Below are 57,671 nucleotides of genomic sequence, written 5' to 3' on the forward strand. Positions count from 1 at the left end.
AGTATCTGAACTATATACTCCGGTTGTTGCACCATTTAATGAACCCAAGTTACCACCAATGTAGATATAGAGAGCTCCAGTAGCAGATGTTTCACTAACAGTATTAGCAGTGTTTTTTGTCACATCACTTGAAGATGCAATTGCGTCAGTACTATTAGCTGAAATATCAGGTGTAAAAAGGATAGTATTACTATTTCCATCTCCTAGAGTTACTGTGGTCTGATCCCAATCAATAAGTAATTGGGTTTCGTTTGGACCACTTACAGTGAGCTTACCAAATGCACTTCCACCCCCAACATCAGCGGTATTTGTACCTTGGGGATCCAATACTGGTGAGGAAGTTGCAGAAATAACTCCAAAATCAACATCAGCATTTTTTGTGACAGTAATTGCAGCTTGAACGTCAGCAGCAATACTAACATCGGCTGATTGCGCATAAGCGCCTGCTGAGAATACAGCGGCTACGGCAAAAACGGTTAAAAGTGTTTTGAGCGTTTTCATAATCGTGAGATTTAGTTTTATTGTTGTTTTAAATTCTGTGATAAAATTATCGAAGTCTTTTACTTCATCCAAGTTAGATAGCTTTAATTAAAAGGGTCTAACTGTTTGCTGAAACCTGACTTAAAAAGTCTTAGATGACAATTTTGTCTGACCTAAAATAAACATGTCTCATCAGACTTTTATTTAGAGTTCTTTAATCTTTCTTGTGTTAGAGCCATCAATCATAATCCACCGAAAGAACAATGTCGCCGGTATAAACTCCATTGGGAACGTTGCCAACGTTTATGGCACCATATACATAGATGTACATGATCTTCCAGATATCATTGCGGCTTTCCAGGCGGGTGTCTTCATGAATGGAAACCATTCCGTTGTTATCCGACAGGATATCGGCTCCATTAATACTGTTTTGGCCTGTATTGTTGTATGCCATATTCAGTTCCAGAGGAATTTCAGCTTCGTTAGCTGGATTATCACTTTCAAGAGATTCGGGATACTGTAAAGTGAGATATACATTTTGGGTATGGAAGGCTTTAATGCTAAAAACCCCCATGTTGATGTCCCCAAGCTGGATCTCGGTTCTCCCCGAATTAGTCACCTGAGTTCCAAAGTCAAGATCCTGCTCCACGGTAGCACTTAATTCCGGTTCAACCTTTAGCTGTAAATTGATGAACTGTGCAGATGTAGGAGAAACATAACAAGCTGAAAAAAGGAAAAGTAATATGATATTTCGAATCTTAATCATAAGAAACGGTTATAGTAATCTCGCCGGAGTAACTTCCTGCATCTACGTTGCCCACATTTAAGGAGCCATAAATATAGATGTAAGCGGTCTCGTTAAATAGAGCCGGATTGTATCCTTCATAAACCGGGGTAGGAGGAGGTCCGGGTGGTTGATTTCCTCTCGCTAAAATAGGGAATTGTGCACTGGCAACATTAGAAGCTATCTGCATCAAAACCGCCTGATTGGTGTTGTTTGATCCCCGGTTTGCATAAGCAGCTTGCAGCGTAAATGGAATGCAATTGGTGTTGGTTCCATTACAGGCCACGTCTGAGTCGAGGAAGAGATAATTGTCAGCTGTGATATCGACAATGACATCCAGGTATTTGACGCCCTCAATCATTAATATTTTGGCGTCTACAAGATCAATGGATTTAACTCCTTCATTTTGAATAACGGTTCCAAATTCCAAATCTTCAGCTGGGTTGAGTTCAGAAAGAGTGACAGCATATTTGCTGCTGAAATCACCAAAATCTATTTCCTGGGCTTTCAGCGAAACAGAAGATAGTTGAGTCGTAAAAACCATGATAAGAAGAAACAGAAAACCCGTTCTGCAAATGAATAAAGCAGATCCGAGTAGTGCATTATTTCGTTTCTTTTTATTTATCATATGTAATCAATCTCAATGGTGAAGTCGCCTTCATAATTTCCTGGCGCTGCATTTTGAAGATTTACACGCCCGCCAACCCAGATGAAAAATTGTCCTTCTTCATTAAAACGGATATTGCGATTGTCCAATTCCAAAAGTTCGGAAGTAGATTGGTCTTCAATGGAATTTCCGGAAATTTCGTAGGTAAAAGTCAGTGTTCCGTCTCCGTCAATTTGAGTGAGCTCACGTTCAGGAACATAATTTAATCTGAATTCGGCGTTCGGAGTACCAACTGCAATCATATATCCGGCGTTTAAACTTGTTACAGGGTTTACATAGATCTCCTGCTGACCCGGTTGAGCATTGCCGAATTGCATGGTATTAATGGTAATGAGTTCGATAGATTGGATCACTTCTGCACTTACATTTACACGTGCAGAAATACTTTGATCCTCTCCGTTTTGAGCATGCAAATTCTGGAAACAGAAAATTAATAATAAAAATAGGGCTGAGAGAACTCTGTGCATTATACCTAAAGCTATAATCTTAATATTAGCGGTATAAAGTTCGTAGTAATTGGCCAACAATAATAGTTAATATCCTTTAATTAGCTTGATGTAACACAAGTTAAAAGGCTTTAAGATTTCTCTTGAACATGTAGGATTTCAGGCTAATTCACCAGGCAAAAGCATTGAAATAAAGTGCGGGAAGTTCCATTTCACCGGAACGGAGATTTAATTTACGTGACATGCGTTCTGTTTCGGTCTCGTTTGGTTTCACAATTTCGAAATTATATTCCAATTGTTCGCCAACGTATCTGCTCGTGAATCTAATTTCGGCGGTATAAATGCTGTCGGTGTCTGCATCTGTTAACTGAACCGGACGAGTTGAAAGCGGGTAAATGTTTCCTGTTACCCGGATGATATCACGCCCCGGTACAAATGCGCTGTCTTCAAGATTAGGCTGAAGATTTACATTGAAAATTACAGTTGACTGTGCCTGTACGGAACCTAATCCAACGGCCAGAAAAAAAGCTATAACTGACAACAAATGTTTCATAAATAGATATCAAAAATAGGTTTATGTTCTTATGAAATTAGAAAATAATTCGACTGGTTTTATTGAATTTTTTCTTTCCAATATACAATGGTGAAAATACTTTCACGAGGAAATGACGGAGGAATGGTCTCTTTAAGGCGATCATCATAAATATAATTTTTTGAAAAACCTGAGGCCGTACCATAATTATTAAAAGTACCAACCGGACCACGATTTCTCTGAATGATTCCGCCCAAAATATTCAAGGTTCCCCTGGGACTTCCACTATTGTAATTCTCAACGGTGAATGCGTTATCAAGAGCCATAATTGAAGCATGTATTGTAAGGTTACTGCTTCCGTTATCTTGATGAGCATCTTTATCAACAATTACATTGCCTTCGCTCACAAGACCCAAAAGGTCGGGAGATGGGGTATCGGGATCATCGAGTGGATTTGTATCGTAATAGATATCTCCCATGATCTCAATTTCATCAGTCGCATGCACTGTATATTTTCCCTTGATTTCGCCTTTCACTCTTGCAGTACCCTCAACACTTATGAGTCCATTGTAATTCGATAATGAATAGTTGGTGTGATTAGTTGTGCCTTCGCAAGTGTACCAATTCCGATAACCGCAGGCATAAGTGTAAATGTCTGCTGCCTGAACCTGGGGATTACCATTGCCATCCACAAAAAACTCAAGCACTTTGTCGCTATCAAAGGTTAGTCCGCCCATATTTGCGGTGGTTATCAGTTCATTGATTTGAGCTTGGTCGGGGAGATCTCGCGTTGTAGCCATGTTGAAATTTGTATTGCCATTAAAAATGGGAGTCTCATCTCCATGGCGCTCATCGGGATCATCGCTGTTTGGGTCTCCATCTTGTCCTACCCAGTCATTGGGGCTGCTGACGTCTCCATTGAAGGTAGGAGAACCGGCGATTCTTAAGGTTCCATTTGTATGAACGGGTCCGGTGATGACATCATCATCATAGAAATAAATTTCGATATCATCGTTGGGATGGGGAAGTGTTTCTGCATCGGTGAAGTAAGAGAATTTTGAAAATGAATCCCGCTGTAAAAGCACTTCAATCTCAGCGGTGTAGCCTTCGTATTCTGCACGGCTGATCATCAAAACTTTGTATTGATTCCATTCTGTAACGCTGTGATCCACGGTATCAAGTCCGGATGAATTCATGCCATACATCAATAATTGTCCTTTTCCGGCATAGTCCTGATCGGTGCTTATGGTGCCGGTCCATTCCATATCACGAAACAGATTTTGTACAGCATTATCCACCAGGCTTGTTGCAACATTTTTCGCCTGCTGTTCTTTGAAATAGTTGGCGGATTCTTCGGGCAATACTTCCAACCGGTTGTTATTTGATATCTGAATAATTCCTGAAATAACAACAAGACCGCTAACTAAAAGTAACAATGCGCGTCCCATAGGAGCCTCCTTTTATACGGGTATTAATACCATGGTTTGTTAATATTGTTAGGAGAAAAAGTGCGTTTCCAAACAGTGCGGTGATAGGTATTATTAACATCACCGCCGGATACAAATCTGGAATTCATGGGTTCTCCTGATTCCACCATAACTTCTACTTCAATGCTTACATCTCTTTGCTGGAACAAAGTTGAAATGTCGTTTACTACATTATTATCCTTATCGTAGTACATGAGTTTGAAATGGGTAACAGGGTATTTTGTGATGGTTCCATTTCCATCGTCACGATACAAGTAAAAATCGTTGGGATTGGTTGTGGTGGTGACTTTATCATCTTCAACGGTGTACCAGGTTATATTTCCTTCCGAGGTTTTAAATTCGATTTCATCCGGCTCGGCAGTAATGATGGGATCATCCATAAATGAGGTAGTATTGTTATAACCAACCCTTTTCAGGTCAAAGGAAATGACCTCAACGATATCGTTCAGGCGCTGCTGATTGATGGCAGAAATGGTTGTTTCTTGCGTACTGGAGGATAGCTGCATATTGTAGGCAAGGATGCTGAGCAGCATCAAACCGCCTACCACAAAACTTGTAATGATGCCCATATTCATAAATTCACCCTATTCTTTAAAGTAAGTTTTAATGTATTCCAGTTGAACCTGAACGGGAGGGTCGGTTGCATCAGAAGTAACCTGAACGGTAACACGGTACTGTTTTTGGGTGGAAGTGTTTTCAATCAAAACTGAATTTCGGGTCACTTCATACTCTTCTGAAAATTCATCGCTGGAACCATATTCTACGGTTGTTGTAATGGGATCGGAGTCAAACAGATATTGGTTGGACGTAGGGTTCAAATGGATTTCCGGAGCCCAGCGTATGTTGTCCAGCTCATCCTGTGCCAAAGCTATCGCCCGATATTCAATTGTAGATTGGATAGACGTGCTCGTAGTATTCATGAAGCTTCGGGAGGTGTTGATCGTAAGCATGGAGAAAACGACCATCGCGACCATCAGAAATATGACATCAGAAAAGTCATTCATATGATCTAAATAATTTGGTTATTCATTGCAACTCAACTACAAGAGTATCGAGGGTAGTAGATTGTTACAAATTGCTTAAAAAAACACGAAGCATAAGCAAGGCTGTAAGGCCTAAAAACATCTAACTGTATTTAAAATAACTACTGGATAATACTAATAGCGTTAGATTTTATTATTATTTAAAAGATAGGAATTTTGTTTGAGCAGAAGCGATTATGGGAAGGTTTGTATTGCCAATTTTACGAAGTTAATGCAATGATCGCACCTAAGAATCAGTGATTAAGGTCAGCAATTTATATCTCCCAAGATGGATGAATTAACGTCCGTTTCTATCGAAGAAGTTTTCTAAAGTATATTAACAGAACGAAAGCCAGGAGGTAGGATTGATTTTACTCAAAGGTACTCAGCCGAACGTATCTGTTTTGTTTTAGCATGGAAGCTGAGGCAAGTTGTGCATACTTTTCAGCGGTGCAATCATACTGTATATCAATGGTACCGCCCAGGTCAATATCAAAATTGGAGTAGTTGTTTTCAGTTTTGCCTACAAGTACGGAGCCATTTATTCTTGGAGTTCCCCGTCCGGTCATGGTATATGCATTTTCAAAGATTACCAATCCGTTAAAAGTAAAATTTCCGGCTACAGAAAGTTCCCCTTCGTATTCCAGTTCCCCATTGGTTCTAACTACCATAATGCCATATCCTTCGGAAATACCACCGGTTAGTTTGGCGTAATCTTCTACAAAAAATACACCGGGATTGTCAGCCGTACCCATGCTCCCTTTATAATTACCACTGACTTTCACCACCTCATTCATTTGAGCAAGCCGAGCTACTAATTCATCAACGGGTTCGTACGATATATCTGGGTCAACAGCTATGGCAGCACTGTCACTTTCAAAATGCTCAGAGTTATCTCCGCCTGACAGCCATTCAACAAAGTTATCGGCTCCGGTAATTTTATCTGCTGAACCTTCATCCCTTACGGTCATAGCTGGTTTTGAGGGACAAGTACCGCTGGCATCGTTACCGCTTATTAAGGCGCTACCACTCGCTGCAAAGGAGAAATCATGTTCACCGACTGCTAAAGACATCGCTGATTGAAATTCGGGGACGAAGTGCATGGCTGTTTTTACATAAGTCGTAATAATATCAATGCTCTCTTTTTTATTTGTGAGGGGATTCTGATACCAGGAGGAAGCATATATTTCAAGAGTATCTCCCTGTAAAGAAGAGAATGCCCCGGTCGAAGTCGATTTAATAAGATTGTAGTAGAGAGAGATAGAATCACCGTCAATTTCTTCGATCCAGGGTGAGCTTTTTGTGGGATGCCATGAGCCTCCGCTTTCATTAATTCTTTCCATTGTAATTTGAGCGGCAGTGAATGCTTTGTTTCTGATTTCAGTCTCATATGCGGAGACGGCATTATTTGCTGTGATACCTTCTCTTTGGCCCTGTATGCCTACTTGGATGATGCCAATTACAATTACTGCACCGGCACTAATTATCAACATTGCTCGTCCCATTGTGTATTCAGTTAATTAATTATTTGGTCTTAAATTTACCGGCGAAAATCGCTTCTTCCAGTAGGTTTTGGTGTACCTGCCAGAGTCTGTATTCCGCTGAGAAAGGGTATAATTACTTTGCAATTCCAGTTCTATCTCGACCTGCACAATCTTAGAGAAATCAGAACTACTCACCGGGGTAGTCATAGGAATGTCAGAGCCGTAAGAGTCGTAGTAATTGATCCTGAACTTTGTGACACCAACGGTTATTTCAGTTTTATCACCGTCAACTGTGCGTACCAATATCTCATCATTTGGGTTTTTTGAATTTGTAACAGGAGCGTCGGTGTATTTCCATGTAACAAGTTCGACATTACCAGCATCATCGAGATTACTGTAGAAAGAGATTTCAGTACTATCAGCTTTTACAAAAATATTTGAAAGTATTCCCTTTTCCTGATAACCAATTTTTGGAATATCGTGGATGATCATATCCTCAATTGCTTTGCTGTGACTGGATTTTGTAAGAGTTGTTGAAACTTCCTGATTGCTATAATTCACATTTTGAGTCACAGAAAGGATGGTTAACATCAGGAACCCGGCTATTATGTAACTAATTAATATTCCGTAATTCATAGTATTCTAATCTGCATAATAACTTCGGATGAAACTGAAATTGTAGATGGTGTTTTCATTATCTAAGTTTTTTTGAAGGAACTTGGACTGAATTTCAACCGTGATTCTTTTCAGAGTAGATTTGCCACTTACCACCCAAAAATCTTGATAATTAGTTGTCTCAATATATTCTACTCTTACTGCGACATCGTAATCAACCCCTCCAATTGATACGCTTTCCCTAAAGCCATGAAAATCGTCAAAGTCGTCAAATTGAGTGCGGTTGACTTCAGGGTCGGCAGAGGTGTCATCAGGTCCTAATGCGGAAAATCCAGAGGGGATATAAACCGGAACCGTGCTGTTTCCTTCAGAGTCGTAAGTTGTCTCTTCATCAAATGCCAGTGCCCTGGATTCTTCAATTATATCCTGAGCGTAGGCTACTACTTGTCCTTCCAGCTGCCCTTCAATCATGGTTGAATTGTTCACTTGTATCACGCGATTAGCATTTAATGCCATCGTCGATACAATCACCATGGAGAGCATCACATATAAAACTTCATCATATCCAGCCATGTCCAACCACTTTATTTATTGGATAAAGATAATATTAAAATGTTTTAATAAATAGTGATTTTTTCAAACCACTTTATCTGTAGTACGAAGCTTTTGTAAAGGCAGATTGGAAAAAATTACAAGAAAGGTATATGGAAGAGAGTACTACTATTTGATGAGAAGCATTTTCTTGGTACGCACATTATCGTTGGTAATTATGCGGTACAAATATAAACCACTGGCTAAGCTGCCTGCTCTAAAACTAATGGTATGTCGGCCTGCGGGCATTTTTTCTGAAACCAGGGTATGTACTTTTCTTCCCAGGATATCAAATACCTCAAGGCGGACATCACTTTCTTCTGTTAACCCAAATGGAATAGTGGTTGTTGGATTAAAAGGATTCGGATAATTTTGATAGAGATAAAATTCTTCAGGGATGTTGGCTTCAATTTCTTCGGTGGTTAATCTGAGCACAAACCGGGACCGGTCCAAATTACTTCGTTTCACAGGCGCTCCTTCACTCGGGCTGGAGATGAACAGCTTGGAGTCGGAGTTATAACTAAAGGTATAGCTGGCGTTTTCCCTCAGGTCAATTTGCTTGCCAGAGTCGTTGTCAATCAGGATTAACAGCCACTCTTCAGGGACATTTCGAAGCATATCGCGGGAGATGGTGAATTGTCCCATTTCCGGTCTGCCGTGTCTGAAAGCAGCAAAATGAAGAGGAATATTTTGCCGGTATTCAAACTCCCTTGGAATATTATTGATGGCCAGTTCTGTTCCATTTTCAAGAGTAGAATAGAATTCAATATGGGTATCTGAAAATGGAACCAGTCGAAGCGCATCATGCATATCTTTACCAATGGATGCATTTTTGCCGCCCATAATAAATGTTTGCTTTGTAAGCTCTTCTCCACTTGCCCTCAATGCAATAACCGGAGCATAATTCTCGTAATCCTGATGTTTTTTTTCTGATTCCGGAGCCTCTTTCCGTAAGAAATTACCGCCGGTAGTTTTGGCTTCCGTATCTACTATCAACTCCGGACCTGGACCATTAGCCTTCACCCAAAATCCCTGGAAGGGAGGGATTATTCCACTTCCTAAAGAACCGGTTGAACCGTTCCAGGTTAAAAATTCACCGTTACCATTGTTAGCCGCAGGATCCCAAATATAAATGGTGGATTCCATGTTGGTTTTGGTCCAGTTCGCATTATCATCCCAATTGATGGCAGCTCCAAAAGGATTTCCAACGAAATTCCATCCCGAGTCGGCTGAAGGCGTATATGTGACTCCAAAATCAAATTCTGAACTTCCTGAACCAAATTCTTGTCCGGCTACATCCAGGGTATCGGGAAGCGGATCGTTATAAAGTGGGTCTGCGGGAATGTTTCCAAAGAAATACACCCAGTATCCTCGTCCGCCGGCTACAGAGTTAGTGGCGTTGGCAGGAGCGCGTAACCGGTCATTATCTGTGGCTGGCAGTCCTTCAACATTAGTATCATAATCCTCGAGATACCACATTACATTAGGCTGAAGAGTGTCTCCGGGGTTGGAGCCCGTGGAGTAGGTCGCACCGGTATATCCCTGGGTCAGGGTGCCATCCAGAAAATCTCCGAAGGTTGAGTTAACAGGTGAAGAAAGCATTCTCCAGCCGCGAACGCCGGAAATTCTACGCTGGAATCTCAGATTTCCTGAGCCATAGGCCAAATTACTGGCCAGAAGGTTTATCCCGGAAGGAATCAATAATTCTCCATCGGTAAGTGTCAGCAATCCATTTACGGTGAGATTCTCTGAAATGGTGAGCGTATTTGGATTATCCAGTTCCAAATTGATAAAATCGGTGGGACTTACAATTTCCTGATCGGTATTTCCATTAAATATGACGGTCCCCAGGGTAATTTCAGAGATATTGAGATTTCCTCCTACCGTGAGGGAGTCATTATTACTACCCAGTATCTGACCATTTCCGGTTACATCCCCGGAGACGATGAAATTGATTCCTCCGGCTACATTTAGCTCAGCACTTGCTTCTATGGACAGTTCTGCAATTTCGGTGTCGGTTTGAGAGACCGCCGGAAACTCATTTCCTACAGCAGGATTAGCGGGAATCAAAACTACTGACGACGCATTCGGCACGCTGTTGACGTTCCAGTTATCCGGATCGAAATAATTGGAGGCATCCGAAAGTGAACCCAGCTGACTTTCCCAAATATGACTGAAAGAAGCGAACTCTACTTCGGCCTCATCGGTGATATCATCACCATTAAGCGTGCCGGAAATAGTTGCGATGCCAGTAGATGTGGACGAAGTTAATGTGGCCGAATATGTTCCGTCTCCATTATCTGTAACTCCGCCAATAGAACCGAGTGTAGTGCTCAAGGCAACCGTTTCTCCCCCAGAATCAATAATATTCCCAAATTCGTCTTTTGCCTGAACAGTGATGGCAGAAGTGGAGGACCCATCGTTCAGAATTACTGTGGGAGAGGCGGTGATGCTTGTCTGCGTCTCATCAACCGGGCCGGGGATAACAAGGAAAGAATTACTGGTACCACTTTCGGAACCGGCAGAATTGGTGGCGGTTATCGTACAGCGTTTTACGTTGGTGATATTTACAGTCAGCGAAGACAACACTCCCGAACTGAAATTAGGAGTAGTTCCTTGTCCGGCTCCAAGATTACAGGACGACGTAACACTCACCGTTCCATTAAAAGAAGTGATGGTATCGCCAATGCCGTCAATAGCTGTAATTTTGATATTGAAATTCTGTCCGGCAAACTTCTGGCTGATGTTTCCACTTGGAACGCGTTCAATTTTGAAACCAGTGAGAACACCGGCATTTACAACCTGGAAGGTGTTGGTAACCGCGTCATCAAGTCCTGTGCTGGTTGCGGTGAGGCGTTTGGTGCCAGTCTCATCAATTTCGAGATTTGCGAATTCGGCTATCCCAAGTGTGTTGGTCTGCGTGGTGGTAGTTCCTGAAAGAGTTCCGCTGCCGGAGCTTAAAGCTATGGAAACATTGGTTCCGGCAGTTTTAACTTCATTTCCAAACTGATCGGTAAGCTGAACCCGCACAGAAGGGGAGATTACCGTATTTAAATTGGTTGAAGAAGGTTGCTGAATAACCACCAAACTATCCACAGCACCAGGAACCATAGTCAGGGTTCCATAATTGGTTCCTCCGCCAAGACCTGTTGTTCCTGAGTTATTGATGTCTCCCGTATTTGGTAAAATTCCGGTAGTAGGGCGTACTTCAAGTCCGGTAATATCTATTTCGCCGGGATTGGAAGCTGAGGCCGTATTTACGGTGAGTGTAACCTGCGTTGCGGAAATACTGGTGAAGGTTACATCAAGTGTGGATGTTCCCCCATAAACCGCAGAAGTAGTAACGGTAGGAGTTGCCCCGGTATTCCATTCAAATCCAGATGGAACTTCAAGTACAATGGTTCCTCCGGCAGATAATTCACCTGCAAATCCTTCTTTTATGATCGGGCCGGTTAATGGGGTGTAGGTTGAATTTGCATCATCGGCAGAAATGTTTTCTCCACCTTCAGCAACCGTAATTTTACGTATCGATAATTTGTATTTGTCAGAAAGATAATCCTCAACGCCTTCCCGCTCAGGTTTCGTCAAAAGACGGTCGTAATAAATGAATTCGGCAATTTGCCCATCCCAGCTTTGGTCTTGCGTATCCGGGGCATCTTTTCCTCCTTTACCAACAATAGCGGTAGTTGATCCTGTGATAGTTCCGGTAGGAGGAGGTCCAGCTGCGGATGGGTTATTCAAGATACCATCAATAAAAATATCGTAGGTTTGTCCGCTTTGCCACTGGTAGCTTATAATTTGTCCGTTTGTGGTTTGAATGTCAGAGAAGCTTTCCAGCTGATTTGCCTGATTGTCGGCGAGAATTCCCGTTTTTACCACATTAGTGAAGGCCCCGTTGTTATTAGCACCCGCTGCATCGTAACGGATGGTTAACGTTTTATCCTGAGTAGCAGGTGTTTCTGCTATAAATAGTCCGCGGTCGGTGTTGGTAAGATCCGATTTAAGTACCAGGAAGATGGTAAATTCCGATGACCCATTGATGTAGTTTTCACCATCGCTATCCTCAAAATGATCTCCATTTCCTGCAAAGTTTATGGCGGGTTGATTATTCAGGAAAGAAGAACTTGCAACGGTTGTTGGACGATTATTGGCATCTGCGACCCCGGTGAAATCATTGTTGTTTCCACTCTGATCTTGCCAGGTTACTACTTCACTTCCGCTGGTTACAACCCCCACATCCGCTCTTAGCCAAACTTCAAGTCCATTTATGGATTCTACGGCATTCACATTAATATTCCGTTTTAAGGTATCGCTGGCTAATTCTCCGTCATGGGCCACAAAACTGATTTCACGATTCGGTCCTGATGAAACCGAAGCAAAGTTGTCATAAATTACTGTACGAAGGGCTGTTTCATAATCCTCCAATGATGCCGTTCCTTCTAGTTTCAGGACTCCGGTCACATCATTAAAGGTGCTTGTGATGCCAAATATATTTTGGAATTTGAGCGAATCCTGAGAAGAATCGAAGTTATTGGAGATGATTACAAACGCACTGTCGAGCTGGGTGTCATCGGGATCAGAAACGGTAATTTCGGCTGTTATTTCTACAGGATTTCCAAGGTAGGTAACATTTGAGGTCTCTAAATCAGATAATTCTGGTTTCGAATTTGCGGCATTTATGTCAAAATCGCGAGACTGGGTGTTGCTGTTACTTGTTCCATCGTTAACGGTGAATGAAATGGTACGTGTAAGCTCTACCGGATCTGAACTGCTGTTTTCGTAGGTGACTGATTCCAGAGCCGTCTCATAATTTGCAATGCTTGAGGAACCGGTCAGCGACAAAACTCCGGTAAAAGAATTCCAGTTTCCGGTGATTCCATTTTGATCGGTGAAGGCCAGTTCATCTTCACCCAAAATATAGTTATTTGATATGGAGATGGTTGCGCTGGCCATGGTGGGGTCGTCATCCGAAATACTAACTGTGAACGGACCTGTAACGGGACCTGAGCCTTCATTATAAGTAACTACGCCGCCAGTGATTCCGGAAAGGGTGGGCGTGGAATTTACTGAGATTACATTTACAGAACGGGTTTGGGTATTGCTTTCATCATCCCAGTCGTACACAATAAAATCAATATCCCGTAAAGCAGTTGATGGAGCATTAGAGGTATTTTCATACGTCACAGACCGAAGTGCAGTTTGATAATTTGCGGGAGAATCCTGTCCGGTTAGTAATAAAACTCCGGTAGAAGAATTGTATGAACCGGTAATATTTCCAACCGGCGTAAAGCTTAGTTCATCTTCAGAAGAATCAAAATTGTTTGAGATGATAACTTTTGCACTGTCTAAAACGGTGTTGTCGGAATCGGAAACAGTGAGAGTTGAAGTCAGCGAGGCAGGCGAATCACCTTCTGTAAAATCGAGGTTTGTCATTTCAATGGAGCTGAGTTCCGGAGGCTCATTACACCATTTTTCGCAGAAATAATTATACACACTGATCATTTCTGATTCGCTAAAAGCGGTGTTCCAGGAAGCAAATTCTCCAATATAACCGCTGAAGTTATTGGTACCTGCAGGATTATTGGCAAAGGTAACAGGATCACGGGTGCTGTTTTCTTCTCCAATAATGGGAGCGCTTGCGTGATCTTCCCGGGGTTCAACATCGGTCAGTGTTTGAACAGAGCCGCCATTGATGGATGCTTTCCATGTTTGATTTGCAGCAGTTGCTGAGGTAGCATCGTGGGTGGCCACCACGATATAACTTTCATTTGGCTCAACCGGACCAAGATTGATGGAGCTGTTGTCGTTGGGGAAGAATCCAAAGAAATAACTGTAGGTGTAGGCATAAGCAATGCCATCTTTAATGCTTATTTGATAACCGTATTCATTATTCCCCTGCTCGTAAATTACTTGTAAACCGTTAGTAGAAGCTCCTGTCCTGAATATCACCCCAAAGGATTTTTCATCATAGCTGGTGCCCGTATTTACCAATGCATTTGATGGAAGATTGAGATTATCGTCGGTGCCATCCCAGAGAATTCCTCCCCGTTCTCCCAAATAGTTGCTGTTGAAAATAGGGCGGTTGCTGGCGGTTCCGTTGGTTGCGGAAAGATCAGTTCCTGATCCCACAGCGTTATCGGAGCGGTCGCCCCAGGTGGCTACCTGTGAGCCGTCACCAGGTTGATTTCCAAGGTTTAAGTCGCCGTTAATATCCTGTGCATCGAAATGAAAAACGGGATTTGAAATTTCTGTAGAAAGATCATTTATAGTGGAAATGATGGCTACATTTCTGACTACGCTATTGGTGGCATCATCACTGAAATAGCCGGTAAAAGAAATTTCCTGAACATTAAGATCGGGTGAGCTGGCGTTGGTGTTTTCATAAGTCACTGCTCGTAATGCACTTTGATAGTTGGCAAGTGTGGTGGTTCCGCTTAAGCTTAAAACTCCGGTAGAGGAATCCCAGCTACCGGTTATTCCATTTTGATTGGTGAATGCAAGCACATCTTCCGAGCTTTGAAAATTGGTATTGATTTCAACCTTTGCACTGTCTAATTCTGTAACAAATGGGTGCGATATAGTAAGGCTGGAAGTAACAAAAACCGAAGCCCCGCCACTGATAAAAATCTGCTGGCTTTGTTCAATATCGGCAAGGACGGGTACATCCGGCGTTTCGGAGATAAAGGTAGCCGGGGTATTTTGATTGTTGTACTCGGTGGCAATCCAGTCGGCAGAACGAGCTACGTTGGAAATCCGGACTTCATCAATACTTCCATTAAACGGATACTGAGTAGTACTAATGAAAAGGGGATTGTTGTTTTGGTTGAAAGCCGTGGTATTAGCATCAGAACCGGCTGCATTTTGGTTGATATAAATCGTTCGCCCTGAAGAAGATTTCGTGAAAGTTATATAGTTCCACTGATTGTTGGTGATATTACTGGTGCTGTTTAAGGCATTATTATTGGTTTGAAATCGGAGTTGCCCATTGTTGTCGTACCAGGTTCCGTAAGAATCCTGATATCCGCCTTTCGTGATTAAATCCGGGCCTCCTGCAAAACCATCGGGACGGTGCCAGGCAGAAATAGTAATATCTCCGGTGATATCGAGGGTAGCATCATCAGCAATTTGGATGTTATCATCATTGGCAGATTGAAATACCCGTGCTCGCCCGATTTTTCCGGCTATGTCGGCAGTACCGTTATCGGTTCCGTTATTTCCGTTGACTGTTGCATCGGTAATAGTCCCCGAATCCAAATGAAGCACCATTCGGTAACTGCTATCCCAGGTAGAAGCTGTGGATTGATCAGTGGTTTGGCTGGAGTTGCCATAAAAGATATAGAAACCGGTATCGGTGTTGGCATTGAGGGTGGGAAAACGAACCCAAAAGCGGATCAATCCTGTTGAAGCATTGTAATCTACGAGCTCGTGGTCAAGAACAGTTGTTGCATCGTCGGCGGTAAAAATGATGTCATACCCATTGGGACTTTCAACATCGCCTCCATTACCGGTAGATCTGAAATCAGTATCTGTGATTTCAATGAGCACAGGGAAATTGGTCAGGTTAGTGGAGCCTGAAACCTGAGATTCATTTACAACATACTTCTTCCTGAAATCATAACCCGATACCTGTCCCCAAACTACATCCGAACAAAAGCACAGTATGATCAATGAAAATAAAGCGGTATGAAACTTTTTGCTTCTTCCCAAAATTGCAATTCCTGTAACTGATTTCGCGGAATATACTTACTGGGAAACTAATCTTGGTCAGCATTAGCCATTTCTAACCCGCATAAGAAAAGTTTATAAATAGCCTATTTGATGAGCGTCATTTTATTAGTAAAAACCCCTTCGTTTGTTTTCAAACGTACGAAATAGGAACCACTGGAAAGTCCGCCAGCATCCCATTTTATGCGGTGGAATCCTGCATCAAATCGTCGGTTGGCCAGCTCAGCAACTTCACGCCCGAGAACATCATATACTTGTAATTCGATTGGACTTTCGACAGGAACAGCAAATCGAATGGTGGTAGATGGGTTGAAGGGATTTGGAAAGTTATGATAGAGTTCAAATTTCTCTGGGAGATCTCCGGCATCTGCTCCGGGATCAATAAGAAGCAGGAAACGTGGGTCTTCGTTTGATGATTTTGCTTTTCCCTTTTGGGTTTCGTTAATCAACCTGAAATTCTCTATTGTATTAGCCTGAAATATTTTTCCGGCGCTTTGATTCAGGTCGAATTCATACGATTCTGTTTCCCTGATATTGACAGATTTGTTGAGTTCGGTGTCTTCCAGTGTTAAGGTCCATTCTGAAGGTATATCTCCGAATTCAGGCCATGAAATGGTGTAATTTCCGTTCAGTGGTCTTCCTTCTTTAAATCCTCCAACATGAATAGGAACAGTTATTTCTGTTCCAAACTTTTGGGACAGATTATTGATAGAAAGCTCAGTGCCATTGTTTAGTGTAGAATAGAATTCAAGGAAAGTTGCCGAATTGAATGGCAACAGGCGATAAGCATCCCGAATATCTTTTCCGTTACTGCCTTCGGGATGAAGCGTGATGTACATCTCTTTGGTCAGCGTATCAGCCGCAAGCTTAAAACCGATGGACGCCGGGTTTTGATTGCTTTTTCCAGCGAAAGTTCCTCCCGTAGTTTTGGTATTTTGATCTACAGAAAGTGTTGGAGAGGGATTCGCTTTCACCCAAAATGCCTGGAATGGCTTAATCTTTCCATCTTCAAGAGAACCTGAAATTCCATTCCAGTCCAGATATTCTCCGGTTTGGGGATCCCAAACATAGATCACATTATCCATATTCGTTTTCGTCCAGTTACCATCATCCCAGTCGATAGTTGCTGCAAATGGATTCCCGATGAGATTCCAGCCGGTGTCGGCATCAGCGGTATAGGTAACCGGAAAGGTGAAGCTTGTTCCGTTTCCGTCATGTTCCCGTCCTTCGATATCGAGCGTCAGAGGAAGTCCGGTGTTATAGCGGGGATCGGCATCAATATCCCCGAAGAAGTACACAAAATATCCACGTCCGGCAGTTACTTTATCGTTAGCATCGTTGGGAGCTCGCCAGCGATCGTTATCGGTGGAACTAAGTGGATTGCCATCATTATCCTGTTCATCGCTTTCTGCATCGGTTTCATCATACCAAAGCACATTAGGTTGAAGGGAGTCGGCTGGAGCATTTCCAAGGGATGAATTCGGATAGCCCTGTGTGACGGTCTTGTCCAGGAAATCAGCAAAAGTGGTATCAAGTGGAGCTGAAAGCATTCGCCAACCCTGTGTGGCATTTATGCCCCGGCGCATCCGTAACGTACCATTATTATAGCTGATATTTGAGGCAATCAGACTTTTTCCGGAACTGATGATAAGCGGCCCATTTTCAAGCGTGAGGTTGCCGCCAATGATGATGTCCTCAAACGTTTGAACTCCATTTGGGTTATTAATGATTGCATTTTGCATTTCACTGAGCGTGGATACCTGCTGCGGAGATAATCCTGAAAAATCCGTTTCGCCGGGACGAATTCCAAAAATCACGGTTCCTTCACTGGCATCAATGTTTCCGAGATCGAGATTTCCACGAAGTACGATGGCGTTATCGTTCAGAATAAAATTTCCATCTCCGGTGATATTTTGTTGAACATCCAGCGTGTCGTTAATTCCGGTTGTCATCTCAAAAGTAAAACCTGAAGCGATGTCAAGCACATTCACATCAATCAGTTGATTTCCGGATACCGCAGCCACATCATTTTGAATAATGAGCTCCTGAGCCAGAAAGTTGGGCGTGGAAATATTTTGTGGGGCTGAACCGTCAAAGGTTACAGAAGTGCCCGTGGTACGGGCAAGAAAGCTGGAAATAGTGGTATTTCCTTCCACATTAATTTCGGTATTATCTCCGGATGAAAAGGAACCTGAGCCAATAAAATTACCGTCGATATCAATCCCGGTATTATCTTCAATATCCAGGATTCCATTGATCTCTACATTTCCGGAAACTGAAATCGCATTTCCACCAAATAAAGTGAGCGAAACGCCGCTTTCAATTAGCAAACTTCCAATATCAATATTCAAATCCAGAATAGGAGGATCGGGACCGCTTGGGATGATCACAAAATCGTCAGACGTTGGGACGCCTGAAGTCCAGTTTCCGGGTTTGGTCCAGTCAGTTCTGTTGGCAGGCGGACCACCAGCTCCACCAGTCCAGGTGTTGGGGACTACGATATCAACGGTGTCGCGATCAGTGATTGTGGTTGGCAAGCTCCCAAAAGTTCCGATCAACTCAATAAGCTCTACCGTGGTAGTTGGCGTTAATGTGGCTGTATAATTTGAAGGATTCGGATTCCAGGTTACTGATGAAAGTGAAGCATCTGCGTTTCCATCGGGAGAGGGATTATCATTCTGTTCGATCTGAGAGACGCTGAGTCCAACCGGTTGTTCCGTTAACACCCGGTTACCAAATTCATCCCGCAAAATAATGGTTATTAAAGAAGTAGTACTCCCTTCATTCTGAAGCACTTTGGGGTTGGCGACAACGGCTGAATTAGCTGCATCCGGGGTACCGGCGACAACCACAAATTCTTCACTCACTCCATTTATTTCAAAAAGATCATCGGCGGTTACGGTGAGCGTTACACTTGTATCGGCTTCTGTTAATGTGATGCTGTGCCCGCTCAAAAACCCACCCGAAAGAGTTGCGGATGCTCCTGAAGAGATCACGGAAGAAGAGGAGATGGTTACATTTCCATTGAAGTCCACCACCCGGTTCCCGGAAGCATCGAGCGCTTCAATATCAATATTGAAAGGAGTGCCGGCGGTTTGGGTATCGGGTTCAGAGGCTGTTTCGGGAAGGGTAATTACGAAGCTTTCGACACCTCCGGGAACGAAATCTACCGTGGCATTATCAGTGATGGAATTGGAATTCACGGTACCGGTGATGGTAGCCAGATCGTTTGCATCGCTGGAGGATGTTAGCGTTGAAGTATAGGTTCCATCATTTTGATCGGTGGCTGTTGTCGTTGTTCCTCCGCCGGACAAGGTTCCTGCATCAGTGGTCAATGCTACTGTTTCGCCTCCGCTTAGTACGTTATTTCCGAATTCATCTTTTAGCTGCACGGTGATGTCTGAAGTGCTGTTTCCATCGGCTACGATTTCTGTGGGATTTGCAGTGATTTGTGAAACGGCTACATCAAAATTAGTCGGCGTTACATTAAACTCATTACTTTGCCCGGTTCGATTTACGGCTTCGTTTTCTGCAAAAATCCGGGAGAGACCTGAAGTTGTTAAAGTAATTGAAGTATCCAATTCACCATTCACAAAGTTATCGGTAGTCAGGGCAGGTACATCACTTCCATTGACTTGAATATCAGAATTTGATGTGAGCCGAAGGGTATCGGTGAAGCTGGTGAATACATCTCCATTTCCATCCAGCGCCCGAATTCGGATGTCAAACGATTGTCCGGCTTCCTGCTCGCCAATGTCGGTTTCGCTCAGGTTTTGAATAACAAAATTGGCAAGGTCATCAGAACTAATGATTTCAAAATTAGCACTGGTTACAGGAGCATTAATTCCGGTAAAAGAAGCATCGAAACTTGCGGTCCCAATGGTAGCGTTATTTGAAAGATTGAGGTTGGCAAAAGTCACAACACCGCTGGCATCCGTATCCGCGGATAGGGTAGAACTGTTCTTCCAGTAACTTTCATTGCTGATGGAAACTGTTACAACGCTATCCACTGCATTGCCGAAATCGTCAAGTAGCTGCAATTCTACGGCAGGTTCAATAGTGCCATTCTGAGCCGTATTGGTGGGTTGCTGGACATAATTCAGGTCAACGGCTTGGTTGTGATCTACCGAGATAGAATTTGTGGTGAGGGTATTTAGTCCGCTGCTGGTAATTTCAAGAGTGATATTGTTGGCAACGTCGGCTGAGAGCCCGCTAAAAGTGATCACGCCGTTGCTGGCTGTTTGCGTCAAAGTGCCCGAGAGAGAACCATCTCCACTGCCAATGTCAATTGTAGCCTGAGTAGAACTGTTAGTAGTAACGAGGTTGCCGAATTGATCTTCCAGGTGAACAACGAGATCATTCGAAAAGGCTTCTCCGGCTGTAGCAGAGGAGGGAGGCTGCGTTTGGATGGTCATTTGATCTGCCTCTCTGGGTAATACCGTAATTTCCTGGGATGGCGTTACGGTTACATCAGCCAAAAAAGCCTGAATTTTTGCAGCACCTGTTTGTTGGGATGAAAATACTGCACTTCTCAGGTCAGTAGCGGCACTTATTCCGGCTTGGGTTACAGAACCTGTGATATCAATAAGACTCCAGTCCGATTCGTTTGATAGTGCAATATTCTCTACAAAATTTCCGCCTACGTCCCTGGCTACCGAATAAACCGTAAGTTGATTGCCTGCCAGAATATCCTGCTGTTGCACTATTTGCCCGGAACCATCGGGCTGTGTTTCTACCAGAACTTCTGCAGGACTCCCGGCCACTTTGCTCAGATCTCCATAATTGAGATCAGGTCCAGTAGTTCCTTCATTTGTAATGGTAGCTACGTCCGGTACATTGGTATCAGCTGGACGAAGTTGCAATCCCTGAATATCCAGTCGACCAGGGCCTTTACCGCGACCTTTTGTTTCACTTTCACTATCTACAGTAAAAACGGCTTCCTGCGTATTATTGAACCCACTGAAACTGACATCTAAATCGGTATTGTTTGCTCCCGAAGCTTCGATAGTAAGTGTGAGGTCACCGGCGGTCAGAGAAGTATTCCATTCATAACCACCCGGTAGAGTAAGAATGATATCCTGGCCTTGTTCCAGTTGTCCAGCTCCGGTTTCACGAATGGTAGGTCCGTCTATGGTAACATATCCACCAGTTATAGTAGAATCTATAGAAATCTCGGTAGCACCGGATGCTTTTATTACATCCTGGGCGTTAATCTGCGATATAAATCCTGCAGAAACCAGAATAAAAAGAAATGAAGATAGTATCCTTCGTAACCCTTTCATGTATTTTTTCGCTACTCCTAAAAGTGGTAATATTTTATCAGCTGAATTCCACTCTAATGTTATCCTTCCAACTACTATAATAATGAATAATTAATCGATAAGGTTCTCAAGAATCAAATTTAATTGGAAGGCAGCTTCTCAGAAAAGAATGGGGGAAAATTAGTTTATTTAACCAAAATCATCTTTTTGGTTGTCACCGCTTCGTTGGTCATCAGGCGATAGAGGTACACTCCGCTGGAGAGATTTCCGGCATACCAGGTGTATATGTGATTTCCGGCAGGGAGTTCTTCGTTAACCAGAGTAGTTACTTCACGCCCCAGCATGTCAAATATGGTGAGAACGGTGTAGCTTTGGATCGGGAGTTCAAAACTGATATTTGTGGTAGGATTGAATGGATTTGGGTAATTCTGGTGCAAGGTGTAATCCTGGGGCAAACCGATGGCATCTTCACCAGGGGAAATCAACAAAGTGAACCGTGGAGATCGGGATGTATTTTCGGAGGCTATTTTTGGTTTGCTGCCGAAACTCAAATTAGGTGCAACAAAATTCTTTGAACCTTTTTGAGTGAACCGGTACTGCTGATTGTTAGAAATACTGACTTTCGCTTTTGTTTGATTATCAATTAGCTGAATAGTCCAGCCAGCGGGGATGTTCTTCTGTTCTTCAAGATTTAAAGTAAGTTCTTTGTCTGCTGAATAGCCATTTTCAAAAGCATCAATGTAGATTGGGATTTCAATGGTTTTGCCAAAACGACGCGGTAAATTATTGATGGCAAACCGCATCCCGTTTTGGGCAATAGAGCTCATTTCCAGATAGGAGAATATTCCCGGAGGGGGAACAAGTCGATAGGCATCAAAGGTGTCTTTACCAAGATTGGCTTCCTCAGAAAACATAAAATGTGTGGAAGCTTCCAATTCACCAGAAGAAAGTTTTAGGGAAATTACCGGATGCTCTGTTTTAGAATTGGTTCGCTTGCCAGTATAGGTACCGCCAAATGTTTTAGCTTCTTTAAAGACTTCAAGCTCGGGGTTTTCTGCGTTTGCTTTCACCCAAAAGCCCTGGAAAGGAGCGATCAAGCCCTGACTAGAAAGATCTCCGGCTGAACCATTCCAGGTTTTGAAATTGCTGGTGGCCGGATCCCAAACATAAATCGTATTGTCGATGTTGGTTTTGGTCCAGTTAGAATTATCATCCCAGTCTATGCTTGCAGCAAAAGGATTACCAATCAGATTCCAACCAGAATCAGCATCGGCCGTGTAGGTAACTCCAAAATCCAGTTTGCTTCCGTCGCCTTCATTTTCCTGTCCCTGAACCGTTAACGTAAGTGGGAGTGGAAATTGATCGTTATACAGTGGGTCGGCATCAATATCTCCAAAAATATAGGTGTAGAGTCCCAATCCGGCGGGTACAGTATTGGTAGCATTTTGCGGAGCTCTCCAGCGTTGATTGTCGGTAGCGGGACCGCCATCAACATTTGTGGCATAGGTTTCATCGTAATATAAAACGTTGGGTTGAAGCGTATCGCCGGGATTTGAGCCCGTACTGTAGAAAGCCCCGGGATAGCCCTGTGTGATAGTGCTGTCAAGAAGATCTTCATAATTGCTGGAAAGAGGAGAGGAAAGCAATCGCCAACCATTGGATCCTGAAATAGTGCGCTCCAGAATTAAATCTCCATTCGAAATAGTTTTTGAATTGGCAATAAGGTTATTTCCTGACGAGATGATGAAAGATCCATTGGTCAAAGTGAGTGTGCCAGAAACTTCCAGGTTATTTGTGGCTATCACGTTATTCACGTTATCGATATCAAGGCTATTTACTTCGCTGGGCAATCCTGAGCCTGTAATTTGGGCTGATAAGGCGTTGTAGGTATAAGAACCCTGATCGCTAAAAATTCGGGTTGTGGTTTGAATATTTCCGGTGGCTCCCGATGAAGAAATACCCTCGGCAGAACCAATAATGATTTTTCCGGTTGAGACTTCAAAAGTTCCAGCGCCTCCGATAACTTTAGTTCCAAGGTTCATCACTCCGCCAGAACCAATAATTAACTTTGAAGATGAAGCTACAGAAACGGCTGTTAAATTTACTATGGTCACACCAGAAACTACGGAAACGGTATGTCCAGCTCCTACAATCACAGTAGAATTTGGGGTATTGGTTGGATTTTTGGTTGCTGCTGCTCCGGCATGGCTGACCGTTGACCACGTTGAATTTACACTCCAGTTTCCATTTTGCCGGCTATAAAAGGTGATGGGACCTTGCTTGGTAAATCTTTTAATGTGATTTACCGATAAATCACCACCGTCCACACTTTCCAGGTTATTCATGATAATGCGGTATTCTGCATTTTCCTGAATAGTGCCGATCGAAAGCGTAACCTGACGACTATCTCCACCGGTGTTAAGCGTTGCACTATTTACGGTGATGGGAGCCGAATTACTAACTCTTTCTATGACATAGTTAGCAGCATTTTCGGCAAGACTTTCCACCATCGCTTTGTTAAAGGTGATAACCACAGAAGTCAAATTGGGGGCTGTCGCAGTGACCGCAAAGGGGGCAGGGCTTTGTACGTTCTCAGCGCCATCACCATTTACCTCTCCCTGAATATCAAGCTTGTCATCATCCTGAACATTTACACTTCCGCCTTCATTAACAGTCAGGTTGCCTTCCACAATAATTACGTTTTCTGTATCACCGTCAGTTTGAAAGGTAGCTCCGGAATCAACAACCACATCGTTAAAAGTTAGATCATTGCCGTTGGTGGTGATGGTTTGGGTACTGTCTCCGCTGAAGGTAACGGTACTGGAATCTGCCTGAAAACTGCTGCCGCCGGTTACTTCAAAATCTCCGGATAGGTTCAGATTTCCGCCGCCAAGTGTCATGGAACCACCGCTGGTAACCGAAGCATTTCCGGCCACATTAATGGTACCATTATCAACAAATAAATTACCGTTGCTTGAGAAATCGGCATCGCCATTGATGTTAACGGTGGCATTCTGCACGTAAAAGAATCCCGAGCTTTGCACCTGTACATTATTGTTTATCTCCACTGTTCCTGACCCCAGATAAGCATAACCGTTGCCCTCAACATCCAAGGTTGAATTAAACACTAAATTGCCCGTATCCAGAAAAAGCTCACCGTTGCTCTTAACTTCCGCAGGTCCGTCAAATGTGGCAGTACCGTCATCGCCATTAAAATCTCCATTAATGATGGTAGTACCATCTACGGTAAGAGAAGCGGTTTCCAGATTAAATATAGAACTTTGACCGACGGTTAAATTTCCTGAAACATTGATGGTTCCGGAGCCGGCATCAAAGCGCTTGTTGGAGCTGTTGATGGTTAAATTAGCATTGAAGGTTGCCGTTCCGCTTCCAGCTGAAAAGCCTGGCTGCGTGGTGGTATTTCCTCCGTTTATGGCAAAGTTGGCATTGGTTGTAAAACTACCGCTGGTCATTTCAATGTAGCGGTTTACATTCGATCCCCAGTTTAGCGAAGTCCCCGTATGATTAACTGAGCCACCATCAATGTGAAGTGAACCGCCATCTCCATCAAATCTCATTTGATTGGTGATGGTAAGCGACCCTCCTGATTCAACAGTCAGAAAAGTAACACCAGGTCCGGGCCAGTAACTTCCGAACTGAATATTTGCAACAGTTGCGGATGTACTCAGAATTGGTTTGTTGGAAAAGTTCGTGATAACAGCTGTATAGCCGGCAGCGGGAACCCCATTGCTCCAGTTGGCTGCATTATTCCAATCACTGCTTACCGATCCGGTCCAGTTTGTAGTTTGGGCCATAGTATGGCTTCCTGAAAGCAGGAAGACCAAAAGCAAAAGTAGATTTATATAGGATTTTAATTTTTTCAATTCTGAGATTCTTTTTTGCTCTCCTAACATTTAGTCTAAAATAACCATTAGCAGCCATCTTACGGAGTTAATAATCGTTAATTAACAGACTCTAATACTACTTCTTGCCACTTCTTAAAAGTAAATTTAAACAACATCAAAAACTCATTCATACCTGAAAAATTGCTCGGGTTACAAGAAGATATCTGACTTCATATTCATAAAAATAAAAGGTAGCTTTCAACAGATTTTATAGGTAAACATTGGATTTTCCATTTACATCTTAAGTGAAATAGACAGTTTCAGACCAAAACAATAAAACTGCACATGAAAGGCATTATTTTAGCAGGCGGAACCGGTTCAAGATTGTTCCCCCTTACGAAAGTTACCAACAAACACTTACTTCCCGTGGGCGACAAACCCATGATTTATCATCCCATTGAAAAGCTGACGGAAGTGGGCATCGAGGAAATTCTGATTGTTACAGGTACCGAACATATGGGAGCAGTGGTAAACCTGCTTGGTTCGGGAAAAGATTTTGGCTGCCGGTTCACATACAAAGTTCAGGATGAAGCTGGTGGAATTGCTCAGGCGCTTGGACTTGCCGAAAACTTCGCCGGAGATGAACCAATGGTGGTAATTCTTGGGGATAACATATTCCAGATGTCACTGAAAAAAGCCATGGATAATTACGATGGAACAGGCGCTCAGATTTTGATCAAAGAAGTTCCGGATCCCAAACGATATGGTGTTGCAGAATTGGATGGCGAAAAAGTGTTATCCATTGAAGAGAAGCCTGAGAAACCCAAATCTAATTATGCGGTAACCGGTATTTATTTTTATGATTCGGATGTGTTTGAATGCATCAAAACGCTGAAACCATCAGGCCGGGGCGAGTTGGAAATCACAGACGTCAATAACTTCTACATCCAACAGGGAAAAATGGTGAGCTCTGAGATGGAAGGCTGGTGGACCGATGCCGGAACGCCTGAATCGTACCGGGTGGCAAACGAATTAGTGCGGGGATGATGTATGCGGATTTTGGTTACAGGTGGAAACGGTCAGCTTGGCAGTGAATGGGTTTATTTTTTAAATAAGCAAGCCGTTGAATTTATTGCTCTTCCTTCATCCGATTTTGATCTGACTGACCATCCGGATGCTCGCCGCGTATTGGGAAATTTGAAGCCCGATCTCATCATAAACTGTGCAGCCTATACCAAAGTGGATCAGGCTGAAGAGGAACGTGAAAAAGCTTTTGCGGTAAATGCAGATGGAGTGAAAAACCTTGCAGATTATTGTGCCGAAAAGAACATCAAACTCATTCATTATTCTACGGATTATGTGTTTCCGGGAGATTTGAAAGATCGAGAACAATTTCCCGGTGGATACCCTGAAAATCACCCCACAAATCCCATTAATGTGTATGGCGAAAGCAAACGGCAAGGAGAGTTGTACCTGGAAAATTCGGGGTGTGATTTTTTGTTAATCCGCGTCTCCTGGCTTTGCGGTCGGTTTGGAAATAACTTCGTCAAAACGATGCTTAAACTTGGGGAAGAAAGAGACGTACTTAAAGTGGTAAGCGATCAGTTTGGAAGCCCAACTTTTGCCCATAACGTGGTTGAAAATACCTGGAAGCTCATTCAGGAAAAGGAATCCGGAATATTTCATCTTAGTTCAACGGGAGAGACCTCCTGGTACGAATTTGCAAAGGAAATCTTTAGTCAGCAGGGAATTGAGGTAGGGGTAAAAGCCGTGGATAGTTCGGAATTTCCTACGAAAGCAAAGCGTCCGGCTTTTTCCCTGTTAAGTACTCAGAAAATTGCTAACATTCCCGGCGTTTTGCTAATAAACTGGAAAGAAGGACTCAAAACTATGTTGGCTGACATACAAAAATGAATATTTCAGACACACGAATACCGGCGGTTAAGCTTATAGAACCCAGAGTTTTTGAAGACGACCGCGGCTATTTTTATGAAGCTTTTCGAGAATCGGTTTTTGAGGAAGCCGGAATGGATGTGCATTTTTTGCAGGATAATGTCTCAAAATCCTACCAAAACACCATTCGTGGCTTGCATTACCAAATCCAAAATCCGCAAGCAAAATTGGTACAGTGCTTAAAAGGCACCATCCTTGATGTAGCCGTAGATCTTCGCAAAAATTCTCCCTCATTTGGAAATTATGTGGCTTTTAAACTTTCCGATGACACCAAGCGGATGTTATTTATTCCCGAAGGATTTGCCCACGGATTTTCGGTGCTTTCGGATGAAGCCATCATTTCCTACAAATGCTCCGATTATTACAATCCCGATGGAGAACGAGGGGTGAGATGGGACGATCCCGACATCAGAATTAACTGGGATGTTGAACGTCCGATACTATCTGAAAAAGACCGAAAATTACCATTACTGTCATCCATAACCGAAGAAGATTTATTCTAACATGCGAATTATTGTAACAGGCGGAGCCGGATTTATTGGCTCAAATCTCATCTTAAGACTTCACGAAAAACACCCCGATTGGGAAATTTTTAATATCGATAAGCTGACGTATGCTTCGGATCAATCATACCTGAAATCTCTCAAAGATTCCGGCCGCTATTATTTCAAAAAAGTGGATTTAGTGAACCGTGATGAAGTCCATGATGTAGTGCAAACATTCAAACCCGAAGGAGTAATTCACCTTGCGGCAGAATCGCACGTGGATAATTCTATTCAGGGACCGGAGCCGTTTATTCAGTCCAACATTGTAGGAACATTCAATCTTCTGGAAGAATGTCGCCTGCTGTGGAAAGACGATGAAGAAGCCTGGAAAAACAATCGCTTTCTGCACGTTTCAACAGATGAGGTATATGGCGAACTTGAAGAAGAAGGGGGCTTTTTTAGTGAAGAAACTCCTTACGCTCCGAATTCACCATATTCTGCCTCAAAAGCCAGCAGTGATTTTATCGTGCGTTCCTACTTTCAAACCTATGGAATGAATGTCGTGACTACGAATTGTTCGAATAATTACGGACCCCATCAGCATGATGAAAAATTGATTCCGGTAGTGATTCGAAATGCCATTAACCACAATGAGATACCGGTGTATGGGAAAGGCGAAAATGTTCGGGATTGGCTGTTCGTCCATAATCATTGCGATGCGCTGGAAGTTGCGTTTCAAAAAGGAAAATCCGGCGAAACCTACGTGATTGGTGGAAACAACGAATGGAAAAATATCGATCTGGTTCGCAAAATCTGTGATATACTGAATGAAGAAGTAGGAGAGGGACCGGATGGAGATTACAAAAATCTCATTACTTTTGTGACCGACCGACTGGGACACGATTTTCGTTATGCCATTGATGCTTCAAAAATAAAAAATGAATTGGGATGGGAAGCCTCCCAGGATTTTGACGGAATGCTGCGCCAAACAATTTTGTGGTACGTGGACAAGTATCATTCAAAATAATGAATGTTGAATTTTAAATGATTCTTTAACTCAACATTCATCATTTCAGACAATCTCGTTCCACATGCTCTGTGTTGGAACGCGCATCAGTAAATTTTTAAATCTAAAGCGAATACAATGAGCGATAGACAATATTGGTTAATGAAATCGGAACCGGATGATTACAGCATAGACGACCTGGAGAAAGACGGGGAAACTCCCTGGACGGGCGTCAGAAATTATGGGGCACGTAATTTTATGCGGGATGATATGAATCCCGGCGATGGCGTGCTGTTCTATCATTCCAATATCTCTACACCGGTTATTGTTGGGACGATGGAAGTTTCAAGCGAAGCTTACCCTGATCCGCTTCAGTTCAATCCGGATTCAAAGTATTTTGATGAAAAAAGTACCGAAAGCGACCCTCGCTGGCAGTTAGTGGATGTGAAATTCGTTCAGAAATTCGACAACCCTGTCACCAGAGATGCCATGAAAGAAGAAGCTGCTCTTGACGATATGGAACTCTTTCGCCTTGGGAGATACTCCATCACTCCGGTTCGGGAAAGTGAATGGAAAAAAATTCATGAAATGGCCGGAGCCGAAGTTAAATAATCATTTTTTTGTGGATTTATGGATGCAAGCTGAACCGCTTGTGTCCTTTTTATTTTTATGCAGGTAACAAACACCATGATCCGTAAATCAATCTATTCCATATGCGGAATGCTGGTAGTTTTATATCTGGGTGTTTGCATCTACTTTTACACCATACAAGAATCCATCATCTTCAATCCTCGGTATTTGTCAGAAGACGCCCGCTACGAGTATTCTTTTGATTTCAAAGAACGTTGGTTTGAACCGGCTCCCGAAGTTCGAATTCATGCCATTCATGCTTTTACGGAATCCGATTCTGTTAAAGGCCTGGTGATGTACCTGCATGGAAACCGAGGCTCAAACCGAACCAATTCCGATAAGTATACGCTGTTTCTGAACAACGGCTATGATATGATCTACCCGGATTATCGTATCTATGGTAAAAGTCGGGGAGAGCTGGAAAATGAAGAAGATTTAGTGGGGGATATTAAATTTGTGTTCCGGCAAATGGCCGAGGAATATGGGGAAAAGAACATAGTAATTGTTGGGTATTCGCTGGGGTCAGGAATAGCCGCCCAGGTGGCCAAAGATTTTGATCCCAAGAAGCTGATTCTTTGGACTCCATTTTATAGCCTGGTTGATGTAAAGGACAGTCAGTTTCCCTTTCTGCCCGATGCTCTCATGAATTATACGCTCCGAACCAATGAAGCCTTGCCACAACTCGAAGAACCGGTTCATATATTTTATGCCGGTGCGGATGAAGTACTACCGGTGGAGCGTTCTCTTAAATTAACGGAATACCTGAAAGCAGGAGATTCTTACGAAGTAATTGAAGGACAGAGACACGGGTGGATCTATCGGCACCCTGAACTTCAGAAGGGTTTACAGAAAATTCTGAGGTAGTTAACTGTAAAAGACATAGAGTTTTCGCAAAGTACGTTATTTTATTCTTCACGTAAATGGCGCATTCTTCGTGATCTCTGCGGTTATAACTATTTCTTTTCTAAAGTGACAATAAATGTCACCGGTGACTTTTATATTTGAGCCGTAATTCAAGCCAAATCAAAGAATCGTATTTTATGGATATTGTTTTAGTCAGTGCCGGACTCATCATCGGGGGCATAGCCGGGTATTTGATCGCTCATTTTAAATCCAAGTCTGAAAGCTCTCGTTTGGAAGAGCGGAATCACAATTTGGATGAGCAGCTTACCGAAACCGAGCAGAAATGGGAGAGGGAAGTTCAGGAATATGAAACCAAGCTAAGTAATCTTCATCAAGAAAAAGAAGCCGAGCTTAGCGAGGAACGAAAGCGAGCTAACGAATTAGACAAACAGCTTGCCGAGCGAAATGCGGAATACCGAAACCTGCAGGAACGGCTCAACGAACAGAAAAAAGAGCTTGCTGAAATGCAGGAGCAGCTCACCACGCAGTTCGAGAACCTGGCAAATAAAATACTGGAAGAGAAATCCGAGAAATTCACCAAGCAGAATAAAGAACAAATGGATCAGTTGCTGAATCCGCTGGGCGAGAAATTGGAGGCGTTCAAGAAGAAGGTGGAGGAGACGCATAAAGATGAAGTGGAAGCCCGCGGTTCCCTCAAACAAGAATTGAAGCATTTGATGGAGCTGAATCAGAAAATGAGCGAGGATGCCAAGAACCTCACCAAAGCATTGAAGGGAGATTCCAAATCTCAGGGGAATTGGGGCGAAGTGATCCTTGAGCGGATTCTGGAAAAATCGGGTCTTACCAAAGGGCGAGAATATCAAACCCAATACTCGGTAACCACGGAAGAAGGAAAACGCCTTCAGCCCGATGTTGTGGTACACCTGCCTGATGAAAAATTCCTGATCATTGATTCTAAAGTGTCACTAACGGCTTACGAAAAATTTAGTTCAGCGGATGATGAGGTAGATCAGGAACGGTTTTTGAAGGAGCACGTTAATTCCATCCGGACGCATGTAAAAGGACTTAGTGCAAAAGATTACCAGCAAATTCATGGAGAAAAAAGCCCGGATTTTGTACTGCTTTTCATCCCGATTGAACCGGCTTTTGGAACCGCGCTTCAGTACGATTCCAATCTCTACTACGAAGCTTTCGATCAAAATATCGTAATTGTGAGTCCTTCAACTTTGCTTGCTACATTGGCGACCATCGACAGTGTTTGGAAGCAGGAATATCAGAATAAAAATGCCATGGAAATTGCCAAACGCGGCGGTGCGTTATACGACAAGTTTGTGCTTTTTGTGGAAAGCATGAATGACATCGGTCAGCGAATTCGCCAAACGCAGGATAGTTACGACGAAGCCATGAATCGACTTTCAATCGGTTCAGGTAACTTGGTTCGTCAGGCCGAAATGATTCGGAAACTGGGAGCTAAAGCTTCCAAACAGCTTCCCGAGGGATTGGTGGAAACGGATGAATTGGATCAGATTGAGGAATAGCTGCTAATCCTCCGGCGGCATCGTGCCAAATACCCGATCCCAAAGTGTGGTAGAGATCCCAAATGCTTTTTCGGGATATTTATAATGATGCAAGGCGTGATGTTTGTAGTTTGATTTCAAATACGAAGGCACCGGGGTTACATGGGTTTTGTAGTGAATGCGGGTATATAACAAATACCCGGTGATGAAACCCGGTAGAAATAAATACACGTAATTTCCCATCAATAGGAAATACACCAGGAATAATAAGCCAAGGATCATAAGTCCCGGAACCGGAGGCATAATGATGCGTTCGGTATCTCTTGGAAACTCATGATGAATTCCATGCAGGGTGTAAGCCAACTTTTGGGCAAATGCTGACTCCGGGAAATACTCATCAATATGGAACAAATAACGGTGAGCGAAGTATTCAAAGAGGGTCCAAAAGAAAAGAGCACCGGCAAAGATGGCAGCTCCAACCCAAAATTGGTCAACTCCGGAACGTTGTACTCCAATGGCCAGCAGTACTAGCCCAAGTAATGAATACGTAATGGCGGATATATAGGGCGGCGATTTGGTCAAAGGTTCTAAAAATGAATTTTCAAAAAGGATACCCTGACCGTTGTTTTTGATCTCTCTGTCCATGCTAATTGTGGTTAATTCCCGTTGAATTTTAAAATCCCTCTGTGATCCGAAGGTTCCATAAAATTAATAAAAGAGCAAACTTATATGACTTATGATGGAAGATGTGCTGAAGAAGAAAAGAAGAACGAAGTCAACCGGAAGTAAGAAATATTTGAAAATTATTGGCGGGGTATTCCTTGGCTGGTCATTTTGGTTGTTGATGATAGTCCTATTGCTAAGATGGATAAACCCACCTTTTACAGCTTTTACGCTTCAGGAAGATTGGGAAGAAATAGGCAAGGAACGGTATAATTTGCGCCAAACCTGGGTTCCTTACAAAGAGATCCCGGATCATTTGAAACTGGCAGTAGTAGCGTCTGAAGACCAGCGATTTTATGAGCATTGGGGACTTGATCTTTCTGCGATTGACAAGGCACTTGAGGAGAAAGAGCGAAAAGGCCGGATACGTGGCGCAAGTACGATTACCCAGCAAGTAGCAAAGAATTTATTTTTATCGCCTGCACGCAGTTATTTTCGGAAGGGAATAGAGGCAGGAATTGCGGTATTGATTGAAGTTATGTGGACCAAACAACGAATTTTGGAAGTGTATTTGAATACAGCGGAATTTGGCCCGGGTATGTTTGGAGTAAATGCTGCTTCGAATTTTTATTACGGAAAATCAGCTTCCCGGCTTACTCCAAAAGAAGCAGCAAGAATGGCTACAGTTCTGCCAAATCCAAAAATCATTGAACCGGTTCCGGCTTCAGAATATGTACAAGAACGAAGCCATTGGATCCTAAAAAACATGGAACAATTAAGTGGCTTGGCATTTTTACCCAAACCTTTGCCTGAAAATGAGCCGGATTCACTTCTTTATTCTGCAGATTCTTTAATGATCCCAATTCTTAACGATTCTATTCCTATTATAAACATCGCTGATTCTACTGCGCTTAAAAAGATAGAAAGTATCCATCCTTTTTAGCACTCTGATCTGTAAACATTCTTTTATCCTCTCATATGCAGGTATCAGGAAAACCCCCACAGTTAAGCAGGGTAGTTCTCTATGCAATGTTCCTTAATGATTAAGTATGCTTAAAGGCATTAAAGAACCAAAAACAGTTTTGGGTTTACATTAAGCTTGAAAATATAAACGAGGGAAACAGGGATGATGGAATTTTCAAAGCACAAACTTGAAAAGTGGGAAAGTTACGGGTTGAGCAATGATTTAATCACAGTGTACAAAAGCTTTTTGAATCAGGAATCGAATAAGCGCTATTATACCGAATATTTTAAGAGTCTTGAAAGTCTGGTCAAATATCAAAATCAGTGGGATGAACTTGCAGAAAGTGTAGGTAATCCATTATTGCTTAGCAGTTGGTTTACAGCCGGGGCGAAGGCATTTGAGATGAATAGCCAATTGATGTTCTTAACTATTATGGGAAATAATTTATCTGCCGTAGCACCGATGGCGCTAAAAGGCAAAGTAATTCCTCATCTGGAAATACTAGGGAGTTCGATCTTGAGAGAACCCACCGGGTTTTTATATGACAGTAAAAGTGCTCTCGATTTACTCATTAAAGCCCTGTTGGATACAAAAATGCCAGTCTACATACGGGGATTATACAACAAAGCTCCGGAAGCTATACTGCTTGAGGAGAAATTAAAAGTGCAATTGTCTGTAGAATATTCTAAAGAGTATGCACAAATTCCGTATGTAGCTATTCAAGAAAATTGGGATTCGTTTGAGCAAAGATTATCACCCAGAAGAAGATCCAGTTTCAGGCGGTTACAGAAGAAGGTAGAGAAAACTGGCGAAGTGCAATTCGATTTTGTAAAACCCACAGAGAAAAATTTTGCCAGATATCTTGATGAAGTACTAAAAGTTGAGTCGGCTAACTGGAAAGGAAGGATAGGTACAGCTATTGCTACACATCCCACGCTGAAGATATTTTTTAGTGAATATGGACGGAAAATGGCTAAAAAAGGACTGCTTAGGTTAAACTTCATGCGGATAGATGGAAAAGCCATTGCCGTTCATTTTGGAGTTGAATACGACAATCGTTTGTGGCTCTTGAAGATCGGGTATGATGAGGAATGGTCATCATACTCTCCGGGTATCTTGTTAATGCATCATGTGGTTCGGCATTGTTTTGAATGTGGACTGGAAGGTGTGGAATTTTTAGGAAATGATGACGACTGGCTACATATATGGGCAACGGGAGTGCATGAATTGGTTTCGTACAGCATCTATCCAAAATCAATAGAAGGAAAACTTGTAAAGCTGCAAGATAAGTTGGCTGTGTATTATCACGATACGTTAAACCATGGCATGTATAAATGGAAAGGGGTTAAAAAGCACCATGTTAGAAAAGTTGAGACATAGAGTGGTATCAAGAATTGCCTCAAGGCATGTAGCCGGCAATAAACTACAAGATGCTTTAAAGATCTGTGCATGGGCAAACTCGAGAGGCTACAATTATATTCTTTCAGCTTGGCAAAATGGAGAGCTTACAGAACTTTCTGAGGAAGACAAAAACAAGAATATGGAGAGCTTTATTTCGGCACTGACCTCTGTGAAAAAAAATAGCGGCAATGCCTACCTTTCCATAAAGCTGGATGCTCTTGGCTACGATTATGCCTTGTTTTATGAACTTTTAGAAATGGCTAAGGCTGCAAGGGTACGCCTTCACATCGATTCGCTGGCTCCCGATTCCTGCGATACAAATTTTAGGTTTTTGGAAGATACTTCCGACTACCATGATTTTCTTGGTTGTACTCTGCCTTCGCGCTGGAAAAGGAGCCTCGATGATGCGGACAAAGCAATAGATTTAGGACTATCGGTTCGTCTGGTGAAAGGGCAGTGGGAAGATCCTTTCAACAAGATCGACAGCAGGGATAACTATTTGGCGCTGGCAGAAAAATTAGCAGGCAAGGTGCCTTACATTGGCATTGCTACTCATGATAAGAAATTAGCCGAGCAAACAATTCAGTTATTAAAGGGTAAACAAGATCACTTTGAGTTAGAACAGTTCTTTAGCCTCCCTTTGAATGGTATATCGTTGGCAAAAAAATATTCAGTTCCTTATCGGCTTTATATATCGTATGGGCACCCTGCCATTCCATACAACTATCGGTTTGCTATGACTCGTCCGGCTCTCGGAGTCTGGATGGTATCCGATTTTGCCTTTCATTTCAAAAAACCCTGGGCCGGCAACGGACTGGCACACTAATCATTTGTTCCGATCGCTAATATTCAAACATATTCCAGGGTTGGCCGGTGGGTTTTGGTGCTTTGAAGATCATGAGTTCTTTGGTGGTGGGATGCTCCAGCTCTAACTTCACCGCTCGCAATGCTATATCTTTTCCCTGGGCTTCCTGTGGATTTCCATACTTGTGATCGCCCCACAACGGATGCCCTTCTTTTGCAAACTGCACCCGAATTTGGTGCGGACGACCGGTTATCAGATCAACTTCAATCACGCTAAAGTTGGTGTTCGTTTTTATGGTGATAAACTTCAAGCGTGATTCCTTGGCTTTACCTTTTGGGGATTTATAGGCTTTCACAATGTTGGACTGGTTGTCTTTTTCCAAAAAATGAACCAATTCTCCGAAAACGGGAGCTTGTCCTTGTACAAGGGCCCAATATGTTTTGTTGATGGTTCGCTTACGAATCTGGTAGGAGAGACGGGAAGCCGCTTTGGATGTTTTCGCAAGCACCATCACTCCACTCACCGGTCGATCAAGCCGATGTACCAGTCCCAGATACACATTTCCCGGTTTGTTGTATTTTTTCTTGATGTAAGCCTTGCACAAATTAAGCACATCGGGATCTCCTGTGTGATCTTCCTGGGAGAGAAGTCCGGCTGGTTTATCGATCACCAACAGGTGATTGTCTTCAAAAATAATGGGGATGTTGGGAGAAGTCTGTGTTGTTTCCATATCTCAAAATTAGGCATTATAAAAACCAAGTGTGGGGAGATTTGCCACGAAACCGCCAAAACAGAACAATAAACAGAATGGCATGCAAACGAACGGAACGCGGATGCCGCTGATCTTTCGGGTTAACCCGGATTTTTTTCTAACTCATTTAATCAGCGTCATCCGCGTTCCATATAATTGTAGCCAAAGAAAAACTATTCATCTCATACATCCATCATCAAAAATCTTTTATCTTTGAGCCATGAGTAACGAAGGACAAGTCAATCTCTCCGAAAAAGTCGCCAATTTGCCTACATCTCCGGGCGTATATATCTACAAAGACACTAACGATTCGGTGTTATATGTAGGAAAGGCTAAAAAGCTCCGCAACAGGGTGCGCTCGTATTTTCAGGAATCGCGCCCAGCAGATGGACGTATTAAAACCATGGTCTCTAAGATCGACGATATTGAGGTTTTTGTAACCGACTCCGAAGCCGAAGCGCTCATTCTGGAGAATAATCTCATCAAGCAGTATCAGCCACGGTATAATATTATGTATCGGGATGATAAGTCGTACCCGTATATCTGCATCACCGATGAAACCAAACCGCGCGTATATCCAACCCGAACCGTGGTGAAAGATGGCAGTAAATATTTTGGTCCTTATGATAATGTAGGCGCTATGAAGCGCATGCTGGAAACCATCCGAAAAGCATTTGGGCTTTGCACGTGTGCTGTCTCTCAAAAGAATATCGACAAGACGAAGAGCGTCCCAAACTGGCATTCCTGCTTTGATGATTACCTGGAAAATTGCTCTGGGGATTGGGATGAGGAAGTGTATCAAGCCACCATCAAAAAAGTAGAGCGGATGCTGAATGGGCAAACCGATCAGCTGATTCGCGAACTGAAAGACGAAATGCAGATCGCCTCCGATGCATTGGCTTTTGAAGAAGCCGCACAAATCCGCGACAGCCTTGAAGCTGTGGAGCATTACAGCCAGAAGATGAAGATGGTGGTTTCGAAGAAAGTGGATCGCGATGTGTTTGCCATACGTAAAGACGAGGAGATCGGCGAAGCCTGTGGCGTGTTATTCAAAGTGCGGGAAGGGAAGATGATCGGGAAGTTTCACCGGTTCCTGAAAAATATAAACGGACTGGGAATGGGAGAGATGCTGCAATCTTTCGTGGAAGATTATTATACCGGTCAGTATATGGCAGCCATTCCAGATGAAGTATATTTGAGTCATAAGCTACCTGAGACTGAACCCTTGGAGCAATATTTGGAGCAGGAACGCGGGAAGATCGTGCCGGTTAAAGTGCCCAAGATCGGTGAGAAAAAGCAGCTCATTAAAATGGCTCAAGCCAATGCGAAATTGCACCTAAATGAAAGGGCACTTGAAAAAGCTAAAGCCGAACGCGACCGAATTCCCCATGCTGTGAAAGAATTGAAAGAGCACCTGAAGTTAAATCGACTTCCCCGAAGAATAGAATGTTTTGATAACTCTAACTTGCAAGGGTCTGATCCGGTAGCTTCCATGGTTTGTTTTGTGGATGCCAAGCCTCGTAAAAGTGAGTATAAGCGGTTCAACATAAAAACCGTAGAAGGACCAGACGACTTTGCTTCTATGAAGGAAATCCTTACGCGCCGTTATTCCCGAGTGATGAAAGAAGGGTCTCAAATTCCCGATCTCATCATTGTGGATGGAGGAAAAGGTCAGCTCAGTTCAGCGGTTCAAGCCTTAAAGGAAATTGACTTTTATGGAGAATGCGAGATCATAGGATTGGCGAAAAGACTGGAGGAAGTATTTTTGCCCGGTATGAAAGACCCGATCATGATTCCGAAGAAATCTTCTGCGTTGAAATTATTGCAACAAGCCAGGGATGAAGCACATCGATTCGCTATCACTTTTCATCGCCAAAAAAGAGCTAAACGAACGGTTAAAACAGAGTTGTTGGATATAGATGGAGTAGGAGAAAAAACAGCTCAAAAATTACTTATGGAATTCGGCTCCGTGAAAAAAATCAAACAAGCACACAAGAAAGAACTGCAGGAAGCCGTTGGAAAATCGGTTGGTGAAAAAGTGTACAACTATTTTGATAAATAAATCGTCATTAACAAAATTTAGACCTGTTTATTTCGATGTTAGCACCAGTCACATTAACATGTGATTTTAAAAAATGGCGGTCGATATTATTGTATAGGAGACCGTTTAACATTGACGGTTTGAAACGCTCATTTAAATCTGGTTGTTTTGGAACATAGAGTGATTAGTCCGATTCAAGCTTTTATGAGCTTAATCCCAAATTTAGGGTGACTATTATGAAATTGATCAAAAGACACGTTGAAAAGCCAAGTTACAAAGACTTAAAAGACAGAGAGCTTGTTAAATTATTTCGAAAAAATAATGACGAATCCGCGTTTAATGAACTCATGAATCGTCATCAACAAAAGATCTATTCTTATATTTACAGCATGGTGATGAACCCTGAAATAGCTAACGATCTGTTTCAGACTACGTTCACCAAAGTAATTACCAAAATGGATGATACGTATAACGAACAAGGTAAATGGATTGCCTGGGTGATGCGTATCGCTCATAATGCTACTATTGATTATCTAAGAAAACAAAAGCGCTATATCGACGTTAGTGGATGGAGTGATGAGGATTCTTCAACCGATTATTTTGATCGGATGGAAGATGAAAGTAATGTAGATGCAGACGAACAGTTGGTGGAAACAGAAACACGCTCAAGTTTGATGAATCACATTGCTAAACTTCCAGAAGAACAGCGCACGGTTGTTTTGTTAAGGCATTATTATGAAATGCCCTTTAAAGAAATTGCAGAACTTACTGATGTGTCGATTAACACGGCATTAGGTCGAATGCGTTATGCACTCATAAATCTGAGAAAGTATTTTGAGGAAGAAAAAGAAGAAGAGCTAAAACATGCACAAGGATGAAAACAACGCTATCCGTTATCTGATGAAGGAAATGGATCCTTCTGAAGAAATGGAATTCGAAAAACGTATGCGTGAGGATGAAAATTTACTGATTGAAGTGGAGAGTTTGAGAGCTACCAAACGAAAGCTCTCAAATCTTCCTTTAAAAAATCCTCCTAAACATATAACTCAAAACATCGCGAATGATTTAAATAAGCTACAGTCTAAGAAAATAATAACTTCATTTGATGTTACTTCTTATCTAAAACTCGGGGCAGCTGCTATTGTTCTTTTAACAGGGCTTTCCGGTGCTCTCTATTATTATTCTCTTTCCCCACAACAGAAAGTGCAACCTACTGTACAGTCAGCCGGGCAAATAGAACCTTGGGTTGACCGTAACGAAGTACTTCGGTTTCAAATTGGTTCACAAACCGCTGAAGGTGAAGATATCAAACAAGATTTCAGTCAAAGCTATGAGAAGCTTCAATTAGTTAATGATCCCGCAATTAGTGGGTCTTCAGGTGGCATATTGTTGACCGGATCACCTAAGTAACTATTTATAAATATTGCGGATACTGTTTTATTGTGGATAACTTTACCTTTTAATGTGAATAAGTATTTTTGTATAGCAGTACACCTCGCTTTATATTAGAATTTGTTACAAAATAAATGGAAAGCATAAAGCAGGTTCATTAATGGGAAAAGTAATCTCAATCGCCAACCAAAAAGGTGGAGTCGGAAAAACAACAACAGCTATAAATTTAGCTGCAAGTCTTGCTGCTGTTGAGCATCCTACCTTGGTTATTGATATTGATCCTCAGAGCAATACGACAAGTGGTTTAGGCATTGATACGAAAACAGTTACCAACTCGGTGTACGAAATCATGATAGGAAGCACCGATATTAATGACACCATTAGACAAACGGAATTGGATTTCCTTGATTTAGTCCCTTCTCATATTAATTTGGTTGGTGCAGAAATTGAGATGATCGATCGTGAAGAAAGGGAACGGATTTTAAAGAAAGCTATCGAAAGCGTTCGTGATAAATACGATTTTGTAATCATTGATTGTCCACCATCCTTAGGTTTGCTGACTATTAATGCTTTAACTGCCTCAAACTCTATCGTAATTCCGGTACAGTGTGAATATTTTGCATTGGAAGGACTTGGGCAGCTTTTGAATACCATTAAAATCGTGAGGCAGCATTTAAATCCGAACCTAGATATTGAAGGAGTGTTACTTACTATGTACGATACCCGTACAAGGCTTTCTAACCAGGTTGCCGAAGAAGTAAAACGTTATTTTGATGATCGGGTGTTTAAAGCGGTCATAGCACGTAATATTCGTCTTGCGGAAGCTCCAAGCTTCGGTAAGCCGGCGCTTTTATACGATTCTACCAGTGTAGGTGCAAAAAATTACCTGGCATTAGCACGTGAGATCATCAAGAAAAATAAGAAGTTATTTAAGGACAGCCCGGTTCTTAGCGATTAAGAAAGATTTTAAATTATGGCTACCAAAAAAGTTTTAGGACGAGGCTTAGGAGCTTTTTTCCCTGAGTATCAAGAAGAAGGAGAATCATCAGGAAAAGATGAAAAGAGGCAGGGAGTAGAGAAAACTGTTGTTCAACCGGAAGAACATGTTAATATAGTACTTGATGTTCCTGTAGAGCATATTCGGAAGAATCCGCATCAGCCCCGAAAGGAATTTAATGAGGAAAAATTGGACGAGTTGGGTGCTTCCATCAAAAAGCATGGACTCATTCAGCCTATCACCGTCCGGTATATTGGTGAGAAGCGCTTTGAGCTTATAAGTGGTGAACGGCGTTTGCGAGCAGCTAAATTGGCAGGGCTGAAAGAAATTCCGGCCTACATCCGCGAAGCCGATGATGAGCAAAGTATGGCCTTTGCGTTGATTGAAAATATCCAACGAGAGCAATTGAATCCATTGGAAGTAGCTCTTGGCTATAAACGCCTTTTGGAAGAATTTGAATACACTCAGGCTGAAGTTGCTGAACGGGTAGGAAAGAACCGAACCACCGTAACCAATATGTTGCGGTTGCTTAATTTGCCTGATTTTATACAATCTGCATTGAAAGCCAATAAGATTTCAATGGGCCATGCACGGGCTCTGATCACGATAGAGGATGAAAAGGTTCAGAAAAAAATTCTCGATAAAGTGATCGAAGATGGGCTTTCAGTTCGGCAAATTGAAGATGCTGTTAGAGATGTTTCGACCCCTTCAAGGTCAAAGAGTAAGACCTCAAAACCTGAACCATCGAATCCGTTTTATGAAGAAATTTCCTCAAGATTGCGTAAAACGTTTAGTACCAAGGTTAATGTAAAACCGAAAAAGAAAGGTGGAGAGATCCGCATAGAATATTATTCTGATGATGACCTGGAACGCATTCTCAACATATTTGACTCGATGGATTAGTCTCGTTTGTCTGATCTTGTTGATAAGTTCAAGCCGGGGAGTTTCACAGAACCTGAGTTTTGGTTCATCATTGACTTCTTCTGCAGACTTTAAATATTCTATTAGGAATGACAGTACGGATGGGCAAACTCAGAAATACCCGAACCCCAAAAAAGTACTGCGCCGTTCTCTCATTTTGCCCGGGTGGGGACAAGTGACCAACAAACAAGCTTGGAAAGTACCGATTGTGTATGGTTTATTGGGGGGGTTGGTATATTACAGTATGTATAATCATGATTTGTACACAGATTATAGGGCCGCTTTTTATAATCTTAACCCGAATACCCCGGATGACAATCGCTTTGGGCCTACACCGGATTATATAAGTGAAAATGCAAACTTGAATTCATTAAGAGATAGCAGAAATTTCTATAGAAATCGAAGAGATCTCACATTTGTGATGGTTGGACTGGCTTATGCACTCAATGTAGTTGATGCCTATGTATATGCACATCTCCGGCCCTTTGATGTATCGGATGATTTGTCTTTAAAAGCAAGGGTCACTCCGGGAACATTGATGGCTGTTAATAATCAGCCGGTACCGGCTATTTCAATATCAATAAAATTTTAAGGCAGAAAAGTAAGAATGGATCAGGAAACAACACGAGAGTTTCAGAAGAAACCTAAGATGGACGGTTTTGACCGTGATATCTGGAGCATCTTTAAAGTAATGGGAGAATTTGTAGAGGGATATGATAAATTGTTCCAGATAGGTCCCTGTATATCAATATTTGGTTCTGCCCGCACCAAGCCGGATGAACCCTATTATAAGCTGGCAGTTGAAACAGCTGATAAGATCACTCAAAAGGGATTTGGGATCATCACAGGAGGTGGTCCGGGAATAATGGAGGCAGGAAATCGTGGTGCTGAGCAAGCAGGGGGGAAATCAGTGGGATTGGGTATCAGTTTGCCATTTGAACAAGGTACAAATCAATATGTGAACCCTGATTTTACCATTAACTTCAATTACTTCTTCGTTCGGAAAGTGATGTTTGTAAAATATGCGCAGGGCTTTGTGGTCTTTCCGGGCGGTTTTGGTACCTTGGATGAACTGTTTGAAAGTTTGACTCTTATCCAAACCCGAAAGATCGATCGTATTCCTATCATTTTATTTGGGAGCGAATACTGGGAAGGATTAGTAGACTGGATGGAAAGAACTATGAAGCAAAATGGAACGATATCAGAACAAGATACAGACTTATTTCATATTACAGATTCTACAGATGAGACTGTTGATATTATTTGTGATTTCTACAGTAAAAAGGAACCTATGCCCAATTTTTATTTTTAAAAACAGGAACATCTGCTACCGGGTATAGGTTAAAGCAAATAATAAAACCGACAAAAATTCAGTTATAATTTTAAATTCAGCCTCAGAATTTATTAAATTCGATGCTGCAACAAATCAAAAAACAAAATAGATATGAAGGTTTTAAAACAAATTTCACTGGCTTTGTTTGCCACTTTACTGGCGATCCCTGCTCTTGCACAAACTCAAGCCGAAGCAATTACTGCATTTAATAAAGGTTACGAAGAAGCAAATGCAGGAAATTATGATGCAGCAATCGAAGCTTACAGAGAAGCCCTTACCATAGCTAATCAGTTAGGTCCTGACGGAGAAGACGTTAAACAAAAAGCCGAAAACCAAATTCCGGTGGTTTACTTCAAGAAAGCGGCTACTGTCTATCAAAATTTTCAGCGTTCCAGATCTGTAGAAGACCTCAACGCAACTATTGCGGCATTTGAAGAAACAGTAAAGGTTGGAGAAGAATTTAATGACCAACGAGTAGTACCTCGAGCCAAAGGAAATATTCCACGACTTTACTATTCCAAATCTGTACTTCTTTATGGTGATGGAGATTATGCCGGAGCCACAGAAGCTGTGGATGAAGCCATCAACAGAAACCCTAATTATGCAACTGCTTATTATCACAAAGCAAAGATTGTGAAGAAGCAAGGGGACACCGATGGTGACGGAATCATGGATGACAAAATCGATGAAGCAATGCAATGGTACGACCGTGCCATTCAGGTTGCCGAGACACAAGGAGATGACGAAGTTGCTGACATGGCTCGCGAAGCTGCGCACGATGAATTGCTTGCTGTAGGAACAAGAGCATCTGAAGCCGGAGATACTGAATATGCGATCGAGATATTGACACAAGCTCTTGATTACAATAATGAATCTGCAAATGTGTACTACCGATTATCAGAAGCTCATAATAAAGCGAGTAACCCCAATAAAGCGGTAGAAAATGCCAACAAAGCATTGACTTTTGAAACCGGCGGTAGAACCGATAAAGCTAAAATTTATTATGAACTTGGTTTTGCCCAACAAACTCTTGGCAACAAATCAGCAGCATGTGATGCATTCAGTAATGCATTGTACGGCCCATTTAAGTCTCCTGCTGAACACAAAATGGAGTTTGAATTGAAATGTGATTCAACAGCTGATTAAAGTTATTTTATCTTAGAATTAAACCACGCTGATATAATATCTCAGCGTGGTTTTTTTATGTCTATTATTTTTCAGAATAAATGATAATCAACTGTATCTTTTCTTTTATAGAAAATCTCGTTTTTCCTATCTTCTGCGACATTTCTAACTCACATTTTTCAACCTAATAAAACATAATGCCCGCTTCAAAGCTAGATCAGTTGTGCGTAAATACAATAAGAACCCTCTCAATGGATGCTGTTCAAAAGGCTAATTCAGGACATCCCGGAATGCCAATGGGAATGGCTGATGTAGCATACGTTCTTTGGACAAAGTTTCTAAAGCAAAATCCCAAAAACCCAAAGTGGGACGATCGAGATCGTTTCATACTTTCTGCAGGTCATGGTTCGATGTTGTTATACAGCTTGTTGTATCTTACAGGTTATGATTTGGGTCTTGATGAGATTAAGAATTTTCGTCAAATGGGAAGTAAAACCCCCGGGCACCCTGAATATGGAATGACTCCCGGGGTTGAAACCACAACAGGGCCACTTGGGCAAGGTTTTGGTACAGGAGTAGGAATGGCGATGGCTGAAAAATTTCTATCTGCAAAATTCAATAGGGAAGGCCACACTATAGTTGATCATTACACCTATGCGATTGTTAGTGACGGTGACCTGATGGAAGGTATTTCTCATGAATCAGCATCTATGGCAGGCCATATGGGTTTAGGAAAAATGATCTATTTATATGATTCTAACCGTATTTCCATTGAGGGGTCAACAGACCTTACCTATACCGAAGATGTAAAGAAAAGGTTTGAGGCATATAACTGGCATGTGCTTGAGATTGACGGTCATGATCATGATCAAATCGCAAAGGCCATTAAAGAATCTCAGGATGAGACCGAAAAGCCATCCATAGTGATTTGCAGAACCCATATAGGTTTTGGAAGTCCCAATAAACAGGATAGTGAATCCTCTCATGGTTCGCCCTTGGGAGAAGAGGAAATAAAGTTAACCAAGGAGGCGTACAATTGGCCTTCTGATGAGACTTTCCATATACCGGAAGAGGCTTTGGAAGTGTTCAGGAAAGAAGTCGTGAAAGGAGAAAAAGCCGAGAAAGAATGGGAGAAGGCTTTTAGTAAATATGAAGAATCTTATTCTGAAGATGCAGATTTGTTTAAGGCTTGGACGAATCGTAAAATCACTTCCGAATTGGTACGTAATCTTCCAGTTTTCCCGGAGGATGAGAAAGGAATGGCAAGTAGGGCTGCTTCAGGGAAAGTAATAAATGCGATCAAGGATGTGGTTCCCAACTTAATTGGGGGCTCAGCCGATTTAGGAGGAAGCACTAAAACAGATATAGATGGTTATGGTTCCTATATCGTAGATAGTGCAACAGGACGTACCATTCATTACGGGGTTCGTGAGCATGGCATGGGAGCCGCCGTAAATGGGATGGCCTTACACGGCGGAGTAGTTCCCTATGGTGCTACTTTCTTTGTATTTACCGATTATATGCGTCCTGCAATTCGTTTGGCAGCTTTGATGAAAGTTCCTTCTTTATTTGTTCTTACGCACGACAGTATTGGGCTCGGTGAAGATGGCCCAACTCATCAACCTGTTGAGCATTTAGCGAGTTTGAGAGCCATGCCAAATACGACCGTTATCAGACCCGGAGATGCTAACGAAACTTCTTATGCGTGGAAAGCTGCATTGAACAATGCTGAAGGCCCTACTTTGTTAGTTCTTACCCGTCAAAACTTACCAACACTGCCCCGCAGCGAAAATAATAATGCCGGTCTTGTAGAAAAAGGGGCTTATATTTACGCAGATTCTAAGAATTCTACCCCTGATGCAATTTTAATAGGAACCGGTTCCGAGCTTCACCTTGCGGTACTTGCACAGGAAATGCTAGCCGGTAAAGGAATAGATGCCCGGGTGGTTAGTATGCCAAGCTGGGAACTGTTTGAAAAGCAGGATGAGGATTATAGATCTGCTGTTTTCCCGGAATCGGTAACAAACAGAGTTGCAATCGAAGCCGGTTCAACATTTGGCTGGGAACGCTATGTCGGAGATGAGGGAACTGTAATTGGGATAAACTCTTTTGGAGAATCAGCTCCTTATGAAGAGCTATTTGCTCATTTTGGAATTACCTCAGAAGCTATCGTAGAAGCTGCCTCTGAATAAATAGAAATTGTTTTAAAAAGCTGTTTCAATTTTAAACCTAAAACGGCTTTTAAAACTCCTTATTCGGCCGGGCGATGTATGCAGGTAAATGTTACATCATCAAGGGGACTGACCGGGCCTATAAAAGCTTCCAGAGACGATTGAATTTTGCTAACAATAGTCTTGGCATGAAGTGATCCATAGATCTCCATGAGAGATTCAATACGCTCTTCGCCGTATTCTTCACCGTGTTCATTACGGGATTCGTTAAGACCATCAGTATAGAAAAGAACTGAATCACCGGGTTTGAAATGAAATTTCTTTACCTCAAGATTTTGTTCCAGGATCTTCGTTGAGGTCATTCCAAGAGCAAAACCATTGGCTTTGAGTTTGAATGTTCTGTCGCGTTCTTTATTGAAATAGATCGGGATATTATGTCCGGCACGGATGTATTCAAAATGATCTTCATCGTTAGGGAAAAAAGCAACGCAGCCTGTTACAAAAGTTTTATCCTTACTGTTACTTTTAATGTAGTTATTGAGCTGAAGGAACAGTTCTTTTGGTGAGGGTTGTTCTTTTTCGATGATAAGATTAACCAAAGCCTGAAGGCGCACCATATACAGGGCAGCAGATAGGCCTTTGCCCGAAACATCTGCAATCACCACATAGATTCCTTTTTCAGTTTCAATTACATCAAGGTAATCGCCACCCACTTCTTTAGCGGTATGAGCAAATGAATAGACCTCCAGATTTTTTTTATTGAGAGAAGTTCCTGGGAGTAAACTCAATTGAATTTCCCGGGCAAGATCGATCTCTTTCTGGACATCAGATTTTTCCAGCAATTCTATAAGCAGCAACATAAACATAGACAAAAACCCAAAGGGCAACAGAAGATCTCCCACGAAAAAGTACTGAAGTATTCCAAAGAAATTCAGAATGTAATAACCGATAAAGCTTAGCGACCCAAGGCCAAAAATGAGGCGGCGAGTGGGATTAAGGCGTTGGGTAAGGTCTGAGAATAGCCTTAAAAATTTTACATGTCCCGGTAACTGCTGACCTTGCTGGCGCTCAATGTCTTCTACCGCTTCTTCATAAACTTGTTTAAGGCGCTCTGTATCAGCGGTAAGTTCTTTTGAAAATCGTTCCCGGCTCATACCGGAAACATATTCCTGATAAAACTTTTTAGTACCGTATCCTGATTGTGCTTCGTTTTTAAGACCCAATGTAAACTTTGATATAATTACGAGTTGATAACTTCTTCGTAATAATACTCAAAAAGTTTTGGATCAGCGATATAAATTCTAACGTGTCTCAATTACAGTAGTATCGGCCGGTACTCTGGCAGGTTCTACGCGGTCATAAACAACCCATGCATCTCTAAAATATCTTTTAACGATATTTGAAAATGAGATAGCCCGGTTTCGTTCATGAAAATCCCCAACATGAACACGGTAATACGGTGTTTTGAAGAAAACATAGGTTTCGGGCTGATAGCCGACTAAAGTTGTGTCTGCCCATGCTCTGAAATTGGCAGCAACGGTATCTGCGTTAGAAACATGCTCCCCCGAAAATATTTGAATGCGATACCCCTCATAGAGATTCTTTTCCTCTTTTTGTTCTACTTTAATTTGGTTGAATTCTTCAGGTATTTGGTTTTCCCGATAAGCATACGCATCCGACAAACGGGTTCTGAACGTATCAAGGTTGATGCCTGAATTGGTAAGGGTTACGTCACCGGAATAGTTTTCTTTAGCCTCATCCATCATACCTTGAACATTTTTTTCTGTTGAAGAACATGCTACTGATATAAGTAACAGGGCTAAAATGGGTATTGAGTATTTCATAAAGTATTTAAAATCCTACGGGATGCCACGTGGTTTTTGTTTCCTGGAAATCGGTTACGAAATAAGGGCTTTGAACCGCCTCATCGTACCAGTCTTTCACAGGTCGCTTTACAATCCGTTTAACGTTTAATGATGCGTTTTCATCTATCATCTTCTTCATTTCTTTTGGAAGATCATCGGTGTAACACATGGCATTTACATCCATATGGGTACTAAAATGTTCCGCTAATTCTTCACGAAATCCGGTTAGAATATTTACCACGCCGGCGGGGACATCAGAATCGTTCAGTACTTCGGCAAAAGTGATAGCCGGAAGCGGATATTTCTCGGATGCTAAAATCACACAAACATTTCCGCCGGCAATGATGGGAGCGATTAAGGAAACCAATCCCAAAAGCGGACTTTTCTCAGGAGCAAAAGCAGCCACTACACCGGTCGGCTCAAGCATACTGAAATTGAAGTGTGAGCTTGCAACAGGATTCACCGATCCAAACACCTGCTGATACTTATCCGTCCAGCCTGCGTAGTAAATACAGCGGTCAATGGCCGCATTGATGTCAGCTTCCGCTTCCGCTGTTTTAAAACCGATAGGGCCGAGTTCCCGCATAAACTGATCTCGCCGGTCTTCCAACATCTCTGCAATGCGGTAGAGAATTTGTCCACGGTTATAGGCACTGCGACTACTCCATCCGCTAAAAGCTCCGCGGGCAATTTTTACGGCATCCCTAAAATCTTTTCGCGAACCCTGACAGGCATTCGCCAGGAATTCATCATCAGAGGTAAAAACCTTGTAGGTTCGGCCCGACTCACTGCGCGGAAAATCCCCGCCGATATACATTTTATACGTTTTCTTTACGTCAATTCTTTCTTCAGCCATGATCTAAATTCCTTTCAGTTCAATTAGTTTTTGATATATGCAGCCAATCCGTGCATGCCGCCTTCTCGTCCCACACCGCTTTCTTTGTAGCCGCCAAATGGGGAGGTCGGATCAAATTTGTTGTAGGTGTTGGCCCAAATCACTCCGGAGCGCATTTTGCTTCCCACTTTAAAGATCTTTGAGCCTTTGTCGGTCCAAACGCCGTTAGCAAGTCCATATGGCGTATTGTTGGCTTTTTCGATTCCTTCGTCTGCGGTTCTGAAGGTTTGAACCGTGAGCACCGGTCCGAAAATTTCTTCCTGCACCACGCGATTGGATTGAGAAACATTGGTAAACAGGGTAGGGCGAATGAAATATCCATTATCCGGAATATTACACTTGGATTGATAGACTTCTGCACCTTCCTCAACACCAAGTTCCAGGTATTTATTTACCGTCTCAAACTGCTCTTTGGAATTGATAGCACCGATGTCAGTATTCTTATCCAGGGGATCTCCGACGATCAGTGTTTCCAATCGGTCTTTAAGTTTTTGAATCACTTTATCGGCCACACCTTCCTGAACCAACAGGCGTGAACCGGCACAGCAAACATGTCCCTGGTTGAAGTAAATAGCGTTAATAATGCCTTCCACCGCCTGATCGATCGGGGCGTCCTCAAAGATCAACATCGCGCCTTTGCCACCAAGCTCAAGCGTGTATTTCTTATCGGTTCCTGCCAGAGATTTTTGGATGATCTTACCGACATTCGTAGAACCGGTGAAAGCAACTTTGTCTACATCTTTGTGATTTACGATTTCTGAACCGGTCTGTCCAGCTCCCGTTACAATATTGATCACACCATCGGGGAGACCGCAATCTTTCACCAATTCCGCAAATTTAAGAGCAGTTAGGGAAGTTGTTTCGGCCGGTTTCAGTACCACTGTATTTCCGGTTGCAAGGGCGGGAGCAATTTTCCAGGCCAGCATCAGTAATGGGAAATTCCAGGGGATAATCTGTCCGCAAACGCCGTAAGGCTCCGGTTTTTTACCGGGAAAAGCATATTCCAGTTTATCTGCCCAGCCGGCATAGTAGAAGAAATAGGCAGCGACCAAAGGAATGTCAACATCACGGGATTCGCGAATAGGTTTTCCGCCGTCCATACTTTCCAGTACTGCAAATTCACGGGCTCGTTCCTGAAGCATACGGGCAATTCGGTACAAATACTTTCCACGTTCTTTAGCGGAGATCCGTGACCATTCGCCTTCAAAGGCTTTGCGAGCCGCTTTTACGGCTTTGTCCACATCTTTTTGAGTGGCTTCCGCAAATTCGGTGATTACTTCTTCGGTAGCCGGATTGGTACTCTTGAAGTATCTCCCTTTGGATGGTTTTACGAACTTTCCGCCAATGAACAGATCGTACTGCTCTTTTACTTCTGCAAATTTTGAATCTTGAGGAGCGGGAGCATATTCCCAGACAGAGGCAAAATCCAGTTTCGAGTTGGGAGAAGTAGGTTTGTAAGCGGCTTCTTTGGTTTCGGTATTGGACATAATAGTAGTGCTTAATTCAAATATTCTTTTTGGTGAGATCAGTCATTACTGAAATAATCCAGCGATTGATAATGACCGGTTTGCTGCTTCACGATCTGCATCAATAAGTCATTGGTCAGGGAGCTTGCGCCAAAACGGAAATAGTCTTTGTTCAACCAAGCGGCGCCTAACGTTTCTTTAACTATAACCAAATATTGGATGGCTTGTTTCGCCGTTCGAATTCCCCCGGCCGGCTTCATCCCGATCATCTTCCCGGTGTCGTAATAAAAATCACGGATGGCTTCCAGCATCACTAAAGTAACTGGTTGTGTGGCAGCAGGACTTACTTTTCCGGTGGAGGTTTTGATGAAATCAGCCCCGGCGTGCATGGCAATGTCACTGGCTTTGCGCACATTTTCGAAGGTATGAAGTTCTCCGGTTTCCAGAATTACTTTAAGGTGAGCATCTCCACACGCTTCTTTAACGGCAGCAATCTCATCAAATACGAGCTGAAATTCCCCATTCAAAAAAGCACCGCGACTGATCACCATGTCAATTTCATCTGCGCCTTCTTCTACGGCAAATTTAGTGTCTTCAAGTCTTTGAGAAAGAGGAGCTTGGCCGCTTGGAAAAGCGGTTGCCACACTAGCCACATGAATTCCTGAACCCTTCAATTCTTTTTTAGCTACACTTACCATTCTTGGATATACACATACCGCGGCCACCGTTGGCAAGTCTGGAATGGCAGGATGGGGTTGCCGTGCTTTCTTGCAAAGTTGAATTACTTTTCCGGGAGAATCACTGCCTTCCAGTGTAGTATGGTCAATCATACTAAGAGCCATTTTCAGGGCCTGTATTTTGGAATCCTTTTTGATGCTTCGCTTATTCAGCCGGGAAACCCGTTCTTCCACACCCACTTCATCAATAGGAATGGTCTGATTAAAATCAGGATACTTCATGCTTCAAATTTGATTTATAATAAATTGGACCTCAAAGGTAAGAAATATCATACAAAAGCTCGGTTCAAAAAAGAAATATCAGGAATAATTGATGACTTATTGTAGTATTGAAGTAAATTTTATTAATTGCTTGTGATTCATGAGGTAATAAAGAATCGGGTTATAAAACAACAATAAAAAAGGAGGACTTGTAATGGAAGCAGTATCTATAAATTGGTTAGCAGTGATAGCCGCATCTCTGGTAGGTTTTGCAATTGGGTTCATTTGGTACGGCCCTTTGTTCGGGAAATCTTGGATGGAAGCGGTGGGCCTGAGTGAGGAAGAAGTTCAAAATAGCAATATGGCGAAGACTTTCGGGTTTACCTTGGTTTTTCAGTTTATCATGGCCTATTGCCTGGCTATGTTCTTTGGGAATGAGGTTGGACTTCAGGAAGGCTCATTCTACGGTTTCCTAACCGGATTTGGATGGGTGGCTATGGCCATTGGAGTGAACGCGCTGTACGAGCAAAAATCCTGGAAATACATTTTTATCAACGGTGGATTTTGGATCGTCGTTTTTACGTTGATGGGTTTGATTTTAGGTGCCTGGAAGTAGATTTAAACAATGATCAATATTTTCAAAAGCCCGTATCAATTATTTGAGCGGGTTTTTTATGTGATCAAGTTCTGAATTTAGATATCTTCTTTCAGTTCTTCAGGAATTTCAGTTTCGCGGAAGATTTCTGCAGCGTCAGCAAAGCGATCTGCTAATCCAACCATCACTAAACGGTCGCCGGGTTTAAGGGTGAACTCTCCCGCGGGATTCCCAATATTTTTTCCGGAACGATGCACCGTCAAAATGGTGATTTCATATTTGTTACGGAGCATAAGTTCACTCAGAGATTTTCCGGCTGCGAATGAGCCTTCTTTTACAACCACGGCGCGGGTGTGTAATCCTTCTTCATCCAGGCCTTTCAGTACCATTAAATGGGCTTCCTGAATACTTCCACGCATAATTTGATAATCCTCTTTGCGCAGCTCGCGAATGTGCTGTTCTATTTCTTCCTGAGGAATCATGTACGATTTTAAGACATTTGAAAATAGGCGAACCGTTGTCTCCATCTCTGCAGGAACTACCTGATCTGCTCCTGCCTCTTTCAATAATTCTGCTTCTGAAAGATATCGTGTTCGGGCAATGACCTGAATGGTCGGGTTCAGGTAATTTGCAAGTTTAATGATGCGTGGTGTAACCCTGGGATCGTTGATCACCACCACGCAAAGTTTGGCTTTATAAACACCGGCATGTTCTAGAATGTGGGTTCTTGAGGCATCCCCATAAACTGCTTTTATTCCTTCAGCTCGCATTTCATTGACTGATTTTGGATTCATTTCTATCACGATAAATGGGATACCGGTGTCCTTGAATACTTTGGCTAAATTTCGTCCACCAGGACCATATCCTATCAGAATTACATGATCTTCCAGATCGGGATGCTGTTCTTCGGAAGTGGATTCTTTCCGTTTATCTCCAATTTTTCGGAGTGGGGTATGCGCAAGCAATTCACCGATTTTTGGGCTGATCTTTAAAAAGAAGGGCGTCATGATCATCAATAAAACAGAAACGGCGATGAAGGTTTGAGATCCCATTTCGCCAAAACCTCCGGGTGTTAATCCTGCGGGGCGACCGGCTCGTTCCAAAACAAAGGAAAATTCACCGATCTGTGCCAACACAATTCCGGCCGCTGCAGCAATCCGAACGGGATAGCCTAATACCAGTAAACTAAAAGAGCTGATGAGAAATTTGAGAACCATCACACCTGCAGCAACTCCAAGCACCAAAAGAGGGTTTTCGATCACAAATTGAAGATCGAGCAGCATTCCAACAGAAACGAAGAACACCGCGTTGAATATGGTTTTTAGAGGAAGGATCTCGCTGAGGGCATGCTCACTGTAATGGCTTTCACTTACCACAAGTCCGGCAAGGAAAGCCCCTAATGCCAAACTTACTTCCGCAAGATTTGTGAGCGCTGCGGTTCCAAAACAAATGGCCATTACGGTTAATAAAAATAATTCCTGTCGGCGGGTTTGGGCCACTTTTTCGAGGATCCAGGGAACCACCTTTCGGGCGGCAAATACAACCACGGCGATCAGTGCAACAGCCTTTCCAAGTACCAGGAATACATCGGAAATAGAATCACTTTTTCCGGACAGAATGGGTATCAAAAGCACCATCGCGATGATAGCCAGATCCTGAAAAATGAGTACGGCAAGTGAAAGCCTGCCCACGGGAGTATCGGTTTTGCCTTGTTCGCTCAATAATCCCAGAATAATTGCTGTTGAACTCAACGCCACCAAACAGCCGGTGTACACTGCCACTTTCCAATCCACTTCAAACAAAAATAAAATGCCGACCACTGCCGCTACAGAAATTCCAACTTGCAGTCCACCCCCGATCATAATGGCATCTTTGATACGGGCTAATTTTTCCAGGCTGAATTCAATTCCAATGGTGAATAGAAGCAAGATGATCCCAATCTCGGCTAACATATCAACCAGTTCAATATCCTGAACAAGTCCCAACGCATTTGGCCCTATAATAACGCCGGCGATCAAGAAGCCGACAATGGGTACCAACTTGATTCGGTAGCAGATGTAGGCGATCAAAACACTGACAAGGAACAGCGCCACAATCTCATTCAAAAAAGGCAGACTTACAGCAAATGTCATCTAAAAAAATTTGATGGTTTAATACTTGACACCAAAGATATTGAATACCGTTAGGTTTACGAAGTGTATTTTGCTATCAGCTATCAGGTTTTAGCTTTTATAGTGCTATTGAGATCTGATTAGTATTGGCAGTGGAAAAACAACATATTTCAATTCAGCAAAAATCAGATTCTTACCTGCATGGGAATGACCTAAAAAACAAAAAGCTGAGAACTGGCTGCTGAAAACTAATTGCTACTTCTTATACTTCTCAAACCACCCTAAAATGTAACCCACTTTTCGGATCAGGTTGCTCGGTTTTCCTGCAATACCATGCCCGGATCCCTGAATGCGAACCATAGCTGACTCGACTCCCTGTAGTTTCAAAGCGGCATAATATTGTTCAGTTTCGCTCATAGGCGTTCGGTAATCCTGTTCACCAGTTAGTAGCATAGTGGGGGTAGTTACATTGCCAACCAACGAGATGGGGGATCGTTCAAGATATTGATCAGGATCTTCCCATGGTTTTTCAGTGAACCAATATTTGCTGTAGTAAGGAGCTCCATCAGCTGTTAATACAAAGCTGTACCAGTTGATCACCGGCTTGGCTACAACAGCTGCTGCAAAGCGGTCGGTCATTCCAACACTCCATGCGGTTAGCACTCCTCCGCCACTTCCACCGGTTATGAAAAGTTGGTTTTCATCTACATAACCCTTGTTTAGGATATAGTCCACCGCATCCATCAGGTCATTGTAATCTTCACTGGGGTAATTATGGTTGATGTAAGCCGCAAACTCTTCTCCATAACTGGTGCTTCCGCGAGGATTCGTGTAAACGACGACATAACCCCGACTCGCCATTAACTGTAATTCCGGGGAGAATTGTGGACCATAAGCGGTATGGGGACCGCCATGAATTTCCAGAATCATGGGATACTGGTCGTTGGGATCGAAGTCGGGAGGAGTAAGGATCCAGCCTTGAATTCTGAATTCATCAACAGAAGATTCGACCCAAAATTCTTCCACTTGTCCCAGATTCTTTGACTTCAGAAATTGTTCATTCAGATTGGTAATGGTACGGTTTTGCATCCGGGTTGGGAAGTGGCCAACACCAAGTTCAGCCGGTTGAGTAGCTGTTCCGGTTGTGAATGCAAACCGTCCGTTTTTAGCTACTGAATAAGAACCGCCACTGTATGGACGGCCAATGGTTGTACTCGATAAGTTTTGTGCAACCTCAGTGTAATCACCATTCAATTTTATATTACCGACTTTTGCTACACTTTCTTCGGTATATCGGAAAAAGATGGATTGACTGTTTTCAGCCCAGGTGATTGAGGATATATCATTAGCAACTTGTTGGGAAACTTTTCTCAGGTTTGAGCCGTCACGATTCATTACGTATAGATCAGTAAGCTGGTAACCCACAAATTGATCATCATAACCGGTGTAAGCGATGAGTTCTCCGTTTGGAGAAATTTTGGGGCTGCTATGTGGACCACGTTTGTCAGTGATCTTAGTCATTGCACCGGTCTCGATATTCATTTCGTAGATCTGCTCATTGTTGGGATCAAGATCTGCATTTCCCGAGCGATCTGCTGTAAAGATTATGTTTCCGTCGGGAGCCCACGAGGCAGAACTGTGATCATAGTCTCCGGAGGTAAGTTGTCTCGGGGCACCGCCTTCCGCAGAAATTACAAAAATATGGGTGAAGCCATCTTTTACATATCCGCCTCCATCACGCCGGTACACGGCCTTGTCGATTACCTGAGCAGATTGTTCCCACTTTGCTCCGGATGGTGGCGATGGAATATTAATTTTCACCGCAGAAGAAGAACCGGGTACAAATTTTGAAAACAAGATCAAGCTTCCATCGGGCGACCAGCTCAGGTTCCCAGGGCTTTCGGTTAGGCTGGTGATGGAAGTTGAAACACCGGAATCCATCCAGCGGACAAAAATCTGGTTTGAGCCTTCTTCGGAGGAAGTGTAGGCTATACGGTTGCCGGAAGGAGACCACACTACATTTCCGAAACTGCTCTTTCCTGACGTCAAAGGGCGGTGTTCATCACCGGAAAAAGAAATACTCCAAAGATTTGTAAACCGGCGGTCGGTCATTACATCAAATTGATGCCGCTCATAAATAATAGTATTCCCATCGGGAGAAATTTCAGGAGTGCCCACCATTTGCAACTCAAAAACATCCATATAATCAAAGTAGGATGCATCAACTTGCGCTTGAATGCTTAGCGATGAGACATACAGTAAGAAGAGCAGACTCAGAAAGTATTTAAGTGATTTCATAGCGAATTATTTCAATTTAGGATATAAATGGAAAGCGTAAGGATGGATGCAAAAGTAACCCAGGCTAAATAGGGTAAAAGCAGCCAACCGGCCCAGGGTTTAATTTCCTTAAAGCGAATGAAAGTAAAAATGATGGCTGCCATCAATAATAGAATTTCGACGAAAGCGAAAAGAGGACTTTGGAATCCAAAAAACAAAAAAGACCATATACCATTCAACATAAGCTGAATTCCAAAAATGGAAAGGGCATTTTTGACATGGCTTTTCTCAAAACCCTCTTGCCAGATAGCGGCAGCAGAAACGCCCATTAATGTGTAAAGGGTAGTCCATACAGGCCCAAAAAGCCAGTTTGGAGGATTAAAAGGCGGCTTATTAAGGCCGGCATACCAGGTTTCGATGGCGGGCAAGGTAACACTGCTTGCTAACAATCCTACTGCATTACAAACCAAAATTCCGATGAAGATCTTGAGCCAGTAAGGAAGCTTTTTCATAGAGCTTGATATTTAATGATAAACCATCAAATAATACCAAATTCCATGCAAGAAATAAGCTTAAATTGAGAATAAGATCAGCATGGCTAAAGAAACGATCAATGCTGCGATCTTTATTTGTTTCAATTTTCCGGATTGGTTGCGCTCTTCTTCTAAATAATCCTGAATTATTTGATCTGAAATCATTGCTTGTCCTTTTTTAAACAAGAGAATTACAGTGGCACAATGTTACAATTTCGATGGAAAAGTGTCCTAACTACCGGGTGGGAAACCAAACATAGTCTCCAGATTTGTTGATATACCCATAATTTTCTTCGATCTCTTCGCCCACCGGTACATAGATCGTAACGCGGGCCAGCCCATTATAAAAGGGATTCACTTCATCAAATTTGGGAGAGGTGATCTGATTGCCGGATTTGTCGATAAAGGTCCATTTGTTATCGATCATCACCGGGGCGCGTTCTTCGGCGAATGTTCCTGCTTGCTGAAATTGTTCGCTGATCACAAACTCCCCGGTTTTGTTGATGTAGCCAAATGAATTAGAATTTCTTCGCGCGGGTGCCAAGCCATTTCCAAAATCTCCAACACTGATAAATTGTGGTGAAATGGACACTTGTCCGGATCGGTCAATATATCCCCATCGGTCACTGATCTTAACAGCAGCAAGTTTGTCAGAAAATGGGCGTGCTTCGGCATATTTGAGATCAACAACGGTATCGCCATTTTTGTCTATGTAGCCAAAAAGGTCATCATCGGAAATTAATGCTCGACCATCCCGAAACTCATTCTCCTCAATGTAATCCATATCGCCGGGCATGTTTACGGATTCTATGCGGTCTCCGTTTTCATTGATATAATAGAAATCAGAATAATCCACGCTACGCACGAACGCCCGGCCGTCAGAAAAAGAAGAGGCGCTACGGAATTTCGGGTTGATCACAAAACTTCCCGATTTGTTGATATATCCCCAGCGGCCATCGAAGCGAACCGCGGCTTTGCCTTCTGAAAATTGCTGTATTTCGTTAAAATTTTCCTCAATAACTATTTCTCCTTT

The 57,671-nt window shown here is 42.6% G+C and carries 46 protein-coding genes (2 of these 46 running past the window's edge); 20 read left to right on the plus strand and 26 right to left on the minus strand.

The features are described from left to right. From B151_RS0102640 to B151_RS19305, 14 genes are all read right to left on the minus strand, one after another. Window positions 1–573, minus strand: the 5' portion of a protein-coding gene (locus B151_RS0102640) for a DUF4402 domain-containing protein (RefSeq protein ID WP_020402045.1). 48 nt of this gene lie to the left of the window's left edge; 573 of the gene's 621 nt are visible here — the first part of the coding sequence; it begins with the start codon at window positions 571–573; its stop codon lies beyond the left edge, outside the window. Between the two features lie 145 nt (window positions 574–718). After that, window positions 719–1,246: a hypothetical protein gene (locus tag B151_RS0102645; protein WP_020402046.1), complete on the minus strand. Its 528-nt coding sequence runs from the start codon at window positions 1,244–1,246 to the stop codon at window positions 719–721. Continuing rightward, window positions 1,239–1,892, minus strand: coding sequence for a DUF4402 domain-containing protein (locus B151_RS0102650; RefSeq protein ID WP_020402047.1), 654 nt, complete (start codon window positions 1,890–1,892; stop codon window positions 1,239–1,241). Before B151_RS0102650 ends, B151_RS0102645 begins: the two co-directional genes overlap by 8 nt. After that, entirely contained in the window at window positions 1,889–2,344 is a 456-nt protein-coding gene (locus B151_RS0102655; RefSeq protein WP_245550343.1) for a DUF4402 domain-containing protein, read from the minus strand. The genes B151_RS0102650 and B151_RS0102655 overlap by 4 nt, the downstream gene beginning before the upstream one ends. A gap of 202 nt (window positions 2,345–2,546) precedes the next feature. Beyond that, window positions 2,547–2,930, minus strand: a complete 384-nt coding sequence (locus tag B151_RS0102660; protein WP_020402049.1) for a hypothetical protein — start codon at window positions 2,928–2,930, stop codon at window positions 2,547–2,549. A 59-nt stretch (window positions 2,931–2,989) separates the two neighbouring features. Then, complete coding sequence (locus tag B151_RS0102665; protein WP_020402050.1) at window positions 2,990–4,357, minus strand: DUF4900 domain-containing protein; 1,368 nt, start codon at window positions 4,355–4,357, stop codon at window positions 2,990–2,992. Between the two features lie 23 nt (window positions 4,358–4,380). Continuing rightward, window positions 4,381–4,965, minus strand: coding sequence for a hypothetical protein (locus B151_RS0102670; protein ID WP_157470651.1), 585 nt, complete (start codon window positions 4,963–4,965; stop codon window positions 4,381–4,383). A gap of 15 nt (window positions 4,966–4,980) precedes the next feature. Further along, window positions 4,981–5,400, minus strand: coding sequence for a type IV pilus modification PilV family protein (locus B151_RS0102675; RefSeq protein WP_020402052.1), 420 nt, complete (start codon window positions 5,398–5,400; stop codon window positions 4,981–4,983). 389 nt (window positions 5,401–5,789) lie between these two features. After that, window positions 5,790–6,911, minus strand: a complete 1,122-nt coding sequence (locus B151_RS0102680; protein WP_245550345.1) for a hypothetical protein — start codon at window positions 6,909–6,911, stop codon at window positions 5,790–5,792. Window positions 6,912–6,938: 27 nt separating this feature from the next. Next, window positions 6,939–7,538: a hypothetical protein gene (locus tag B151_RS0102685; RefSeq protein ID WP_026166430.1), complete on the minus strand. Its 600-nt coding sequence runs from the start codon at window positions 7,536–7,538 to the stop codon at window positions 6,939–6,941. 6 nt (window positions 7,539–7,544) lie between these two features. Then, window positions 7,545–8,090 (minus strand): hypothetical protein, encoded by a 546-nt coding sequence (locus B151_RS0102690; protein ID WP_020402055.1) that lies wholly within the window; start codon window positions 8,088–8,090, stop codon window positions 7,545–7,547. A gap of 147 nt (window positions 8,091–8,237) precedes the next feature. Beyond that, window positions 8,238–15,815 carry a DUF2341 domain-containing protein gene (locus B151_RS0102695; RefSeq protein WP_020402056.1) on the minus strand — a complete coding sequence of 2,526 codons (7,578 nt, stop codon included), beginning with the start codon at window positions 15,813–15,815 and terminating at the stop codon, window positions 8,238–8,240. A gap of 104 nt (window positions 15,816–15,919) precedes the next feature. Further along, window positions 15,920–21,115 (minus strand): invasin domain 3-containing protein, encoded by a 5,196-nt coding sequence (locus tag B151_RS0102700; protein WP_020402057.1) that lies wholly within the window; start codon window positions 21,113–21,115, stop codon window positions 15,920–15,922. A 164-nt stretch (window positions 21,116–21,279) separates the two neighbouring features. Continuing rightward, window positions 21,280–24,978: a T9SS type A sorting domain-containing protein gene (locus tag B151_RS19305; protein ID WP_169332176.1), complete on the minus strand. Its 3,699-nt coding sequence runs from the start codon at window positions 24,976–24,978 to the stop codon at window positions 21,280–21,282. Between the two features lie 306 nt (window positions 24,979–25,284). Here B151_RS19305 and B151_RS0102710 point away from each other — a divergent pair, with 306 nt between their 5' ends. The 7 genes from B151_RS0102710 to B151_RS0102740 all read left to right on the plus strand — a co-directional run bounded on the left by B151_RS0102710 (window position 25,285) and on the right by B151_RS0102740 (window position 31,415). After that, a complete protein-coding gene (locus B151_RS0102710) occupies window positions 25,285–25,986 on the plus strand; it encodes a sugar phosphate nucleotidyltransferase (protein WP_020402059.1) in 702 nt (233 codons plus the stop codon). Window positions 25,987–25,989: 3 nt separating this feature from the next. Beyond that, entirely contained in the window at window positions 25,990–26,853 is an 864-nt protein-coding gene (rfbD, locus tag B151_RS0102715; RefSeq protein WP_020402060.1) for a dTDP-4-dehydrorhamnose reductase, read from the plus strand. Then, window positions 26,850–27,395 carry a dTDP-4-dehydrorhamnose 3,5-epimerase gene (gene rfbC, locus B151_RS0102720; protein ID WP_020402061.1) on the plus strand — a complete coding sequence of 182 codons (546 nt, stop codon included), beginning with the start codon at window positions 26,850–26,852 and terminating at the stop codon, window positions 27,393–27,395. The genes rfbD and rfbC overlap by 4 nt, the downstream gene beginning before the upstream one ends. Window position 27,396: 1 nt before the next feature. Next, window positions 27,397–28,404 carry a dTDP-glucose 4,6-dehydratase gene (gene rfbB, locus B151_RS0102725; RefSeq protein ID WP_020402062.1) on the plus strand — a complete coding sequence of 336 codons (1,008 nt, stop codon included), beginning with the start codon at window positions 27,397–27,399 and terminating at the stop codon, window positions 28,402–28,404. A gap of 117 nt (window positions 28,405–28,521) precedes the next feature. After that, on the plus strand, window positions 28,522–28,995 hold the full coding sequence (locus B151_RS0102730; RefSeq protein ID WP_040516399.1) for an EVE domain-containing protein: 474 nt from the start codon (window positions 28,522–28,524) through the stop codon (window positions 28,993–28,995). Window positions 28,996–29,070: 75 nt separating this feature from the next. Beyond that, a complete protein-coding gene (locus B151_RS0102735) occupies window positions 29,071–29,877 on the plus strand; it encodes an alpha/beta hydrolase (RefSeq protein WP_020402064.1) in 807 nt (268 codons plus the stop codon). Window positions 29,878–30,053: 176 nt separating this feature from the next. Continuing rightward, the gene (locus B151_RS0102740) at window positions 30,054–31,415 is read left to right on the plus strand and encodes a DNA recombination protein RmuC (protein WP_020402065.1); all 1,362 of its coding nucleotides are present in this window, start codon (window positions 30,054–30,056) and stop codon (window positions 31,413–31,415) included. A gap of 3 nt (window positions 31,416–31,418) precedes the next feature. Here the strand turns inward: B151_RS0102740 and B151_RS0102745 are convergent, their stop codons facing one another. Then, window positions 31,419–32,039 carry a sterol desaturase family protein gene (locus tag B151_RS0102745; protein ID WP_020402066.1) on the minus strand — a complete coding sequence of 207 codons (621 nt, stop codon included), beginning with the start codon at window positions 32,037–32,039 and terminating at the stop codon, window positions 31,419–31,421. A 91-nt stretch (window positions 32,040–32,130) separates the two neighbouring features. Between B151_RS0102745 and mtgA the strand changes: the two genes are divergently transcribed. The 3 genes from mtgA to B151_RS0102760 all read left to right on the plus strand — a co-directional run bounded on the left by mtgA (window position 32,131) and on the right by B151_RS0102760 (window position 35,248). After that, complete coding sequence (gene mtgA, locus B151_RS17760) at window positions 32,131–33,000, plus strand: monofunctional biosynthetic peptidoglycan transglycosylase (protein ID WP_020402067.1); 870 nt, start codon at window positions 32,131–32,133, stop codon at window positions 32,998–33,000. A gap of 183 nt (window positions 33,001–33,183) precedes the next feature. Beyond that, window positions 33,184–34,401: a GNAT family N-acetyltransferase gene (locus tag B151_RS0102755; RefSeq protein ID WP_083909851.1), complete on the plus strand. Its 1,218-nt coding sequence runs from the start codon at window positions 33,184–33,186 to the stop codon at window positions 34,399–34,401. Continuing rightward, the gene (locus B151_RS0102760; RefSeq protein ID WP_020402069.1) at window positions 34,379–35,248 is read left to right on the plus strand and encodes a proline dehydrogenase family protein; all 870 of its coding nucleotides are present in this window, start codon (window positions 34,379–34,381) and stop codon (window positions 35,246–35,248) included. The genes B151_RS0102755 and B151_RS0102760 overlap by 23 nt, the downstream gene beginning before the upstream one ends. A gap of 16 nt (window positions 35,249–35,264) precedes the next feature. On the opposite strand, the gene B151_RS0102765 is transcribed toward B151_RS0102760, so the two are convergent. After that, on the minus strand, window positions 35,265–35,957 hold the full coding sequence (locus tag B151_RS0102765; protein ID WP_020402070.1) for an RluA family pseudouridine synthase: 693 nt from the start codon (window positions 35,955–35,957) through the stop codon (window positions 35,265–35,267). A 241-nt stretch (window positions 35,958–36,198) separates the two neighbouring features. Here B151_RS0102765 and uvrC point away from each other — a divergent pair, with 241 nt between their 5' ends. From uvrC to tkt, 9 genes are all read left to right on the plus strand, one after another. Further along, window positions 36,199–38,040: an excinuclease ABC subunit UvrC gene (gene uvrC, locus B151_RS0102770; protein ID WP_020402071.1), complete on the plus strand. Its 1,842-nt coding sequence runs from the start codon at window positions 36,199–36,201 to the stop codon at window positions 38,038–38,040. Between the two features lie 215 nt (window positions 38,041–38,255). Beyond that, window positions 38,256–38,897, plus strand: a complete 642-nt coding sequence (locus tag B151_RS0102775) for an RNA polymerase sigma factor (protein WP_020402072.1) — start codon at window positions 38,256–38,258, stop codon at window positions 38,895–38,897. Beyond that, entirely contained in the window at window positions 38,884–39,429 is a 546-nt protein-coding gene (locus B151_RS0102780; protein WP_020402073.1) for a hypothetical protein, read from the plus strand. The genes B151_RS0102775 and B151_RS0102780 overlap by 14 nt, the downstream gene beginning before the upstream one ends. Window positions 39,430–39,571: 142 nt before the next feature. Continuing rightward, window positions 39,572–40,369, plus strand: coding sequence for a ParA family protein (locus B151_RS0102785; protein WP_020402074.1), 798 nt, complete (start codon window positions 39,572–39,574; stop codon window positions 40,367–40,369). Between the two features lie 15 nt (window positions 40,370–40,384). Then, window positions 40,385–41,311, plus strand: a complete 927-nt coding sequence (locus tag B151_RS0102790; RefSeq protein ID WP_020402075.1) for a ParB/RepB/Spo0J family partition protein — start codon at window positions 40,385–40,387, stop codon at window positions 41,309–41,311. Then, window positions 41,295–41,921 carry a DUF5683 domain-containing protein gene (locus B151_RS0102795; protein WP_245550349.1) on the plus strand — a complete coding sequence of 209 codons (627 nt, stop codon included), beginning with the start codon at window positions 41,295–41,297 and terminating at the stop codon, window positions 41,919–41,921. Before B151_RS0102790 ends, B151_RS0102795 begins: the two co-directional genes overlap by 17 nt. A 15-nt stretch (window positions 41,922–41,936) precedes the next feature. Further along, complete coding sequence (locus B151_RS0102800) at window positions 41,937–42,641, plus strand: LOG family protein (RefSeq protein ID WP_020402077.1); 705 nt, start codon at window positions 41,937–41,939, stop codon at window positions 42,639–42,641. A gap of 132 nt (window positions 42,642–42,773) precedes the next feature. Then, the gene (locus tag B151_RS19310; protein ID WP_020402078.1) at window positions 42,774–43,808 is read left to right on the plus strand and encodes a tetratricopeptide repeat protein; all 1,035 of its coding nucleotides are present in this window, start codon (window positions 42,774–42,776) and stop codon (window positions 43,806–43,808) included. A gap of 176 nt (window positions 43,809–43,984) precedes the next feature. Beyond that, entirely contained in the window at window positions 43,985–45,979 is a 1,995-nt protein-coding gene (gene tkt / locus B151_RS0102810) for a transketolase (RefSeq protein WP_026166434.1), read from the plus strand. A 59-nt stretch (window positions 45,980–46,038) separates the two neighbouring features. On the opposite strand, the gene B151_RS0102815 is transcribed toward tkt, so the two are convergent. From B151_RS0102815 to deoC, 5 genes are all read right to left on the minus strand, one after another. After that, complete coding sequence (locus B151_RS0102815) at window positions 46,039–47,181, minus strand: PP2C family protein-serine/threonine phosphatase (RefSeq protein ID WP_020402080.1); 1,143 nt, start codon at window positions 47,179–47,181, stop codon at window positions 46,039–46,041. Window positions 47,182–47,259: 78 nt separating this feature from the next. After that, window positions 47,260–47,802: an SPOR domain-containing protein gene (locus tag B151_RS0102820; protein ID WP_020402081.1), complete on the minus strand. Its 543-nt coding sequence runs from the start codon at window positions 47,800–47,802 to the stop codon at window positions 47,260–47,262. A gap of 7 nt (window positions 47,803–47,809) precedes the next feature. Continuing rightward, window positions 47,810–48,679 (minus strand): aldehyde dehydrogenase family protein, encoded by an 870-nt coding sequence (locus tag B151_RS0102825; RefSeq protein ID WP_020402082.1) that lies wholly within the window; start codon window positions 48,677–48,679, stop codon window positions 47,810–47,812. A 23-nt stretch (window positions 48,680–48,702) separates the two neighbouring features. Next, window positions 48,703–50,205, minus strand: coding sequence for an aldehyde dehydrogenase family protein (locus tag B151_RS0102830; protein ID WP_020402083.1), 1,503 nt, complete (start codon window positions 50,203–50,205; stop codon window positions 48,703–48,705). A gap of 38 nt (window positions 50,206–50,243) precedes the next feature. Then, on the minus strand, window positions 50,244–51,143 hold the full coding sequence (deoC, locus tag B151_RS0102835; protein WP_020402084.1) for a deoxyribose-phosphate aldolase: 900 nt from the start codon (window positions 51,141–51,143) through the stop codon (window positions 50,244–50,246). Window positions 51,144–51,336: 193 nt separating this feature from the next. Here deoC and B151_RS0102840 point away from each other — a divergent pair, with 193 nt between their 5' ends. Continuing rightward, window positions 51,337–51,738, plus strand: a complete 402-nt coding sequence (locus tag B151_RS0102840; protein ID WP_020402085.1) for a DUF1761 domain-containing protein — start codon at window positions 51,337–51,339, stop codon at window positions 51,736–51,738. Between the two features lie 77 nt (window positions 51,739–51,815). Here B151_RS0102840 and B151_RS0102845 read toward each other — a convergent pair whose 3' ends face one another. The 5 genes from B151_RS0102845 to B151_RS17770 form a co-directional block, all read right to left on the minus strand. Further along, a complete protein-coding gene (locus B151_RS0102845; RefSeq protein ID WP_020402086.1) occupies window positions 51,816–53,849 on the minus strand; it encodes a monovalent cation:proton antiporter family protein in 2,034 nt (677 codons plus the stop codon). A 234-nt stretch (window positions 53,850–54,083) separates the two neighbouring features. After that, a complete protein-coding gene (locus B151_RS0102850) occupies window positions 54,084–56,126 on the minus strand; it encodes a S9 family peptidase (RefSeq protein ID WP_020402087.1) in 2,043 nt (680 codons plus the stop codon). Between the two features lie 11 nt (window positions 56,127–56,137). Next, window positions 56,138–56,617 (minus strand): TspO/MBR family protein, encoded by a 480-nt coding sequence (locus tag B151_RS0102855; protein ID WP_020402088.1) that lies wholly within the window; start codon window positions 56,615–56,617, stop codon window positions 56,138–56,140. A 60-nt stretch (window positions 56,618–56,677) separates the two neighbouring features. Then, window positions 56,678–56,803, minus strand: coding sequence for a hypothetical protein (locus B151_RS20380; protein WP_020402089.1), 126 nt, complete (start codon window positions 56,801–56,803; stop codon window positions 56,678–56,680). A 70-nt stretch (window positions 56,804–56,873) separates the two neighbouring features. After that, window positions 56,874–57,671 carry the 3' portion of a WG repeat-containing protein gene (locus B151_RS17770; protein ID WP_157470653.1) on the minus strand. The gene runs 246 nt beyond the window's last position, so 798 of the gene's 1,044 nt are visible here — the last part of the coding sequence; its start codon lies off the right edge, out of view; the stop codon is at window positions 56,874–56,876.

Source organism: Gracilimonas tropica DSM 19535 (assembly GCF_000375425.1).
Classification (GTDB): domain Bacteria; phylum Bacteroidota; class Rhodothermia; order Balneolales; family Balneolaceae; genus Gracilimonas; species Gracilimonas tropica.

Coding starts and splice junctions, on each gene's coding strand:
- B151_RS0102645 (WP_020402046.1), bottom strand. CDS start 1,246: ATGATTAAGATTCGAAATATCATATTACTTTTCCTTTTTTCAGCTTGT.
- B151_RS0102650 (WP_020402047.1), bottom strand. CDS start 1,892: ATGATAAATAAAAAGAAACGAAATAATGCACTACTCGGATCTGCTTTA.
- B151_RS0102660 (WP_020402049.1), bottom strand. CDS start 2,930: ATGAAACATTTGTTGTCAGTTATAGCTTTTTTTCTGGCCGTTGGATTA.
- B151_RS0102665 (WP_020402050.1), bottom strand. CDS start 4,357: ATGGGACGCGCATTGTTACTTTTAGTTAGCGGTCTTGTTGTTATTTCA.
- B151_RS0102670 (WP_157470651.1), bottom strand. CDS start 4,965: ATGGGCATCATTACAAGTTTTGTGGTAGGCGGTTTGATGCTGCTCAGC.
- B151_RS0102675 (WP_020402052.1), bottom strand. CDS start 5,400: ATGAATGACTTTTCTGATGTCATATTTCTGATGGTCGCGATGGTCGTT.
- B151_RS0102680 (WP_245550345.1), bottom strand. CDS start 6,911: ATGTTGATAATTAGTGCCGGTGCAGTAATTGTAATTGGCATCATCCAA.
- B151_RS0102685 (WP_026166430.1), bottom strand. CDS start 7,538: ATGAATTACGGAATATTAATTAGTTACATAATAGCCGGGTTCCTGATG.
- B151_RS0102690 (WP_020402055.1), bottom strand. CDS start 8,090: ATGGCTGGATATGATGAAGTTTTATATGTGATGCTCTCCATGGTGATT.
- B151_RS0102700 (WP_020402057.1), bottom strand. CDS start 21,115: ATGAAAGGGTTACGAAGGATACTATCTTCATTTCTTTTTATTCTGGTT.
- B151_RS0102710 (WP_020402059.1), top strand. CDS start 25,285: ATGAAAGGCATTATTTTAGCAGGCGGAACCGGTTCAAGATTGTTCCCC.
- rfbD (WP_020402060.1), top strand. CDS start 25,990: ATGCGGATTTTGGTTACAGGTGGAAACGGTCAGCTTGGCAGTGAATGG.
- rfbC (WP_020402061.1), top strand. CDS start 26,850: ATGAATATTTCAGACACACGAATACCGGCGGTTAAGCTTATAGAACCC.
- rfbB (WP_020402062.1), top strand. CDS start 27,397: ATGCGAATTATTGTAACAGGCGGAGCCGGATTTATTGGCTCAAATCTC.
- B151_RS0102730 (WP_040516399.1), top strand. CDS start 28,522: ATGAGCGATAGACAATATTGGTTAATGAAATCGGAACCGGATGATTAC.
- B151_RS0102735 (WP_020402064.1), top strand. CDS start 29,071: ATGATCCGTAAATCAATCTATTCCATATGCGGAATGCTGGTAGTTTTA.
- B151_RS0102740 (WP_020402065.1), top strand. CDS start 30,054: ATGGATATTGTTTTAGTCAGTGCCGGACTCATCATCGGGGGCATAGCC.
- B151_RS0102745 (WP_020402066.1), bottom strand. CDS start 32,039: ATGGACAGAGAGATCAAAAACAACGGTCAGGGTATCCTTTTTGAAAAT.
- mtgA (WP_020402067.1), top strand. CDS start 32,131: ATGATGGAAGATGTGCTGAAGAAGAAAAGAAGAACGAAGTCAACCGGA.
- B151_RS0102755 (WP_083909851.1), top strand. CDS start 33,184: ATGATGGAATTTTCAAAGCACAAACTTGAAAAGTGGGAAAGTTACGGG.
- B151_RS0102760 (WP_020402069.1), top strand. CDS start 34,379: ATGTTAGAAAAGTTGAGACATAGAGTGGTATCAAGAATTGCCTCAAGG.
- B151_RS0102765 (WP_020402070.1), bottom strand. CDS start 35,957: ATGGAAACAACACAGACTTCTCCCAACATCCCCATTATTTTTGAAGAC.
- uvrC (WP_020402071.1), top strand. CDS start 36,199: ATGAGTAACGAAGGACAAGTCAATCTCTCCGAAAAAGTCGCCAATTTG.
- B151_RS0102775 (WP_020402072.1), top strand. CDS start 38,256: ATGAAATTGATCAAAAGACACGTTGAAAAGCCAAGTTACAAAGACTTA.
- B151_RS0102780 (WP_020402073.1), top strand. CDS start 38,884: ATGCACAAGGATGAAAACAACGCTATCCGTTATCTGATGAAGGAAATG.
- B151_RS0102785 (WP_020402074.1), top strand. CDS start 39,572: ATGGGAAAAGTAATCTCAATCGCCAACCAAAAAGGTGGAGTCGGAAAA.
- B151_RS0102790 (WP_020402075.1), top strand. CDS start 40,385: ATGGCTACCAAAAAAGTTTTAGGACGAGGCTTAGGAGCTTTTTTCCCT.
- B151_RS0102800 (WP_020402077.1), top strand. CDS start 41,937: ATGGATCAGGAAACAACACGAGAGTTTCAGAAGAAACCTAAGATGGAC.
- B151_RS19310 (WP_020402078.1), top strand. CDS start 42,774: ATGAAGGTTTTAAAACAAATTTCACTGGCTTTGTTTGCCACTTTACTG.
- tkt (WP_026166434.1), top strand. CDS start 43,985: ATGCCCGCTTCAAAGCTAGATCAGTTGTGCGTAAATACAATAAGAACC.
- B151_RS0102820 (WP_020402081.1), bottom strand. CDS start 47,802: ATGAAATACTCAATACCCATTTTAGCCCTGTTACTTATATCAGTAGCA.
- B151_RS0102825 (WP_020402082.1), bottom strand. CDS start 48,679: ATGGCTGAAGAAAGAATTGACGTAAAGAAAACGTATAAAATGTATATC.
- B151_RS0102830 (WP_020402083.1), bottom strand. CDS start 50,205: ATGTCCAATACCGAAACCAAAGAAGCCGCTTACAAACCTACTTCTCCC.
- deoC (WP_020402084.1), bottom strand. CDS start 51,143: ATGAAGTATCCTGATTTTAATCAGACCATTCCTATTGATGAAGTGGGT.
- B151_RS0102840 (WP_020402085.1), top strand. CDS start 51,337: ATGGAAGCAGTATCTATAAATTGGTTAGCAGTGATAGCCGCATCTCTG.
- B151_RS0102845 (WP_020402086.1), bottom strand. CDS start 53,849: ATGACATTTGCTGTAAGTCTGCCTTTTTTGAATGAGATTGTGGCGCTG.
- B151_RS0102850 (WP_020402087.1), bottom strand. CDS start 56,126: ATGAAATCACTTAAATACTTTCTGAGTCTGCTCTTCTTACTGTATGTC.
- B151_RS0102855 (WP_020402088.1), bottom strand. CDS start 56,617: ATGAAAAAGCTTCCTTACTGGCTCAAGATCTTCATCGGAATTTTGGTT.
- B151_RS20380 (WP_020402089.1), bottom strand. CDS start 56,803: ATGATTTCAGATCAAATAATTCAGGATTATTTAGAAGAAGAGCGCAAC.